The organism is Caballeronia sp. LZ003 (genome assembly GCF_031451465.1).
Classification (GTDB): domain Bacteria; phylum Pseudomonadota; class Gammaproteobacteria; order Burkholderiales; family Burkholderiaceae; genus Caballeronia.
Genome location: NZ_JARUXJ010000001.1, coordinates 2,351,614 through 2,409,284, shown reverse-complemented (window position 1 = coordinate 2,409,284; position 57,671 = coordinate 2,351,614). Strand labels below are relative to the sequence as shown.

47 protein-coding genes, 1 other RNA gene and 2 pseudogenes are annotated in these 57,671 nt (G+C 62.3%); 33 read left to right on the top strand and 17 right to left on the bottom strand.

All coding sequences use genetic code 11. The features are described from left to right. Positions 1-15: 15 nt before the first annotated feature. Positions 16-345, bottom strand: coding sequence for a GIY-YIG nuclease family protein (locus QCE79_RS10850; protein ID WP_250526132.1), 330 nt, complete (start codon positions 343-345; stop codon positions 16-18). A gap of 129 nt (positions 346-474) precedes the next feature. Here QCE79_RS10850 and QCE79_RS10845 point away from each other — a divergent pair, with 129 nt between their 5' ends. Further along, the gene (locus tag QCE79_RS10845; protein WP_250526131.1) at positions 475-1,623 is read left to right on the top strand and encodes a GNAT family N-acetyltransferase; all 1,149 of its coding nucleotides are present in this window, start codon (positions 475-477) and stop codon (positions 1,621-1,623) included. 42 nt (positions 1,624-1,665) lie between these two features. Then, positions 1,666-3,720: pseudogene (locus QCE79_RS10840) on the top strand (NAD(+) synthase). Between the two features lie 63 nt (positions 3,721-3,783). On the opposite strand, the gene QCE79_RS10835 reads toward QCE79_RS10840, so the two are convergent. Beyond that, positions 3,784-4,836, bottom strand: coding sequence for a Gfo/Idh/MocA family oxidoreductase (locus QCE79_RS10835; RefSeq protein ID WP_309844072.1), 1,053 nt, complete (start codon positions 4,834-4,836; stop codon positions 3,784-3,786). Positions 4,837-5,118: 282 nt separating this feature from the next. Between QCE79_RS10835 and glnK the strand changes: the two genes are divergently transcribed. From glnK to QCE79_RS10820, 3 genes are all read left to right on the top strand, one after another. Continuing rightward, on the top strand, positions 5,119-5,457 hold the full coding sequence (gene glnK, locus QCE79_RS10830; protein WP_086969848.1) for a P-II family nitrogen regulator: 339 nt from the start codon (positions 5,119-5,121) through the stop codon (positions 5,455-5,457). A 211-nt stretch (positions 5,458-5,668) separates the two neighbouring features. Further along, positions 5,669-7,426, top strand: coding sequence for a cation:proton antiporter (locus tag QCE79_RS10825; protein ID WP_250465342.1), 1,758 nt, complete (start codon positions 5,669-5,671; stop codon positions 7,424-7,426). A 131-nt stretch (positions 7,427-7,557) separates the two neighbouring features. Beyond that, positions 7,558-8,970, top strand: a complete 1,413-nt coding sequence (locus tag QCE79_RS10820; RefSeq protein WP_309844068.1) for a gamma-glutamyl-gamma-aminobutyrate hydrolase family protein — start codon at positions 7,558-7,560, stop codon at positions 8,968-8,970. A 207-nt stretch (positions 8,971-9,177) separates the two neighbouring features. Here QCE79_RS10820 and QCE79_RS10815 read toward each other — a convergent pair whose 3' ends face one another. From QCE79_RS10815 to QCE79_RS10805, 3 genes are all read right to left on the bottom strand, one after another. Continuing rightward, the gene (locus QCE79_RS10815; RefSeq protein WP_244825951.1) at positions 9,178-9,888 is read right to left on the bottom strand and encodes a DUF2968 domain-containing protein; all 711 of its coding nucleotides are present in this window, start codon (positions 9,886-9,888) and stop codon (positions 9,178-9,180) included. Between the two features lie 33 nt (positions 9,889-9,921). Then, on the bottom strand, positions 9,922-10,866 hold the full coding sequence (locus tag QCE79_RS10810; RefSeq protein ID WP_309844065.1) for a hypothetical protein: 945 nt from the start codon (positions 10,864-10,866) through the stop codon (positions 9,922-9,924). A 199-nt stretch (positions 10,867-11,065) separates the two neighbouring features. Further along, positions 11,066-11,596: a GNAT family N-acetyltransferase gene (locus QCE79_RS10805; protein WP_309844063.1), complete on the bottom strand. Its 531-nt coding sequence runs from the start codon at positions 11,594-11,596 to the stop codon at positions 11,066-11,068. Positions 11,597-11,797: 201 nt separating this feature from the next. Here QCE79_RS10805 and QCE79_RS10800 point away from each other — a divergent pair, with 201 nt between their 5' ends. Next, entirely contained in the window at positions 11,798-13,093 is a 1,296-nt protein-coding gene (locus QCE79_RS10800) for an MFS transporter (RefSeq protein WP_244825947.1), read from the top strand. A 74-nt stretch (positions 13,094-13,167) separates the two neighbouring features. Here QCE79_RS10800 and QCE79_RS10795 read toward each other — a convergent pair whose 3' ends face one another. After that, a complete protein-coding gene (locus tag QCE79_RS10795; RefSeq protein WP_309844060.1) occupies positions 13,168-15,018 on the bottom strand; it encodes a tetratricopeptide repeat protein in 1,851 nt (616 codons plus the stop codon). 129 nt (positions 15,019-15,147) lie between these two features. On the opposite strand from QCE79_RS10795, the gene QCE79_RS10790 reads away from it, so the two are divergent. From QCE79_RS10790 to QCE79_RS10780, 3 genes are all read left to right on the top strand, one after another. Then, on the top strand, positions 15,148-15,495 hold the full coding sequence (locus QCE79_RS10790; RefSeq protein ID WP_244825944.1) for a helix-turn-helix transcriptional regulator: 348 nt from the start codon (positions 15,148-15,150) through the stop codon (positions 15,493-15,495). A gap of 23 nt (positions 15,496-15,518) precedes the next feature. Then, on the top strand, positions 15,519-16,583 hold the full coding sequence (locus tag QCE79_RS10785; RefSeq protein WP_309844058.1) for a cation diffusion facilitator family transporter: 1,065 nt from the start codon (positions 15,519-15,521) through the stop codon (positions 16,581-16,583). Positions 16,584-16,680: 97 nt separating this feature from the next. Next, entirely contained in the window at positions 16,681-18,399 is a 1,719-nt protein-coding gene (locus QCE79_RS10780) for an FAD-dependent monooxygenase (protein WP_309844056.1), read from the top strand. Positions 18,400-18,462: 63 nt separating this feature from the next. Here QCE79_RS10780 and QCE79_RS10775 read toward each other — a convergent pair whose 3' ends face one another. The 4 genes from QCE79_RS10775 to QCE79_RS10760 are packed head-to-tail and all read right to left on the bottom strand — an operon-like array spanning position 18,463 to position 23,705. Continuing rightward, positions 18,463-18,705, bottom strand: a complete 243-nt coding sequence (locus QCE79_RS10775) for a formate dehydrogenase subunit delta (protein ID WP_250526121.1) — start codon at positions 18,703-18,705, stop codon at positions 18,463-18,465. A 3-nt stretch (positions 18,706-18,708) separates the two neighbouring features. Further along, a complete protein-coding gene (gene fdhF, locus QCE79_RS10770) occupies positions 18,709-21,636 on the bottom strand; it encodes a formate dehydrogenase subunit alpha (RefSeq protein ID WP_309844053.1) in 2,928 nt (975 codons plus the stop codon). Between the two features lie 18 nt (positions 21,637-21,654). Then, positions 21,655-23,211, bottom strand: a complete 1,557-nt coding sequence (locus tag QCE79_RS10765) for an NADH-ubiquinone oxidoreductase-F iron-sulfur binding region domain-containing protein (RefSeq protein ID WP_309844050.1) — start codon at positions 23,209-23,211, stop codon at positions 21,655-21,657. Then, a complete protein-coding gene (locus tag QCE79_RS10760; protein WP_309844048.1) occupies positions 23,208-23,705 on the bottom strand; it encodes an NAD(P)H-dependent oxidoreductase subunit E in 498 nt (165 codons plus the stop codon). The genes QCE79_RS10765 and QCE79_RS10760 overlap by 4 nt, the downstream gene beginning before the upstream one ends. A 127-nt stretch (positions 23,706-23,832) precedes the next feature. Here QCE79_RS10760 and QCE79_RS10755 point away from each other — a divergent pair, with 127 nt between their 5' ends. The 3 genes from QCE79_RS10755 to QCE79_RS10745 all read left to right on the top strand — a co-directional run bounded on the left by QCE79_RS10755 (position 23,833) and on the right by QCE79_RS10745 (position 26,795). After that, positions 23,833-24,903, top strand: coding sequence for a substrate-binding domain-containing protein (locus QCE79_RS10755; RefSeq protein ID WP_309845287.1), 1,071 nt, complete (start codon positions 23,833-23,835; stop codon positions 24,901-24,903). Between the two features lie 148 nt (positions 24,904-25,051). Then, positions 25,052-25,321 carry a hypothetical protein gene (locus QCE79_RS10750; protein WP_244825932.1) on the top strand — a complete coding sequence of 90 codons (270 nt, stop codon included), beginning with the start codon at positions 25,052-25,054 and terminating at the stop codon, positions 25,319-25,321. 397 nt (positions 25,322-25,718) lie between these two features. After that, positions 25,719-26,795 (top strand): glycosyltransferase family 4 protein, encoded by a 1,077-nt coding sequence (locus QCE79_RS10745; protein WP_244825931.1) that lies wholly within the window; start codon positions 25,719-25,721, stop codon positions 26,793-26,795. A 78-nt stretch (positions 26,796-26,873) separates the two neighbouring features. Here QCE79_RS10745 and QCE79_RS10740 read toward each other — a convergent pair whose 3' ends face one another. The 5 genes from QCE79_RS10740 to ompA all read right to left on the bottom strand — a co-directional run bounded on the left by QCE79_RS10740 (position 26,874) and on the right by ompA (position 32,479). Next, positions 26,874-29,279: a VCBS repeat-containing protein gene (locus tag QCE79_RS10740; RefSeq protein WP_309844044.1), complete on the bottom strand. Its 2,406-nt coding sequence runs from the start codon at positions 29,277-29,279 to the stop codon at positions 26,874-26,876. Positions 29,280-29,691: 412 nt separating this feature from the next. After that, positions 29,692-30,049: a transfer-messenger RNA gene (ssrA, locus tag QCE79_RS10735) on the bottom strand. A gap of 55 nt (positions 30,050-30,104) precedes the next feature. After that, the gene (gene gph / locus QCE79_RS10730) at positions 30,105-30,863 is read right to left on the bottom strand and encodes a phosphoglycolate phosphatase (protein ID WP_309844042.1); all 759 of its coding nucleotides are present in this window, start codon (positions 30,861-30,863) and stop codon (positions 30,105-30,107) included. Between the two features lie 4 nt (positions 30,864-30,867). Beyond that, positions 30,868-31,566, bottom strand: a complete 699-nt coding sequence (gene ubiG / locus QCE79_RS10725; RefSeq protein ID WP_244825928.1) for a bifunctional 2-polyprenyl-6-hydroxyphenol methylase/3-demethylubiquinol 3-O-methyltransferase UbiG — start codon at positions 31,564-31,566, stop codon at positions 30,868-30,870. 256 nt (positions 31,567-31,822) lie between these two features. Then, a complete protein-coding gene (ompA, locus tag QCE79_RS10720; RefSeq protein ID WP_244825927.1) occupies positions 31,823-32,479 on the bottom strand; it encodes an outer membrane protein OmpA in 657 nt (218 codons plus the stop codon). Positions 32,480-33,163: 684 nt separating this feature from the next. On the opposite strand from ompA, the gene gyrA reads away from it, so the two are divergent. The 16 genes from gyrA (at position 33,164) to cysM (ending at position 51,269) form a co-directional block, all read left to right on the top strand. Further along, on the top strand, positions 33,164-35,827 hold the full coding sequence (gyrA, locus tag QCE79_RS10715; RefSeq protein WP_250526117.1) for a DNA gyrase subunit A: 2,664 nt from the start codon (positions 33,164-33,166) through the stop codon (positions 35,825-35,827). 170 nt (positions 35,828-35,997) lie between these two features. After that, a complete protein-coding gene (locus QCE79_RS10710) occupies positions 35,998-36,612 on the top strand; it encodes a DUF2059 domain-containing protein (RefSeq protein WP_244828095.1) in 615 nt (204 codons plus the stop codon). Between the two features lie 175 nt (positions 36,613-36,787). Beyond that, entirely contained in the window at positions 36,788-37,870 is a 1,083-nt protein-coding gene (gene serC / locus QCE79_RS10705; protein ID WP_309844035.1) for a 3-phosphoserine/phosphohydroxythreonine transaminase, read from the top strand. Positions 37,871-37,910: 40 nt separating this feature from the next. After that, a complete protein-coding gene (gene pheA, locus QCE79_RS10700; RefSeq protein ID WP_244825924.1) occupies positions 37,911-38,993 on the top strand; it encodes a prephenate dehydratase in 1,083 nt (360 codons plus the stop codon). A gap of 82 nt (positions 38,994-39,075) precedes the next feature. Then, on the top strand, positions 39,076-40,002 hold the full coding sequence (locus QCE79_RS10695; protein WP_250526115.1) for a prephenate dehydrogenase: 927 nt from the start codon (positions 39,076-39,078) through the stop codon (positions 40,000-40,002). Positions 40,003-40,011: 9 nt separating this feature from the next. After that, positions 40,012-41,316 (top strand): 3-phosphoshikimate 1-carboxyvinyltransferase, encoded by a 1,305-nt coding sequence (aroA, locus tag QCE79_RS10690; RefSeq protein WP_250509355.1) that lies wholly within the window; start codon positions 40,012-40,014, stop codon positions 41,314-41,316. Between the two features lie 103 nt (positions 41,317-41,419). After that, a complete protein-coding gene (gene cmk, locus QCE79_RS10685; RefSeq protein ID WP_309844033.1) occupies positions 41,420-42,100 on the top strand; it encodes a (d)CMP kinase in 681 nt (226 codons plus the stop codon). A 165-nt stretch (positions 42,101-42,265) separates the two neighbouring features. Beyond that, positions 42,266-43,999 carry a 30S ribosomal protein S1 gene (rpsA, locus tag QCE79_RS10680; RefSeq protein ID WP_244825917.1) on the top strand — a complete coding sequence of 578 codons (1,734 nt, stop codon included), beginning with the start codon at positions 42,266-42,268 and terminating at the stop codon, positions 43,997-43,999. A gap of 22 nt (positions 44,000-44,021) precedes the next feature. Further along, entirely contained in the window at positions 44,022-44,351 is a 330-nt protein-coding gene (locus QCE79_RS10675) for an integration host factor subunit beta (RefSeq protein WP_244825916.1), read from the top strand. 358 nt (positions 44,352-44,709) lie between these two features. Next, the gene (locus tag QCE79_RS10670; protein WP_244825914.1) at positions 44,710-45,003 is read left to right on the top strand and encodes a lipopolysaccharide assembly LapA domain-containing protein; all 294 of its coding nucleotides are present in this window, start codon (positions 44,710-44,712) and stop codon (positions 45,001-45,003) included. A gap of 82 nt (positions 45,004-45,085) precedes the next feature. Beyond that, positions 45,086-46,261: a lipopolysaccharide assembly protein LapB gene (gene lapB / locus QCE79_RS10665; RefSeq protein WP_244825912.1), complete on the top strand. Its 1,176-nt coding sequence runs from the start codon at positions 45,086-45,088 to the stop codon at positions 46,259-46,261. A gap of 69 nt (positions 46,262-46,330) precedes the next feature. Then, a complete protein-coding gene (locus QCE79_RS10660; protein WP_309844031.1) occupies positions 46,331-47,731 on the top strand; it encodes a UDP-glucose/GDP-mannose dehydrogenase family protein in 1,401 nt (466 codons plus the stop codon). Beyond that, complete coding sequence (gene rfaE1, locus QCE79_RS10655) at positions 47,697-48,674, top strand: D-glycero-beta-D-manno-heptose-7-phosphate kinase (protein WP_244825909.1); 978 nt, start codon at positions 47,697-47,699, stop codon at positions 48,672-48,674. The genes QCE79_RS10660 and rfaE1 overlap by 35 nt, the downstream gene beginning before the upstream one ends. A 28-nt stretch (positions 48,675-48,702) precedes the next feature. Next, positions 48,703-49,695 (top strand): ADP-glyceromanno-heptose 6-epimerase, encoded by a 993-nt coding sequence (gene rfaD / locus QCE79_RS10650; RefSeq protein ID WP_309844029.1) that lies wholly within the window; start codon positions 48,703-48,705, stop codon positions 49,693-49,695. Between the two features lie 75 nt (positions 49,696-49,770). Continuing rightward, the gene (locus QCE79_RS10645; protein WP_244825907.1) at positions 49,771-50,124 is read left to right on the top strand and encodes a helix-hairpin-helix domain-containing protein; all 354 of its coding nucleotides are present in this window, start codon (positions 49,771-49,773) and stop codon (positions 50,122-50,124) included. 242 nt (positions 50,125-50,366) lie between these two features. Then, on the top strand, positions 50,367-51,269 hold the full coding sequence (gene cysM, locus QCE79_RS10640; RefSeq protein WP_250465316.1) for a cysteine synthase CysM: 903 nt from the start codon (positions 50,367-50,369) through the stop codon (positions 51,267-51,269). Between the two features lie 67 nt (positions 51,270-51,336). Here the strand turns inward: cysM and mltB are convergent, their stop codons facing one another. Continuing rightward, positions 51,337-52,485 carry a lytic murein transglycosylase B gene (mltB, locus tag QCE79_RS10635; protein WP_309844024.1) on the bottom strand — a complete coding sequence of 383 codons (1,149 nt, stop codon included), beginning with the start codon at positions 52,483-52,485 and terminating at the stop codon, positions 51,337-51,339. Positions 52,486-52,792: 307 nt separating this feature from the next. Between mltB and QCE79_RS10630 the strand changes: the two genes are divergently transcribed. After that, positions 52,793-53,716 (top strand): histone deacetylase family protein, encoded by a 924-nt coding sequence (locus QCE79_RS10630; RefSeq protein WP_309844022.1) that lies wholly within the window; start codon positions 52,793-52,795, stop codon positions 53,714-53,716. Between the two features lie 4 nt (positions 53,717-53,720). Here QCE79_RS10630 and QCE79_RS10625 read toward each other — a convergent pair whose 3' ends face one another. Then, positions 53,721-54,599: an alpha/beta hydrolase gene (locus tag QCE79_RS10625; protein ID WP_309844020.1), complete on the bottom strand. Its 879-nt coding sequence runs from the start codon at positions 54,597-54,599 to the stop codon at positions 53,721-53,723. A 232-nt stretch (positions 54,600-54,831) separates the two neighbouring features. Here QCE79_RS10625 and QCE79_RS10620 point away from each other — a divergent pair, with 232 nt between their 5' ends. From QCE79_RS10620 to QCE79_RS10605, 4 genes and pseudogenes are all read left to right on the top strand, one after another. Next, positions 54,832-55,866 (top strand): methionine ABC transporter ATP-binding protein, encoded by a 1,035-nt coding sequence (locus QCE79_RS10620; RefSeq protein WP_309844016.1) that lies wholly within the window; start codon positions 54,832-54,834, stop codon positions 55,864-55,866. Beyond that, a complete protein-coding gene (locus tag QCE79_RS10615) occupies positions 55,856-56,509 on the top strand; it encodes a methionine ABC transporter permease (RefSeq protein WP_244825900.1) in 654 nt (217 codons plus the stop codon). Before QCE79_RS10620 ends, QCE79_RS10615 begins: the two co-directional genes overlap by 11 nt. A 34-nt stretch (positions 56,510-56,543) precedes the next feature. Beyond that, complete coding sequence (locus QCE79_RS10610) at positions 56,544-57,338, top strand: MetQ/NlpA family ABC transporter substrate-binding protein (RefSeq protein ID WP_250465312.1); 795 nt, start codon at positions 56,544-56,546, stop codon at positions 57,336-57,338. A gap of 234 nt (positions 57,339-57,572) precedes the next feature. Further along, positions 57,573-57,671: pseudogene (locus QCE79_RS10605) on the top strand (electron transfer flavoprotein subunit beta/FixA family protein); the annotation flags it as partial.

Below are 57,671 nucleotides of genomic sequence, written 5' to 3'. Positions count from 1 at the left end.
CGATGCGCGGCCGTTTCAATTTGCGGGCGCGTCGTGGGCTTCGTCCAGGTTGTCATCCACGACGGCGACAGCGGGCGGCGGCAGCACGGAATCGAGCGTGCGCTCGCCCGCGATCAACGCGCGCTTTTGCCGCGCGGTGAGCTGCTTCACCCAATATTCGGCGCGCAACGCCTCCGATCTTCCCTGCAGTTCGAACGACGCCACGACGCGCAGCGGCTTGCGCGCGCGTGTATAACGCGCGCCCCTGCCGGCGGCATGCGCGACGAAGCGCGCTTCCACATCCGTGGCGATGCCCGTGTACAGGCTGCCATCGGCGCATTCGATGAGATAGAGGAACCAGGGCATGGCCGGGATTATCGCCGAATCGGCGCAACCTTCGAGAGCGGCCACGCCCGACTAAACGACGAATTAAAACTTGCGCGAGAATAGCCCTTCATGCCCGCAAGGGCAAAACTCATCATTCGAGGTCTTCCGTTGAATCGCGAAGTCGAAATCCAGGTAGTCGACACGCTAGAGGACATTTCGCCCGAGGAGTGGAACCGCCTCGCGGGCGCGAATCCCTTCGTCAGTCACGGCTTCCTGTCGGCGTTGCAGGACACGCATTGCGCGGTCAAGCGCACCGGCTGGCGGGCGCATCACCTCATTCTGAAGCGCAACGGCGTCTTCGCCGGCGCCATGCCGCTTTATCTCAAGTCGCACTCGCGCGGCGAATATGTCTTCGACCACGCCTGGGCCGATGCCTTCGAACGCCACGGCGTGCGCTATTACCCCAAGGCGCTCTCGGCCGTGCCGTTCTCGCCGGTGACGGGTCCGCGTCTCATCGCGGCCGAACACGCGGATCGCGTGCTGCTCGCGCGCGGTGCGATCGAGCTTACGCGGCAACTCGACATCTCGTCGCTGCACGTGCTGTTTCCGCACGCACAAGACATCGAGGCGCTGAAGGACGCAGGCTACATGTTGAGAGAAGGCGTGCAGTTTCATTGGGAGAATCTGCCGGGCGCGGGCTACGAGAACTTCGACGCGTTTCTCGCCACCATGAGCCACGACAAGCGCAAGAAGGTGAAGCAGGATCGCCGCCGCGTGACCGAAGCGGGCGTGACTTACAAGTGGCTGCGCGGCCGTCAGATCGACAAAAGCGCGCTCGACTTCTTCTATGGCTGCTACGAGAACACGTACAAGGAGCACTGGAACGCGCCGTATCTGACGCGCGAGTTCTTTGGTCAAATTCACGCCGATGCGCCCGACAACATGCTGCTCGTCATCGCCGAAGCGGACGGCGAGCGGCTCGCCTGCGCGCTCAACATGATCGGCGGCGACACCATGTATGGCCGCTACTGGGGCACGCGCGAGTTCGTTTCGGGGCTGCATTTCGAAACCTGCTACATGCAGGGCATCGCGTATTGCATCGAGCACGGGCTGGCGCGCTTCGAAGGCGGCGCGCAGGGCGTGCACAAGATGTCGCGCGGCATGTTGCCCACGCCGACATGGTCCGCGCACTGGATCGCCGACCAGCGCTTTGCTCATGCGATCGGCGAGTTTCTCGATGAAGAAACCGCCGCGATGACGCAGCATATCGAGGAACTCGAAGCGCATACGCCATTCAGGAAGATGGCGACGGATTGAAGCGTGCGGCATGATGACGAGTATCCAAAGGATACGCAAACAATGAAAACCGAATTCCTGAACCTCTACAGCCATGGTTTCGCGCGGGTTGCCGTCGCGGTGCCGGAATGCAAGGTGGCCGATCCATCGTTCAATGCCGGAGAGACCATCGCGCTCGCCCGGCAGGCCGCGCAAAACGGCGCCGTGCTGGTCGCGTTTCCCGAGCTGGGGTTGTCCGCTTATTCGTGCGAAGACCTGTTCCATCAGGACGCGTTGCTCGTCGCGTGCGAGCGCGCGCTGGCCGCGCTGGTCGAAGAATCCCGCTCGCTCGATATCGTCATGGTGGTTGGCTTGCCGTTGCGCGTCGATCACGCGTTGTACAACTGCGCGGCCGTGGTGTCGTCCGGGCGCGTGCAGGGCGTGGTTCCCAAGAGCTTCCTGCCGAATTACGCGGAGTTTTACGAAGCGCGCCAGTTCAGTGCCGCCGACTGCGCGTTGGTCGACGAGATCCATCTGCTCGGCGCGGAGGTTCCCTTCGGTTCAGCGCTGCTGTTCGATATTCCGTCGATTCCGTATTTCCGCTTCCACGTGGAAATCTGCGAGGACGTCTGGGTGCCCATTCCGCCATCGTCGTTCGCCGCGCTCGCGGGTGCGACGGTGCTCATCAATCTGTCGGCATCGAATATCGTCGTCGGGAAATCGTCGTACCGGCATCAACTGGTCGGGCAGCAATCGGCGCGATGCATCGCGGCGTATCTCTAGTCGTCGGCGGGCAAGGGCGAATCCACCACGGATCTCGCGTGGGACGGGCAGGCGCTCATCTACGAGAACGGCGAGCAGCTCGCCGAGTCGGAGCGCTTCAGCGACGCATCGCACGTCATTTTCGGCGATGTCGATGTCGAGCGGCTGTCGCGCGAACGCATGCATCAGACGACCTTCGCTCAGTCGGCGCGCAGACATCAGGAAGAGGCGCGCAAGTTCCGTATCGTGCGATGTGAAGTGGCCGTGCCCGTAGCGTCCGTGTTGCCTCTGCAACGTGCGGTGCCGCGCTTCCCTTACGTGCCGATCGACGCGAGCAGACGCGACGAGCGCTGCATGGAGGTCTACAACATTCAGGTTCAGGCGCTGGTGCAACGGCTCGCTTCGAGCAATATTTCGAAGGTCGTGATCGGCGTCTCCGGCGGCCTCGATTCGACTCATGCCTTGCTCGTCTGCGCCAAGGCCATGGACCGGCTCGGCCTGCCGCGCACCAACATTCTCGGCGTGACCATGCCCGGTTTTGCGACTAGCGAGCGCACGCTCACCCAGGCGCGCCGGCTAATGGACGTGGTTGGTTGTTCGGCATCCGAAGTGGATATCCGGCCGAGCTGCATCCAGATGCTGAAGGACCTCGGTCATCCGTATTCGACGGGCGAAGAACAGTACGACATCACCTTCGAGAACGTACAGGCGGGCGAGCGCACGAACCATCTGTTCAGGCTCGCGAACTACAGCAATAGCATTGTGATCGGCACGGGCGACCTGAGCGAACTGGCGCTCGGCTGGTGCACCTACGGCGTCGGCGATCACATGTCGCACTACAGCGTGAACGCCAGCGTGCCGAAGACGCTCATCACGCATCTCGTGCGATGGGTGGCCGAGACGGCGCAGATCGGCAACGACGGCGCCGATGTGCTCAACGATATTCTCGGCACCGAGATCAGCCCCGAACTCATTCCGGGCAAGGTGAAGGGCGCGCTCGAACAGAAAACCGAGAGCGTGATCGGGCCGTACGAGCTTCAGGACTTCAACCTTTACTACATTCTTCGCTTCGGTTTCCGGCCGTCGAAGGTGGCATTTCTTTCATCGACGGCGTGGGGCGACAAGGACGCGGGCGCGTGGCCTGCCGATGTCGACCTCGTTCATCACGAATACGACCTCACGCAGATCAAGAAGAACCTGCGCATCTTCCTGTATCGCTTCTTCAAGCTGAGTCAGTTCAAGCGGTCGTGTATTCCGAATGCGCCGAAGGTGGGAACGGGCGGTTCGCTCTCGCCGCGTGGAGACTGGCGCGCGCCGAGCGATTCGGAAGCTACGGTCTGGCTCGATGATCTGGAGAATATTCCGGACGCGTCGTGACGTTCGTTGCATGCAGAAAGGGCGTCGTATGCGCGATGAATGCACACGACGCCTTCGAAACCTTCAATCCCGTGGCAACTCGATCACCGCGCCCGACTTCGCCGCGGCCACGATAGCTTCCGTCACGCGCAGGTTCCTGAGCCCGTCGCGGGCCGATACCAGCGGCGCCGCCTCGCCGCGCGCAACCGCGCCGAAGTGCTCCATCTGATGCTTGATGGGGTCGTCCCGCACCATGCCGACGACACCCGCTTCGAACGGCTTCCACCACGAACGGTCTTCATCGCGCGGATAGGTTTTCAGACGCATGGTCGGAATGGCGAGGCTGCCGTTGGTTCCCGCGACGAGATAGCAATCCTCGTCGGCGTAACTCGCGTAAGCCTTGTTCTCTTCGGAGGTCTGCTCCCAACTGCGCGCGCTTGCCGCCGAATCCGAAAGCAGGAACGTGCCGAGCGCGCCGCTTTCGAAGCGCAGATTGATCGCGACCGTATCCTCGACGGCAAAGCCGCGCGCCGCATGCGATAGAAACGCCTGCACCGCGACGATCTCGCCGCAAAGCATGCGCAGGTTGTGAACCTCGTGGATCATGTTGAGCAGGATCGGGCCGCCGCCAGGCTCGCGACGCCAGGGCGCATCCGTGAAGTAATGATCGGGCTTCAGAAACATCGCGCTGCCGGTCACGGCGACAAGGCGCCCCAGCACGCCGGATTCGATTACCTCACGGGTCTTCGCCATGATCGGACTATGCGCGCGATGATGGCCGATGAGAATCGGCACGCCCGCTTCATCCGCTGAGCGCACGAGCGCTTCGGCTTCGGCGACGGTCGGCGCAATCGGCTTTTCGAGCAGCATCGGTACGCGCGCGCCGAGGCATTGCAATGCTTGCGGCACATGTAGCTGATTCGGCGTTGCGAGCACCACGCCGTCCGGTTTGTCCTGTGCGAAGAGCTCGTCGAGCGTCGCGTAGATCGGCACGTCCGCCCGTTCCGCGATGGCGCGCGCAGCCGGCGACGGATCGACAATGGCCGACAGCATGCACGTCGCGCTGTTCTCCAGGACGCCGATATGCGCCTGTCCGATATATCCGGCTCCGGCCACGGCGATTCGAGTTCGGGTCATGCTGTGCCTCCTCCTTGGTTTTCGTTCGACGTTGCTCGCGTTCCGAAGCGCCGTCGGGTCGATCCACATCATAAAATCAACCGGCGCGCCTGCAATGCGGACTTGCGATATCGCCGAGGCATCGGCCACGACGCAGCCTTTCGCGTTGAATGCACCAAAAACGCCTGAAAAACAGCCGCATAAGCGCTGAATCGATAACCGGCAGCCTGCTAGAATCAAAAGCATCTGTCCTTCGCGGACACGACCCATTCCGAAGATTCTTGAACTCAAGCGAGGCACGCCATGAAACGTATCACCGCCATCATCAAACCGTTCAAGCTCGATGAAGTCCGTGAGGCGCTCGCCGAAGTAGGCCTGACCGGGCTGACGGTTACTGAAGTCAAAGGCTTCGGCCGTCAGAAAGGACATACCGAGCTCTATCGTGGTGCAGAGTATGTCGTCGATTTTCTGCCGAAGGTGAAGATCGAAGTAGTCGTCGCCAACGATCAAACCGATCAGGTCATCGACGCGATCATCGGTGCGGCGCGCACCGGCAAGATCGGCGACGGAAAAATCTTCGTGGCCGAAGTCGAGCGCGTCATTCGCATTCGTACCGGCGAGGAAAACGAAGCGGCGGTCTGAGCGCTTCGAGGTTTTCCCTGTTCCATCGAGCCCGCTTTTCTCACGCGGGCTCGTCTTCTTCCGCATCGCATGCACCAGCACGATGCGCGTCGCTCGTCCGCTTGACTCCTGCTTGATCTCCAATCCGTTTGACTCAGTGCCGAACTCGGCGCGATTTCGCTGCCGTGCGGTAACATCGAATTCCGTTTACCAATTTGTAAGGATTTTTTGGATGCATCACGCGATCGGCTTTATTCAGGATCTCGCGGTAATCATGGCCATCGCGGGCGTCGTGACGGTGTTGTTTCATCGCATGCGTCAGCCGGTCGTGCTCGGTTATATCGTTGCGGGCGTCATCATCGGGCCATACACGCCGCCGTTTCAGCTGATTCACGACGAAGCCACCATCCAGACGCTCGGCGAACTAGGCGTGGTCTTCCTGATGTTCTCGCTCGGCCTCGAATTCAGTCTGCGCAAACTCTTCAAGGTGGGTGCGACGGCGTTCGTCGCGGCGCTGTCCGAGATCGTGCTGATGATCTGGATCGGATACGAGATAGGCCGCTGGTTCGGCTGGAATTCGATGGATTCGCTCTTTCTCGGCGCGGTGCTGGCGATTTCGTCGACGACGATCATCGTGAAAGCGCTGTCCGAACTCAAGATGAAAGGCGAGCCGTTCGCGCAACTCGTGTTCGGCATCTTGATTGTCGAGGACATTCTCGCCATCGCAATGCTCGTGCTGCTTTCCGGCATCGCGCAGACAGGTTCCGTCACAGCGGGCGTCGCGGCCATCACGCTCGGCAAGTTGCTGCTTTTCATGACCGTGTCGCTCGTGGTCGGCATTCTCATCGTGCCGCGCGCGCTGGATTACGTGGCGCGCGCGAAAAGCGACGAGATGCTGCTCGTCACCGTGCTCGGCTTCTGCTTCGGCTTTTGTCTGCTGGTCGTGAAGCTCGATTACAGCATCGCGCTCGGCGCCTTTCTGATCGGCGCGATCATGGCGGAGTCGAAGAATCTCGCGCGCATCGAGCATCTCATCGCGCCGGTACGCGACATGTTTTCGGCCATCTTCTTCGTGACCATCGGCTTGCTGCTGAATCCGTCCGTGCTCGTCGATTACGCGTGGCCGATCGCGGTCATCACCGTGGCGGTCGTGTTCGGCAAGATCGTATCGTGCGGGCTCGGCACTTTTCTCGCCGGTAAGGACGGGCGCACGGCGATGCGCGTCGGCATGAGCGTCGCGCAGATCGGCGAGTTCTCGTTCATCATCGCGTCGCTCGGGTTGTCGCTCAAGGTGACGAGCGCGTTTCTCTATCCGATCGCGGTCGCCGTCTCCGCGCTCACCACGCTCTTCACGCCGTATCTGATTCGCGCCGCCGATCCCATCACCATGCGTCTTGCCCGCGCGATGCCCGCGCCGCTCGCCAACACCTTCGGCCTCTACTCGCAGTGGCTCGCGAGTCTCACGCCCGCGACCGGCGGCCCGACGCTCTTTTCGATGACCCGGCGCATCGTTCTGCAGATCGCGGTGAACCTGGCGCTCGTGGCTGCGATTTTTCTGGGCGCGTCGTATTCGGCGCCGTTCGCTTCCGGTTACCTCGCGCGCTGGCTCGAATCGGACAATGCGCAGCGCGTCGTGTTGTGGAGCGCGGCCTTGTTGATCGCACTGCCGTTTCTGGTGGCGGTGTATCGCAAGCTGGATTCGCTTGCGCTTCTGCTCGCCGAAGTCAGCGTGCAACCCGCGAAGGCCGGACGCTTCACGAGCGCGATCCGTTCGGCCATCTCGGGGCTGATTCCCATCGTCGCCATGTTCGGCGTCTTTCTGCTCGTGGCCGCGCTTTCGGGCGGCATCTTGCCGCCTTTCGGATTGATGGTGGCCGTGCTCGTCTGCGCGGCGTTGCTCTTGACGGTACTCTGGCGCTGGTGCGTGAAGATTCACGCGACCATGCAGATCGCGTTGCGCGAAACCTTCGAGGAGCCGCGCGATCACTGAAGGAATCATCCATTCATTACGATTGCCGCGATAATGTGAGCAAATGTGTGCTGGTTTGCCCCGTCTGTTCGAGAGGCGGATAATCGAAACGTGTTGATTCTTTCCCTGGCGTTCGCGCGCCGGACAACGGAATGAGCGAAAACAAAACCTCGAACGACTCAGGCTCCATCGCAAACGGCGCGGCGCCCGACGCCCGCCGAAGTGGGGCGGATGCATCGGCGGCGGGCGTGGCGCGAGATGGCGCACCGCAAGCACCTCAGGCACCTCAAACGTCAACCACGCCGGGTTCGGACCCGAGCGCGACCGAGCGGGCATCGACGGATGCGCCTTCAAGCGCATCGACCGTTGAGCCCGTCGATAAGGCAGCGGCGCGACGGGCCGAGGCACTCGAAGCAAACGCCAAGGTCGCGCCGGAACCAGTCGTGCGCGCGAAGCCTCTCGATGCAAAAGCGAACTTGGCCGAGAGTCTCGAAGCCGCGACCGAGGCGCAAGCGGGCAGCGATATCGAAAGCATCATCGCGGGCACGGAAGCCGAACCCGAACCTCAACCGGTGAAGGCCAGCGTTCTGCCGCCCGAGTTCACCGCCGCGCCGGATTTCGGCACGCTCAATCCGCCGCCCTTGCCGCCGCCCGCTCAGCAGACAGCGGGCGCGACGCAAGCGCCGCCTGCGTATCTCAAGCAATCGGATTCGGCGTGGTCCGTGTTCGGGCGCGTGATCGCCGCGCGTGCGCGACAAATTTTCGACCGGGCAGGGCAGCGCATCACGCAACGCACGTTGAGGATCGGCGTGTCGGCGCGCATCTTTCATCCGGAGCCGGGCGCGAAGGGTTTGCGTGGCAAGACGCTGCAATATCTGGAGGAATCCATCGCGCATTGGGTCATGTCGCGCGATGTGCTCGTGTTCATGATTCCGACGGTCGGCACGCAAGGCATGCTGCACCCGAGCAATATCCGCCTGCGCGACTATGCGAAGAATCTCGACGGGCTGCTGCTTCAGGGTGGCGCGGACGTGTCGCCGCAATCTTACGAGGAGGTCGTGACGCGCCCCGAGTGGCCGGGCGATCGCGTGCGCGACATGTATGAGCTGGAACTGCTGCACGAATTCATCGAGTCAGGCAAGCCGGTGCTCGGCGTGTGTCGCGGCTGTCAGCTCATCAACGTGGCATTCGGCGGCACGCTCTACGGCGATATCGCCACCGAAGTGCCGACTGCGGGCATCCACGTGAACGAGCACTACGATCAGCATCGGCACTCGCTGCGCTTTCCCGATGGCTCGACGCTCGCCAACATGTTTCCGAATCAGCGCGATGCAATCGTCAACTCGATTCACCATCAAGCGGTGAAGTCCCTTGGGCGGGATCTCAACGTCGAGGCGGTCTCGGCGCAGGATGGGATTATCGAAGCGGTGCGGTATCGCAAGGCGCCGTTCGTGGTGGGCGTGCAGTGGCACCCGGAGTTTCATCGCGCGGGCGGATCGGAATTGCTCGATTGCACGCCGCTGCTCGATACGTTTTTGCGTGTGGCGCGGGAGACGCGGTTCTAGGGCGTTGGTTTGGACGTGCGTTGGCATCGAGGCCCGCTTCGTAATGAGCGGGCCTTTTTGTTTTGCATGATTGGGGTTGAAGCGCGGATTTGGGTGATAGTCGTCGACGACCGACTTTGGTTCTAAGTGACGCCGAGAATGCACGTCGGGATGATGTACCGCGACCGTGAAATCCGCTCACGCGCGCAAACTCACCGAATCAGAAAGTCACCGCGCCGAACCCACCGGAGCCAGCCCGGCTTCGCTCGCACGCTGCAACTGATCGACCTGCATCTGCAATGCGCGCAGCTTGCGTTCCGATTCGAGCTTGTCGCTCTGCAGCGCAGCCGATTCCGCCTGCAATTGCTGCTGACGTTCCGACACCTGCGTGTCCTGCTGCTGCGCGAGCGCGAGATCGGCGGATAACCGGTTCGCGCGATTCGCCGACACGGCGATCACGCGGTCGAGCAGCGCTTTTTGCGCCTGCAACTGCAGACGGCGAATCTCGCCATCGGCAAGATCATGTGTCTTGCGCGCGAACTGCGCGTAGACCGATTCGGCGCGATTCTCCTCCTGCGTCTTCACGACGCGCCACGAATGCGAGTCCTGCGACAACGCCACGTAATAGAGCATCTCTTGCGGCAGAAAATAGAGCCTCGCGCCGTAGCTGCCATTGCGCGTGACGCGCAGTTCGGTCAGTCGGCCCGCCTGCACCATGTCCTGCAGTTCGGCGAGGTTGCTCGCGGAGGGCGACGCGCCATCGCTCTGAAGATCGGAGAGGTCTTCAGGCGATAGCGCCGGTGCGCTGTTTGTTCGATCGGCTTTTGGAGCCGGAGCCGGGCTCGTGGCAGCCGATGCATCGGCGAAAAAAGCAAGCAATCCGGAGAGGAACAAAGCGAGGACAAGTACTGCGTGACGAATGAAACGTAAGTGCATCATGTTGGCTTCATGCCGATAAAGTTAAGCGATTCATCACCGGGCCTGATTGGCCGATGCATTGTCGGGACGTGAAGCGACATTGCTGTCGAGCGTGGGCGAATGCTGGAGCATGGAGTAGAGGGCGGCGACGTTCAGCGGCTCAGTGGCGCGCGGCGCCGCAGTGAGTTGCGTGGGCTTCGTGCTCGCGCCGCGATGTGTCGATGCCGCGTATCGAACAACCGGTTTCGTGGCTGCCCGCTTCGCGCGATGTGCGCCCGCGTTCACGTATCGAGGAGTTCGTGTGTGGGACGCTTCGGCATGTACGGAAACTGGCGCTGGTTCTGTCTCACGCGCATGCGCGGGCCGACTTGCCATGAGAACGCGCGCCGCGACAGGCTGCGTTGGGTCGACCGGGCGCGGGTCCGCCGGTTGACTTACCGTGGGCCCGCGCGTCGCATCCGCCGGTCTGTCGCGCGACACCGCTTGTCCAATCTGCATCTGTTCTGCGTCATCAACCGCGGGCTTCGACCCGCTTCGTTCCAGCCACTGTTCATGCGCGAACAGCACCCAGACGAACAACGCCGAAACCGCGATGGCAATAGCGGATTTTTCAAAGCTGCCGATGCGGTAAGGCCGCTTGCGTAACGGCGACGGAGTGCGCAGATCGATACGCATGGGCTTTCTTTCCGCAGCCGCATCGACCGGTGCGGCAGGCTCTTTCATACGCGACGTAGAAGGACGCGTGGCGCCCTTGGCGAGCTTTCCCCAGATACTCGTCGCTTGATACGGAGAACGCGCATGCAACGAGTCCGACGAGTCGGACATGCGCGAGTACTTGGTATTGAACCGTGCGCCGTAGAGCGGAATCTCGGAGCGCGACGTACTCGGCCGAGCGCGCGCGGGCGACCACTCGCGGCCGAATTTCAGCGATGGATCAGCGAGCGGGCGTACCGTTGGCAGGCGTAAATTGCCTTCCACGACGATCAGAGGCTCGTTCATGAGTGTTCCAGGTGGATGCGCCGATGCGCGCACGATTGGGACGTGCGGGCATCGGCCCGAGGTCAGCTAGATTGACTCGCGATCATACGAAACAGCACTGAACTAAACGACCAGACTTATCCTAATGATTCGATCTTAAAAGGAATGCTTATTGACAGAAGGCCGCTTCTATGTCGGAAGCATTGCTTGCGAGCCGCATTTAATCCAGAGAGAGCGTGTAGCGCAACGAGAACAGGTCGAGGCCCGCCATGTTGTCGGCTTGACGCGAAGTGAGCCTCCATCCGCGCGACTCGTAAAAGCCGATAGCCGCCGCGTTGTCTTCCAGCACGTAAAGATGCAATTCGCGCGCGCCACGTGTGCGCGCCCAGCGTGCGGCTTCGGCGAGCATCGCGGTCCCGGCGCCAAGCCCTTTGTGCCCCGGCAGCGCATGCAGATTGTCGACGAGCACGCTGCCCGTGTCGTCCGGTTCGACGAGACATACGAAACCCACCGACTCACCCGCATGTTCGGCGATCAGCACACAACCCGCGCCGGCCTCGATTTCCCGCATACGGGTTTGCCAGTGCGCGGCGCGCTCGGCGTGAATGTCCCGATCGAGATAGACATCCGGCACGATGCCGCGATAGGTGGCCACCCAACTGCGCGTGTGCATCGACACGATCAGAGCAGTGTCGGCCGGCGTTGCGGTCCTGAAAACGACAGCTGAATTTGTAGGCTTGGAGATAGGCATATGTAAGCTATTGTTAATCTTCTTTTGAGTGATGTTGACCGAAGTTGCGTGCAGAGAAACGTCCGCAGGCGTTAAGATTGAGGCACTCGTGAATTTACAAAAGAATTACGGGTAAACCCTAATCAAGCGAAAACCCTTCGCCACCGGCCAGAAGCGGTTCGCGAACCGCGATGCGTCGTTCAGCCTGATTCGAGAAAGTCCATGTCCACGACTCACGTTGCACCCGCCAATGAATCGAAGTTCAAGACGGTTTTCCGCGTCGTCAGCGGCAACTTCCTTGAAATGTACGACTTCATGGTTTACGGCTATTACGCCTCCGCCATCGCCAAAACCTACTTCCCGAGCGGCAACGAGTTCGCCTCGCTGATGCTCGCGCTGTCCGTATTCGGCGCAGGCTTCCTCATGCGTCCGGTCGGGGCGATCGTACTCGGCGCGTACATCGACCATCACGGGCGGCGCAAGGGCCTCATCCTCACGCTGATGCTGATGGCTATCGGCACCGCTTGCGTCGCGCTCGTGCCGGGCTACGCCACCATCGGCGCGATCGCACCGATCATCGTGCTTCTCGGGCGGCTTCTGCAGGGCTTCTCGGCGGGCGTCGAGCTCGGCGGCGTGTCGGTGTATTTGTCCGAGATCGCGACCAAGGGCAACAAGGGCTTCTATTGTTCATGGCAGTCGGGCAGCCAGCAAGTGGCCGTCGTGTTCGCCGCGCTCATCGGCGTGGTCATGAACCAGTTGCTGCCCGCCGACCAAATGACGGCGTGGGGCTGGCGCGTGCCGTTTTTGATCGGCTGCCTGATCGTGCCGTTCCTCTTCATCATCCGCCGTTCGCTGCGTGAGACGGACGAGTTCCTGGCGCGCAAGCATCGTCCAGGCATGGCCGAGATCGCGCGCTCGATCGCAACAAGCTGGCCGATCGTGCTCGCGGGCATGGGCATGGTCATCATGACGACCGTGTCGTTTTACATGATCACCGCCTACACGCCGACCTTCGGCAAGGAAGTGCTGAAGCTGTCTTCCATCGATGCACTCGTCGTCACCGTATGCGTCGGGCTCTCCAACCTCGTCTGGCTGCCTGTCATGGGCGCGTTGTCGGACCGCATCGGGCGTCGTCCGGTGTTGCTGTTCTTCACCATTCTGACCATTCTCACGTCGTATCCGGCCGTGCAATGGCTCGTCGCCGATCCATCGTTCGGGCGGCTCCTGATCGTCGAACTGTGGTTGTCGTTCCTCTACGGTAGCTACAACGGCGCGATGGTCGTGGCGCTCACGGAAGTCATGCCGGTCGACGTGCGCACCACCGGCTTCTCGATGGCCTACAGTCTCGCGACGACCATCGGCGGCTTTACGCCTGCCATCTCGACCTATCTGATTCACTCGACCGGCAACAAGGCCGCGCCGGGCTTGTGGATGGGTCTCGCGGCCATCTGCGGTCTGATCGCCACACTCGTGCTGTATCGCTCGCCGGAAGCGCGCAATCAGTACAAGACAGCCTGACGTCCGTAGCTGGCTGAAATAAAAATCCCTCGTCGCGGCGAGGGATTTTTTTGCATCGACGAAACCTGCGGGCATCACTCGCGCAGTGCCGCCACGACCTTTTCGACCACGCCGTGCCAGTCGCCGGGCACGTGCTGCCGCACGAGCCGCGCGCGCGGATACCACACGCATGTCGCGCCGCTGATACCCCAGCGCCAGTCGGCCGCGAACGGCAGCATGACGATGACCGGTTTGCCCAGTGCGCCGGCCAGATGCGCGATCGAGGTATCGATCGACACCACGGCGTCGAGTCGGTCGACGATGGCGGCGGTATCGGCGAAATTTTTCAGCTTGCCTTCGAAGCGATGCGCCGACTTTGCGTTCGGATGCTTTTGCAATGTGTCGCGCTCGTGTTCGGTGAGAAACGGCTGCAGCACGACCCAGTCGATGCCTTCGAGCGCCAACAGCGGCGCGAGCGCTTCGACCGGCATGGAGCGCGTTTCGCCCGGCTGCAGCCGTCCCGACCACGCGATGCCGATCTTGCGCTTCGCCTGCCCGCCGATCGACCCGCGCCACTTCCGGCGATAGTCGGCCGGAATCACGAGATAGGGCGTGCGTGCCGGGATCGCCTCGGGCGTCGTCATGCCGAGCGCGAGCGGCAGGCTGAGGAGCGGACAGAATGCATCGGCGACGATGCGCACGCCTTCCGTCCTGCCGACGAGCTCGATGCGCGCCGCGTGTGCCGCCGGCGCGATCAGCGGCACCAGCGACGCTTGTACTTCGAGCACGAGCTTGCCGACGCGCTTAGCCGCAAACGCCACGAGGCGCACGAATTGCAGGGTGTCGCCGAAGCCTTGTTCGGAGCGCACGAGCAGGGTCTGCTGCGGCAGCGGCTCGCCGTTCCAGCGCGGCAGCGGCGGGGCGTCGTCGGCGCCCGGCGTCTTGAGCCGCCATTCGTAAGCGGGCAGGCCGCGCTCGTAATCGCCGAGCGCGAGTAGCGCGAGACCACGGTTCAGATGCGCGGCGGGCATGTGCGGGTCGAGCCGCAACGCCTGATCGAATGCGCGGATCGCCGCGGCGGGCGATGCGAGCGCGAGCTGCGAATTACCGAGACACAGCCACGCCACGCCGTACTTCGGGTCCAGCCCGACCGCGCGCTCATAGCTCACGACCGCTTCGTGGTGGCGATTGAGCTTGGCAAGCACGTGGCCAAGTCCGAAGTGCGCCGGGGCAAAGCGCGGCTGCAAGCTGAGCGTCTTGTGCAGCGCGGGAAGCGCTTCTTCGGGGTGCCCGGTCTTGTCGAGCAGATTGCCCAGGTTGAAATGCGCGGCGACATAATTCGGCTCCGCGTCGATGGCCGCGCGAAAATGCGCGACCGCGCCGACCGAGTCGCCGAGTGCGTTGAGCGCCATGCCGAGATTGTTGTGCGCGCCCGCGTGGCGCGGCCGTAAATCGAGCGCGCGGCGAAACGCGCGCGCGGCATCCGCATGACGATCAAGCGACGCCAGCGCGTTGCCGAAGTTGTTCCACGCGGCGGCGTCTCGTGGCTGCAGACGCAGCGCTTTCTCGAAGGCATCGGCGGCGTCTTCATGGCGGCCGACCGCCGTGTACGCGTTGCCGAGGTTGTACTGCGCGAGTGGAAAGCCCGGTTCGAGCGTGAGCGCGTTACGAAAACGCTCGATAGCGTCGTCGATACGGCCGAGCGCCTTGAGCGCGTTGCCCAGGTTGAGTTGCAGACCGGCATCGGTCGGACGCAGGTCTACCGCGCGGCGCACGAGAGAAGCCGCTTCCTCGTGCTGGCCTTGTTGATGGCGCAGCACGCCGAGGTAGTGGAGCGCGTCGACGTGAAGGGGTTCGGCGGCGAGCGCGGCCTGATAGTCGCGCTCCGCCTCGGTCAGGCGGCCGTCACGATGGGCCGCGAAGCCGCGGGCAAATACGGTGTCCATGACGGGAAGTTTGTGCAAAACACACGTATTTTCCCACACTGGCCCGAGCGATTTCCGCCTGTACGGTTGACATGTCGCGTCGATGGTCCTTAACATGTGAACACCTATTCATATGTTGACGATCAAGTCGTGGCTTCGACTCCACTGAATCCTGCTGGCGGCATCACTTCGGATGACCGCGTCGTACCGCTTGCCGACCTGTTTCGCTTGCTTGGCGACCCGACGCGCTTGCGCATCGTGCTCGCGTGTGTCGCTGAAAGGCGCGCGGTGGGCGCGATCGCGGAGGGGCTCGGGTTGTCGGGTTCGCTCGTGAGCCATCACTTGCGGCTCCTGCGCGCGGCGCGGATCGTGCGGGCCGAGCGGCAGGGCAAGCAGGTTTTTTACGTGGCGGCGGATCGCCATATCAGCGGGATGCTCGGCGAATTGCTGGAACACATTGCCGAGCCGCAGCCGCAGGACGCGACGGATATCGACTGATCGAACGAATCACGGGCACCACGATGAACAAGCAAACGCAGCACGACCACGAAGACCACGTTCACGCGGGACATGACCACGCCGGTCACGAGCATGCCGGCGACGACCACGCCGGTCACGACCACAAAGGTCACGACCACAAAGGTCACGACCACAAAGGTCACGACCACGGCGCGGGCGGACATCATCACCATCACGCGCCGCAGGCCGGACAAGGGCGCACGTTCGCGCTGGCAGTCGGCCTGAACGTGCTGATCGTGATCGTGCAGGCCGTCTACGGCTTTCTCGCGCATTCCACCGCGCTGCTCGCCGACGCCGGTCACAATCTCTCCGACGTGCTCGGTCTCTTGCTTGCGTGGGGCGCGGTATGGCTCGGCACGCGCCGGCCGAGCGCGCGCTATACCTTCGGCCTCGGAAGTTCGTCGATACTTGCCTCGCTTGCCAATGCCGCGCTTCTGCTTTTCGCGTGCGGCGCGATCGTGCTCGAAGCCGTCCAGCGTCTGTTGAATCCGGCGCCCGTCGCGGGACTCGACGTATTCATCGTCGCGACGCTCGGCATGGTCGTCAACGGCTTCTCGGCGTGGCTCTTCATGCGCGGCAGCAAGGAGGACCTCAACGTGCGCGGCGCCTTCCTGCACATGGCCGCCGATGCCGCGATCTCCGCCGCCGTCGCCGTGAGCGGCCTCGTCATCCTCTTCACGGGCATGAGCTGGCTCGATCCGGTGATGAGCATCGTCGTGGTCGCGGTGATCGTCTATGGCACGTGGGGCCTCGGGCGCGACGCGATGCGCCTTGCCATGGCAGCCGTGCCGCCGAGCGTGGATCTGGCGCGTATCGAAGGCTATCTGACGCGCTTGCCCGGCGTGCGTAACGTGCACGACCTGCACGTGTGGGCGCTGTCCACCACGGAGAACGCGCTCACCGTGCATCTCGTGATGCCGCAAGGCCATCCCGGCGATGCCTTCGTGCAGGGCGTCGTGACCACCTTGCGAAGCGACTACTCGATGCATCATTCGACCTTGCAAGTGGAACTCGGCATGAGCTGCCACGAGTGCGTACTGCAGCAGGAACGCGCGCACGCGCATTGAAGGCACGGCCGCGCGTGTGCGCCGAGGTCGGCGCCCAGGTCCACCGAGGCGCGGCCACGGCGTACACTCGACAACGTGACGTTTCAGGGAGGACCGCATGTTTGCGCCAAAGCTGAATCCGAACGACAAGCTGGATGTCGCGCCCGTTCTGATCGTCGGTGCCGGTCCCACGGGACTCGCCGCCGCCATGAGCCTTTCGCGCGCGCATATTCCCGTGCGGCTCATCGACCGCGCGCACGAGCGCTCGCCGTATTCACGCGCCATCGGCATTCAGGCGCGCACGCTCGAACTGCTGGAACAGCATCGCGTCGTCGAGCCGTTTCTCGAACTCGGGCACCGCTCGCGGGTGGCGAACCTCTATTCGAACGGTCAGCGCCTCGCGCGGCTCGACTTCGATCCGCTGCAGACGCGCTATCCCTATCTGCTGTTTCTCGATCAATCCGAAACCGAACGCCTGCTTGCCGGGCATCTCGAAAGCCAGGGCGTGACGATCGAGCGCGGCGTCGAACTCGTCGATTTCAATCAGGGCGCGGCGGGCGTGCAAGCCACCTTGCGACACGCCAATGGCCGCGATGAGATCCTGCGCCCGTCCTACATGATCGCTGCCGATGGCGCGCATAGCTTCGTGAGGCATCGGCTGGAAATCGGTTTCGACGGCAAGACGTTCGACCAGACCTTCCTGCTCGCCGACCTGCAGGCCGATTCCGACTGGCCCGACGACGAACTCCATATCTTTGCGTCGGGCGAAGGCCTCGCCGCGCTCTTTCCGATGAGCGATGGCCGCGCGCGTCTCATCGCCGACTTGCCCGCGCCCGTCGACGACAAGGAGAAGGCAGGGCCCACCATCGAGGAATGCCGCGCGATCGTCGAGCGGCGCGTGCATCATCGCGTCACGCTGTCGGATCTCACGTGGTCGGCGTACTTTCATGTCAATAGCCGCATGGTGGATCGTCTGCGCGTGGAGCGCATTTTCCTTGCGGGCGACGCCGCTCACGTTCATAGCCCCGCAGGCGCGCAAGGCATGAACACGGGCATTCAGGAAGCGTTCAATCTCGGCTGGAAACTCGCGCGCATGCTCGCGGGCGGTGCACCCGAACGCCTGCTCGACAGCTATCACGCGGAACGGCATCCGATCGAGCGCGACGTGCTGCGTCAGTCGAACATGCTGTTGCAGATGGCGGGCGCGGAACACGGCCCGATGAAGCTCATGCGCGATCACGTCATGCCGATGCTCGCCGCCATCGGCCCGTTGCGCGATGCGATGCGGCGCACGGTGAGCGAGCTTTCGATCAACTATCGCAAAAGCCCGCTCACGCTGGAACGTCTACTCGATGGCGGTCCGCGCGCCGGCGAACGCGCGCCCGATGCACGCGTGCATGTCGTCGATGGCCCGCTCGGCCGCTTGCCCGGCGTCGGCTGTCTCTACGACCTGCACGATCCGGGCTGCTTCTCGCTGTTCCTGCTGCTGAACCCGTCGGGCGAGGACGACATCGCGCTGGCGCCGGCGACCATCACCGTGGCGCACGCGATGCGCGATCCCGATCTCGACGGCCTCGTGCGCTCCATCGAAGCGCTCATGCCGAATGCCGTGCGCGTATGGCGTATCACCGATACGCAAGGCGAAGGTGCGACTTCGCTCACCGACAATTACGGGCGCACGCGTCCCGCGTTCTATCTCGTGCGGCCGGATGGTTATATCGCGGCGCGCGGGCGGGCGCCTTCGGACGTCCACTCGTTGCTGCGCCACTGCGAGACGTGGTTCAGCGCACAGGGCGCGGATAACAACGAGCCACCCGCGCACGAGTATCGCGAGTAAAACGAAAAACGCCCTGCCGCTCGTGAAAGAGGGCAGGGCGTCGGTACGACGCCATCGCTTAGGTTAAGCCGGCACTTTCGGCTGAAGATCGTCCTTATGCGCGGTCAATGCCTCGCGCAGAATTGGCAGCATCGACGCGCTCGCCTCCGGATTGTCGAGTGCGGCAAGAATCGCGAGCCGCATGCGCGGTTCCCAGAAGCGGCGTATGTGATCCGCCACGCCATCGACGGCCTCGGGGCGATCCGGCATCGAATCGAAAAACTCGCCGATGCGGTTCGCCATGTCGATCAGGTTATCCACGTCCATGCGTCATTTCCCCGTAGTCGCCGCGACATCGCGCATGTTGAGCAGTTCGAGCTGCTGCGTGTTGAAGCGCGAATATTCCTTTTGCCATTGCGACGGTTGTTCCACCGGCATGACCTGCACCGCCGTGACCTTGTATTCAGGACAGTTGGTGGCCCAGTCCGACGAGTCCGTGGTGATCACGTTCGCGCCGGATTCCGGGAAGTGGAAGGTCGTGTAGACGACGCCCGGCTGCATGCGCTCGGTGATCTTCGCGCGCAGCACGGTTTGTCCCGCACGCGATTCGATACCAACCCAGTCGCCCGTCTTGATGCCGCGATCTTCCGCATCGACCGGATGAATCTCCAGACGGTCCTCGTCGTGCCACTGCGAGTTCTCGGTGCGACGCGTCTGCGCGCCGACGTTGTACTGCGACAGAATGCGCCCGGTCGTCAGCAGCAACGGATATCTGCGCGTGACCTTTTCCGGCGTCGCCACGAACTTGGTTATGACGAAGCGTCCCTTGCCGCGCACGAATTCGTCGATATGCATGGTCGGCGTGCCTTCCGGCGCACGCTCGTTGCACGGCCACTGAATGCTGCCGAGCTCGTCGAGTTTCTCGTAGGACACGCCGTGAAACGTGGGCGTGAGTCGCGCGATCTCGTCCATGATCTCGGACGGATGCGTGTAGTTCATCTCGTAGCCAAGTGCGCGCGCGAGTTTGATGGTCACTTCCCAGTCGCCCAGACCAGGCAGCGGCGGCATGACCTTGCGCACGCGCGAGATGCGGCGTTCGGCGTTGGTGAAGGTGCCGTCCTTTTCGAGGAAGGTCGAGCCTGGCAGCAGAACGTGCGCGTACTTCGCGGTTTCGTTCAGGAAGATGTCCTGCACGACGATGCATTCCATCGCCGAGAGCGCGTCGGCGACGTGCTGCGTGTTCGGGTCCGACTGGACGATATCCTCGCCCTGACAATAGAGGCCCATGAAGGTGCCGTGCGCGGCGGCATCGAACATGTTCGGAATGCGCAGACCCGGTTCCGGCTGCAGCTTCACGTCCCAGGCTTCCTCGAAGAGGGCGCGCGTCGCGGCATCGCTGATATGCCGATAGCCCGGCAACTCGTGCGGGAACGAGCCCATGTCGCACGAACCCTGCACGTTGTTCTGTCCGCGCAACGGATTCACGCCGACGCCTTCGCGGCCCACGTTGCCCGTGACCATCGCCAGGTTGGCGATGCCCATGACCGTGGTCGAGCCTTGCGCGTGTTCGGTCACGCCGAGACCGTAGTAGATCGCGCCGTTGCCGCAGTTCGCGTAGGCGCGCGCGGCTTCGCGCACGAGCTTCGCGGGCACGCCCGTGACGGCTTCCATCGCTTCGGGCGAGTTCTCTTCGAGCGAGACGAAATCGCGCCATTGCTGGAACGCGCGCGTTTCGCAGCGTGCGGCGACGAAGGGTTCATCGACCAGTCCTTCGGTCACGATGGTATGCGCGAGCGAGTTGACCATCGCGACGTTGGTGCCCGGCCGCAATTGCAGATGATGCGACGCCTTCACGTGCGGCGTATCGACGATATCGATGCGGCGCGGGTCGATCACGATGAGTTGCGCGCCTTCACGCACGCGCCGCTTCAGCCGCGAGCCGAAGACCGGATGGCCGTCCGTGGGATTCGCGCCGATCACGATGATGACATCGGATTTCTCGACCGACGCGAACGTCTGCGTACCCGCCGATTCGCCGAGCGTGGACTTGAGGCCGTAGCCGGTCGGCGAATGGCAGACGCGCGCGCAGGTATCGACGTTGTTGTTGCCGAACGCCGCGCGCACGAGCTTCTGCACGAGATAGGTTTCCTCGTTGGTACAGCGCGACGAGGTGATGCCGCCGATGGAATCGCGCCCGTACTTGTCCTGAATGCGGCGGAATTCGCTTGCCGCGTAGTTGATCGCTTCGTCCCACGACACTTCGCGCCACGGGTCGGTGATCTTCGCGCGGATCATCGGCTTCTTGATGCGATCCTTGTGCGTGGCGTAACCCCACGCGAAGCGGCCCTTCACGCACGCGTGGCCTTCGTTGGCCTGGCCGTTCTTGTTCGGCGTCATGCGCACGACGGTGTTGCCTTTCATCTCGGCCTTGAGCGAGCAGCCGACGCCGCAATACGCACACGTCGTGATGGCCGAATGCTCCGCCTGACCGAGCATGATGACGGTCTTTTCCTGCAGGGTCGCGGTCGGGCACGCGGCGACGCACGCGCCGCACGACACGCACTCCGACTCCATGAACGGCACGTTTTCGCTTGCCGCCACGCGCGATTCGAAACCACGCCCGGCGATGGTCAGCGCGAACGTCCCTTGCGTTTCCTCGCACGCGCGCACGCAGCGATTGCAGACGATGCACTTCGACGGATCGTAAGTGAAGTACGGATTCGATTCGTCCTTCTTGTCCTTCAGATGGTTCGCGCCTTCGTAGCCATAACGCACTTCGCGCAAGCCGACCACGCCCGCCATGTCCTGCAGTTCGCAATCGCCGTTGGCGGGACAGGTGAGGCAATCGAGCGGGTGATCGGAAATGTAGAGTTCCATCACGTTGCGGCGCAGCGACTGCAGCCGGTCGGTCTGCGTGCGGACCTTCATGCCCGCTTCCACGGGCGTCGTGCACGAAGCCGGATAGCCTCGCTTGCCCTCGATCTCGACGAGACACAGGCGGCACGAACCCCACGGTTCGAGCGAATCCGTGGCGCAGAGCTTGGGCACGTTGATGCCCGCTTCGATGGACGCGCGCATCACCGACGTTCCCGCCGGCACCGTGACCGCCTGGCCATCGATTTCCAGCGTCACGTCGATATCCGCGTGACGCAGCGGCGTGCCGTAATCGGTTTCGTCGAACGGGTCGCGGCGCTGAACCGAGGCCGCGCTCTTGCATGCGCAATTGCCCGAGCCGCAGCCGTTGATGGTGTTGGACATGTTCTTGTCTCCCTTGCTTTAGGCCGCTTTTCGGGCGGGCGTGCGGGGCAGCCCGAAATCTTCGGGAAAGTGATCGAGCGCGGACAGCACCGGGAACGGCGTCATGCCGCCCATTGCGCAGAGCGAGCCGGCGACCATGGTGTCGCACAGTTCGCGCAGCAGCGTGATCTGTTTCACCGACGTATCGCCGTCGCGAATCTTGCCGATGACCTCTTCGCCGCGCGTCGAGCCGATGCGGCACGGCGTGCACTTGCCGCACGATTCGAGCGCGCAGAAGTGCATCGCGTATTGCGCCAGTTCGGCGAGGTTCGAGGTGTCGTCGTGGATCACGAGACCGCCGTGGCCGACCACTGCGCCGACCTTTGCGTACTCCTCGTAGTCGAGCGGAATATCCCACTGGCTTTCCGGCAGATACGTGCCGAGCGGACCGCCCACCTGCACCGCGCGCGCCGGACGGCCGCTCGCCGTGCCGCCGCCGTATTCATGAATCAGTTCGCGCAGGCTTACACCGAACGCGAGTTCGACGAGTCCGCCTTGCTTGACGTTGCCCGCGAGCTGGAAGGGTAGCGTGCCGCGCGAGCGTCCCATGCCGAAGTCGCGATAGAACGCAGCGCCTTTCGCAAAGATGATCGGCACGGTGGCGAGCGTGATGACATTGTTGATGACAGTCGGCCTGCCGTATAAACCGACGAGCGCGGGCACCGGCGGCTTCGCGCGCACGATGCCGCGCTTGCCTTCGAGCGATTCGAGCAACGCCGTTTCCTCGCCGCAGACATACGCGCCCGCGCCTTTCGCCACGTACAGGTCGAACGCATGCGAGGCGCCGAGCACGCTCGCGCCTAGCCAGCCGGCATCGCGCGCGCGCTCGATCGCCCGATTCAGGGTGGCGATGGCATGCGGATACTCGCTGCGCACGTAGATGTAGCCCTTGGTCGCGCCCGTCGCCACGCCCGCGATGATCATGCCTTCGATCAGCATGAACGGATCGCTCTCCATGACGAGGCGGTCGGAGAAGGTGCCGGAGTCGCCTTCATCCGCATTGCAGACGATGTACTTCTGGTCCGCATACGCGCCGCGCACGGTCTTCCATTTGATGCCGGCGGGGAATGCCGCGCCGCCGCGTCCGCGCAAGCCGGAATCGACGAGCGCTTCGCACACCGAGTCGCCGTTCATGTCGAGCACTTGGCGCAGGCCCGCGAGTCCGCCAAGCGCGGTGTAATCGTCGACGGAAAGCGGGTCCGTGATACCGATGCGCGCGAACGTCAGCCGCTGCTGCTTCTTGAGGTACGGAATGTCGTCGACCAGGCCGACGCTCTTCGCGTGGACGCCGCCTTCGTGGAAAGAGGCATCGAAGAGGGCGGCGATATCGTCTTCATCGACATTCGAATAACCGATGCGCCCTTGCGGCGTTTCCACTTCGACGAGCGGTTCGAGATAGAAGAGGCCGCGCGAACCGTTGCGCACGATCTGCACGTCGATGCCGCGCTTGTCCGCTTCGCTTTCGATGGCCTTCGCAACACCTTCCGCGCCCAATGCCAGCGCGGCGGAATCGCAGGGAACGTAGATGCGCGTCATGCCGTCACCTCTGTCTTCTGGCTTTGTTCGCTCGCTGCCTTGTATAGGCGGTCGAACTTCTGCGGCGTGACGCGCGCGTGAATCTCGCCGTTGATCATCATCGACGGCGACAGCGCGCATTGGCCGAGGCAATACACCGATTCGAGCTCGGTGCCTTCGGCATGACCGCTGTCGAAACGGCATCCGGTATGCCCTTCGATGTGTTCCTTCAGCGCTTCGGTGCCCATGCTGCGGCACGCTTCCGCGCGGCACAACTGCACGGTCACGCGCGCGGGCGGCGCGCTTCGAAAGTGATGGTAGTACGTGATCGTGCCGTGAACCTCCGCACGCGACAGCGACAGGACGCGCGCCAGCGGCGCGACGATTTCCTCCGGCACGAAGCCGGTTTCGTCCTGGATGGCATGCAGGATGGTCATCAAGGTGGCGTCGTGTACCGCATGGCGGCGCACGAGGTCTTCAGCGGCAGCGGCGGACAACGGCTGCGTGTGTGTCATGGGGCTCCTCCAACGCTCGGTATATGTTTTATTAGTGCATATTTCGATCATATAATCGTAAGCACCGAGCAGGTAAAAGAACAATAGGCGTCGTGATATATCTTGGCAATAGGAAGGGGCAATGCATATGGTCGATGTCGAATGCCGCGCCGAACTCATCCTTCGCGACGCCGATGGCCGGGAGACCAGCCTGAGCGCGGTTGTGCCGCTTTTGAAGCTCGTCTCTCAGACTGGCAGCATCGCGAATGCCGCGAGCGCTAAGGGTTTGTCCTATCGGCATGCATGGGGTTTGTTGCGCGAAATCGAGGCGCGGCTGGGTGGCGCGCTGATCCGAAAATCGCGCGGACGCGGGTCGGTATTGTCGGAACTTGGCGAGTCCGTGTTGCGTGCGCAGCGCGTTTGCGGCGACCGGCTCGAAACGCCGTTGCAGTCCGTCGCAAGCGATGTCGCCAATGAACTCAATCGCAAACTCGCCAGTGGTCTTGCACAAGTGCGCATTCATGCTTCGCACGGCTACGCGGTCGCGACGCTCGTGCACGCGCTCGGCGAACAGCGCGTGCCGGTGGACATCAAATACCGCGAAAGTTACGAAGCCGTGAGTGCGCTGGCTCGCGGCGAGTGCGAACTGGCGGGATTTCATCTGCCGATCGGCCCGTTTCGCGCGACGTGTGCGGAGAGCTATCGTCCTTATCTCGATGCGGGCAAGCATCAACTCATTCGGCTCACGCGGCGCACGCAGGGCCTCTTCGTGCCGAAGGGCAACCCAAAGCGCGTGACGGGACTGCGCGATCTCGCGCGCAGCGACGTGCGCTTCGTGAATCGTCAGCCGGGCTCGGGCACGCGCATGCTGCTCGATTTGTCCTTGCGCGGCGTCGGTGTCGATCCCGATCAGATCAACGGTTACGCGACCACCGAACTCACGCATTCGGCCATCGCCGCGTTCGTCGCAAGCGGCATGGCCGACTTGGGCTTTGGCGTGCAGCCCGCCGCGCAGCACTTCGCGCTCGACTTCATTCCGATCATCGACGAGGACTACTTCTTCGCATGCGAACGCTCGCGGCTCAACGAGGCGCGGCTTGCCACCGTATTGCGCGTGCTACGCAGCGACGCGTTCAACGACAGCGTGGCGCATCTGGAAGGTTACGACCCGGCGCGTTGCGGCTCGCTCGTCGATATCGAAGAAGGTTTGCGCGGCTGAGACACTCGCCGACGCGCGCGGGAGAAACGAACGGTAAGAAGAAGCCGGCTCGGAAGAAACTGCTGGCGGCGGTGAATTGGGTTAACCTAACGCTTTGCTGTCGACTCAACCCTGTTCCAGACGCGGCTGTCCCGCGCGAAATTCCGCCATGAAACTTACGTTGCTCGCTTCCACCACCGCTGCGCTCGTCGCCGGTGCGTTCTATCTGATTCCCGTTGCGTTTGCCCAGAATTCGCCTGGCGTGCCGGGCGGCGTGCTGCAAGACCAGTTCCGCCTCAACGAGCATCCGCAAATGCAGTTTGCGGCTTCCGCGCCAACCGATAAGTATCAAAAGGGCAGCTCGCCCATGCGCCGTCGCGGCGACCTCGGCGACCCGGACGGCTGCAATCTGAAGTGCCCGAAGGACGGCACCAACTGATCGCCATTTCACTTTTGCGACCGCATTGCCGAATGCCGGACAGCGTGTGCGGTTGCAGCAAAATCTTCCCCTTACCTTCGTGCCATAACCGCTTTGCACTGACGCGACGCGGCAGGACGTGTGCGCGCAGTCACACATGCACTTTCAACGTCTTACGCATCGACTGAAAAACGCTATGTGATGGCGGGCGTTTGGTATGACCTCCGGAGTACCTTATGACGGCGTGCTCCCGTGTGCTGTTTTGCGTGGGCATGGCTCATTAGTCATAAAACACAAAAAACAGGAAGTGCGCTGGCCGCCGGATGATGCGAACCGGCGGGCGGCGACGGGGACCACGATACTTTGGGCAAAGCGTGTGGCCACTGAGCGCACTTCGGATCAGCCGAGGGACTGCAAAATGCGTATTCTCCAGGTCATACTGGCGCCCCGACTATCCGGGGCCGAAGTGCTTGCCAAAGGCGTCGCGATCGGGCATCAGCGATCGGGCCACGACGTCTGCATCGCATCGCTGATGCCGGAACACGACGACTTCAAACACATCAGCGCGGAACTCGGTTCGCACGGCGTGATCTGCCTTTTCCCGACGAAAAACCCTGGCAAGCTCGGACGCTTGCTGTTCTTGCATCGCGCGATCCGTCAGTTCAAGCCCGACATCATCTTCGCGCACGCCACCATTCCCGCGCTCTACGTTCGCGCCTTGCCGACGCGGGTGCCGATCGTCTGGGTCATGCACTCCGGCGCGAACGATTTCGCGAACCGGGCGCTTTTGCGCGCCGAGCGATTGCTGTCGAGCCGGGCGAAGGCGGTGATTGGCGTGTCGCAGAAGAATATCGACAACTACGTGCAAGAAATCGGGCTGCATCCTTCGATGATCGTCGTGCCCAACGGCGTCGATGTCTCCCGTTTCGCCGACGACGCGCAACCGTCCATTCCCGTGGCCGCCAAGCAGATCGTGCAGGTGGGCCGCTACATTCCCGAGAAGAATCAGTTGCAGACGGTCGAAGCGTTCGCGCGCGTCGCGCGCGCCGAGCCGGATGCGCGACTGCTGCTGTGCGGTGTCATCGAAAATCTCGACTATCACAAGGCGGTCGTCGATCTGGTCGCGAAACTCGGGCTTGGCGATCGCGTGAAGATCGAAGGGCCGCAGATGAACGTCGCGCAGATTCTGAAGGCGTCGAGCGTGTTCGCGATGCCTTCGAGCTTCGAGGCGCATAGCATCGGCTTTCTGGAGGCGCTGGCGTCGGGCATTCCGGTGGTCGCGAGCGCGATTGCATCGTTCGCCTTCGCGGGTGGTTTTCCCGGCGTGCAATTACTCGATACCGCCGACAGCGACGCCTACGGCCACGCCTTGCTCGATGCGCTCAATCAGCCGCGCGCGACGCGCCCGCTCAACGGCCTGACCCTGCAGAGCACGGCGGACAAGTATCTGGCGATCGCGCGGGACGTTCTGAACTTGCGCGTGGGCCTTAGTTGAGCGTCGGCTTGTTGAACAAGTACGCGCCGCATCGGTTGCCCGGTCGGCGCGTTTGATTTGGTGACGACGAACGCGCTTTCACTGCCCCCAGTAAGCCAGCGTCTTGAGCCACAGCGACTCGGAAAACAGCCCTGGCAATTCGCCCCAAATTTTCACCGGCCCGAGCTTGAACGCCGTATCGAATTCGTAGCCGTAGAGACTCGGCGCGCCGCCCGTGTAATAGAACTCGCCGAGCAACGCGTTCGCGCGCTTGAACAGCACCAGCGTGGCGTGATCGTCGTGTTCGGTGACGCGCGCGATTGCGGGCATTGAATCCGCGTAGGACGTATCGGCGAGCGTCGTCGTCTCGATGGCCGGGCCGAACGCCTTGCCGCCTTTCATCGTGAAGACGCGCGTGCTCGCGCTGTCCCCACGCGGTTCGAGCACGGCCAGATCGTCGATGCCGTCGCCATCGATATCGCCCGCCACGACCTTGGCGAACGGCGCGCGCAACTGCGCATAGACGTTCGTGCGATAGCTCGGCGCGAAGGCGCTTCCGTCACTCGCGAATTGCGAGAGCGCGAGCGCGCCGTCGATATTCTCGATCGCGAGAAGCCCCACGTGCTTCGATTGCGCGACGCGAGCCGGCATGAAACGCGCGCTCTGACTCAACTGGCTCGCCTTTAACCAGAGCGCAGGCGCGTTCGCCGTCGCGCCGCCCGACGTCAGCACCCAGAGGTCGAGCCCCGCGTCCTTGCTTTTCTGCGCGATCATCACGTCGGCGCGGCCGTCGCCGTTGGAATCGCCTGCCACGTATTGCTGCGCGATTTCGGGCGTCCATGCCGCGCTCGTCTGAAACCACAAACGGGGCGCCTCGAAATGCGTGCCGGCGCTTTTGAGGAGCCAGAACGCGGTGCCGCCGTTGCGCGGCGTGATCGCCATCAGATCGGCGCGGCCGTCGCCATCGAAATCGCCCAACAGAAAGCGCGCGCTGTCGAAGCAAAGCGAATCGGCATTGCAGGTCGGCGCGGTGGCTTGCGGGTCGAACGGCACGGCGTTCAGAAACCACGGCGACGCCCGGTCGAAGCGCGACATCTCCGCCACCCATACGTTGAAGCCGGGCCCGTCCTTGCGCCGCTGCACATACACGGTGCTGTCGCGGCCTTCGCCACGAACGTCGCCGAAGAGGGCGCCTTCCTGCCGCGTGTCCGTCCACACCGTTTGCGATGACGGCGACCATCGATACTGCGCCGTCAGCATCGAACAGCGGCTTGCCGTCAGTAAGTCGTTTTTCTCGCCGAGACAGTGATCGAGCGGCGTGTACACGAAGCCGAAGTCCCACGGCGTCCAGTGCTGTACCGCGCTTTCCGGCTTGCAGCTTTCCTCGACAAGCCCGTTTTCCCGTTCCGCGATACACCCGCGCGTCGCCGCGCTCACGAAGAGCGCATCGTTTTTAGCGCCCGGCGCGGCGGGCAACTGTTGCCAGAACCAGTTTTGCGTCGCGGCGCCTGTGCATGCGGCGAGCGTCGGTGCCTTACCCGCACCGGCCGATGTCAGGCAGCGGCTCGAGTATTCGTTGACGAGCTGGAACGGGCGCAACTGGAACTCCGGACCGGCGTCGTTCGCATGGGCCATGCTCCAGTAGCGGCGCGCGACCCAGTTGCCGTCCCACATGTACTCGCCGAAGACGTGACCGGCGTCGTTGCCATCGATCGCGAAATAGCTGCCGACGACATCGCGCTTTCGCAGCGTTTGCGCGGTGTCGAGATTCTTCGGCAAGCCGCCCGTCGGATAGGTGACGTGATAGCCGATCGGCACATCGCGCTTCAGGCTCTGCGCAACCACACGCGTGATGCGCGCCGCGAGAATGTGATCCGGATGCTCCATGAAGGCGACCGTATCCGGATTGAGCGTGTAGATTTCCGTGGCTTGCGAGAGGATCGCGCGCAGCGTCGCGGAAAGGGCGGCGCGGTCGTAAGTGGTCGAACCGGTGCCGTCCGCTTGCAGCGGATAGGTATTGAGCGTCTGCCCGCGATCCCACAGCAGACCGAGCGGCACCTTGCCGCCGCGCACACCGCCGCCGGGCAACCGCAATTCGAGCAGCTTCACGCGCGGCTGCTGCGTAAGCACGAGCTGATGCACGGGCTTCCCCGCGATCATCACTGTCGATTCTTGCCATTTGTCCGGCACGCGTGCCATGCGCGCATAGGCGAGCTTCGTGCCGGTCTCGCGAAGCACGACGTAATCGAACTTCGCACCGTTTGCGCCGCCGATCAGGTGAACCGTCGTCACGCACCAGCCGGCGTCGAGCTTGTCGCTGATGCCGGGATTCACGAAGAGGAGATCGTCGTCCAGGTGGGCGACTACCGTGATGAGAGTGCCCGCGCGGCAATCGGCGACGGGCGGGGCCGCGCGGGCGCCAGCCGGGAGGAGCGCGGCGCATAGCGCCCACATCAAAGAAAGAATCAGATTGCCGATCCACCGTCTCGCTATGCTTCTGCGCATGCTTTCCCCGTAAGCGCTTATCGACGCGCCGATCGTCGACAGAATAAAGCAGAAGATTGCCGTGCGAACGAGAAATCGGTCAGTGGCCGAGCGAACATGAATGGGGCTGACGCGTCCAATCTCGCGGCACAGAAGGGCATCGCCTTGCGCCGGGCTTACGTGCATCAAGATAACTGCCGTAAGGCAGCGTTTTAGGACCGCTCTGATTCGAACAGTACTGGCCGCCGACTATTCTCTCGTCCGTAGCCGAGGTTGTCTCTGCCAGAGCTACGTCTCTCAAGGATGTTTGCCCCGCCCCGCGCGGGGCTTTTTTTTGGCTACGGGTTTCGCGGATGCGCTTATTCGCGCGGGTTGGCGAGCCGTGGCAAGAAAAAACCCGCGGTGCTTTCGCATGCGCGGGTTTCAAATGGGGTGGTGGAGGCGGCGGGAATCGAACCCGCGTCCAGAAGCACTCTACGAACAGTTCTACATACTTAGTTCTATCTTTTGATTTAACCGTAGCAACGCGGACGAACACGCTTCGCTACAGCGATTCACTAAATTTTCGACTTTGGCGTCGTGACGCCGACAAAGCTTAACTGACGTATATGACCTCTCGTGGTATTGCTACCCTAACCCGTCAGTAAGTTAGTGAGAGGACGGCGGCCCTTAGGCTGCCAGTGCGAACGTTTCGTCGTTTGCAGTTACGTTTTTCCCATTGATTAACGAGGTGACGGGTCCTCGGTATGCCCTGACCGCTTCGCAACCCCTGTCGAAACCAGGTCGCCCCCAAGCAGAACGGGGATTATCCCATGAAAAGCCATGTGAGGCGAACCGCGGCCACTTTCAAGCGATATCGCGCAGCAATTGCTGCAGTTCTTCTGGCGTGTCCACTACGTGAGTCGCGTGCCAGCGGTGCGGCGGAATGTCGTCGCCGCAATAGCCATAGGCCGCCGCCACGGTGATCATGCCGGCTGCAAAGCCTGCCTGAACGTCGCGCAAGTCGTCGCCGACATAGACGATTCGCTCCGGCGCCACATCCAGTAATTCGGCCGCGTGCAGAAGCGGCGCGGGATGCGGCTTCGAATGCGCCGTCGTATCGCCACAAACTATACAACCGGCCCGCTTATCCAGTCCGAGCAGGGCGACGAGCGGTTCGGCGAAGCGCGTCACCTTATTGGTCACAATGCCCCAGCGCACGCCGCGTGCATCGAGCTGGTCGAGCAACTCGGTGATGCCGGGAAACAGCGTCGTTTCGATACACAAATCCGCTTCGTAGTTGGCGAGAAACTCATCGCGCATCGCAGCGAAATCGGGATGCTCGGGGCTGATCTCGAACGCGCCGCCCAACAACCCGCGCGCACCCGCCGATGCGTAAGGCCGCAGAGTTTCGAGCGGGCGCATTTCGAGTCCGCGATCGTGCCGCATCTTGTTGACGGCCGCGACGAGATCTGGCGCGGTATCGGCGATGGTGCCGTCGAGATCGAACAGTACGGCCTGGCAAAGCCCGAGCGAATCGCCCTCGGCGGCGCGCTGGGGCAGCGGGGTGGGATCGTCGGGCACGGGCGTCGTCTGGACAACACCGTTCTGGTCTTCTTGGGTCATGGCGTCAGGCTTCCCGGCGGCAGGCCATCATGTAGTTGATGCTCGTGTCAGTAGACAGCCCGAAGTGGCGCGAGAACGGACGGTAGGTGATGCCCTTGATGTCGACCGGCAAGAGCGACGCCGTGCGCGCGAAGGTGGCGAGTTCGGACGGCTTGATGAAGCGCGCGTAGTCATGCGTGCCGCGCGGCAACATGCGCGCGATGTACTCCGCGCCGATCACGGCGAACATATACGCCTTCGCGTTGCGATTCAGCGTAGAGAAGAAGACCCAGCCGCCTGGCTTGACCAGCGCGGCGCACGCAGCAACGGTGCCCGCCGGATTCGGCACGTGCTCAAGCATTTCCATGCAGGTCACGACGTCGTAGGAAGCGGGTTCGCGCGCGGCCAGCGCTTCGGCTGCGATCTCCTCGTACGCCACCTCCACGCCGCTTTCCAGACTATGCAGATCCGCGACGCCAAGCGCACTCGACGACAAGTCGATGCCCTTGACTTTCGCGCCACGCGCCGCCATCGATTCCGACAAAATGCCGCCGCCGCAGCCGATGTCGAGCACCTGCTTGCTCATCAGATGCGCGTGCGCATCGATCCAGTCGAGCCGCACCGGGTTCAATTCGTGAAGCGGTTTGAACTCGGCGTTCGGGTCCCACCAGCGATGCGCAAGCTCGCTAAATTTCTGCAGTTCGTGGGGATCGACGTTGGTCATATTCTCAATTGCCCTTCTAAGTCGTGAATCGTTAAGGATCGAGTATATAGGCGCGGGAAAAGGGCGGCAAAAAGCTGAAGTGACGCGTCGCCGACAACTTCGCTCGTTCCGTGCCACAGCCGTCGAGGCCGCCTGCGCCGGGGCCACAGTTATTGCGCTTTATTCGATGCGCGCATCTCACGGAGATTCACAAAAATCGCAGGCATAAAAAAACCCCCGCCGAAGCGGGGGTTCGATCCTGCGGCAATCAGCGCAATTACTGCGGCTGACGCGTCGTGCCGACAACTTCGACTTCCACGCGACGATCCGGTGCGAGGCAGGCGATGAGTTGCTTGCGGTTCTTCTGGTTGCAGCCCGTGGTGACCGGGTTGCGCTTGCCCTTGCCTTCCGTATAGATACGGTTGGCTTCGATGCCCTTGCTGACCAGGTAAGCCTTGACAGCTTGCGCACGGCGCAGCGACAGACGGTCGTTGTACTTGTCCGAACCAATGCGGTCGGTGTAGCCGGTAGCGACCACGACTTCCAGGTTCAGCGCGCCGATCTTCGATGCGAGATCGTCAAGCGCGGTCTTGCCAGCCGGCTTCAGAACTGCCTTGTCGAAGTCGAACAGAGCGTCAGCTTGATAGGTGACCTTCTGGCTTTGGATAACCGGGGGCGGCGGAGCGACCGGTGCGGGCGGCGTCGGCGCGACTGCGACCAGAGCGCCATCGCACTTTGCGTTGGCCGTGGCCGGGGTCCAGAATGCGTCGCGCCAGCAGAGTTCGTTCGTGCCGTTCATCCACACATACTCGCCCGTGCCGTTCACCCAGTTGTCGTTCACGGCTTGTCGCGAGGCCGGCACCGATTGCGCCGAGGCCGATGCAGCCATAACTGCGGTAGCTGCAATGAACGCGAGCTTTGAAAGTTTATTCATATTTCTCCTCTCGAAATTGAGATTACCGCAGGTTTACTGCGAGCCTGTAGACAAAGACAAGTCATACATTGCTCGGAGTATAACATTCCCTACGGAACAAAACGCGGCTGTGTAGACTTCGAGCAGTGTCTAACTTTGTGCGTTGGCATTTTGCCATATCGTTCCCTTGCAACGATAAAAATATCCCCGCACCCTCTGCGCCCGCAACCTTATGTGGTGCATGCGCAACAAGAAAGGGACAGGAGCCGGTCTTGGCCGCGGAAGGCGCGAAACGTGCGCACTTTATGTGCCCGCGAGCCAATATCTGCGTATCTTTATCGTCGGGTTTGTACTGCTTTAGCAAAACGACGAGGCGGCATCATAGCCCGCCTAAGTGACGAAATCAGTGAAACGTTCCCTGGTTTTTGTAAGTAATTGGAACAAGTGCATCTATCCCTCATTCCTCAAGATCGGGAACGGCGGTTGAGCGTCCCATACACTATGTATACGCCGAGCCTCCGGACGCGGATGTCGCGCATGTTAGAATCTTTGGATGCGCTGCGTTCGCAGCGCCGCAGCGTATGGCTTACGCGCCTGGCCGGCGCGGGTCGCGCGGCCGGCGGGCGAGGGCGAAACTCGAGGTAATGTTTTCGAATCGTCGGATCGCGCTGCTGTGTCGCTGCTGCACAGTTCAAGACACGGATAATGGATCAATTCGCCAAAGAGACTCTGCCAATCTCCCTAGAGGAGGAAATGCGCCGCTCATATCTCGATTACGCGATGAGCGTGATCGTCGGGCGAGCGCTTCCCGATGTCCGCGATGGACTGAAGCCCGTACACCGTCGCGCGCTTTATTCCATGCACGAGCTGAACAACGACTGGAATCGCGCGTATAAAAAGTCGGCGCGTATCGTCGGCGACGTGATTGGTAAGTACCATCCGCACGGCGACGCATCGGTGTACGAGACGATCGTTCGCATGGCTCAGCCGTTTTCGCTGCGCTACATGCTGGTGGACGGCCAGGGCAACTTCGGTTCGGTCGACGGCGACAACGCCGCCGCTATGCGTTACACCGAAATCCGCATGGCGAAGATCGGTCACGAACTGCTGGCCGACATCGACAAGGAAACCGTCGACTTCGGCCCGAACTACGACGGCAGCGAAAGCGAACCGCTCGTACTTCCGGCGCGCATCCCGAATCTGCTGATCAACGGCTCGGCCGGTATCGCGGTCGGCATGGCAACGAACATTCCGCCGCACAATTTGCGCGAAATCGTCGACGCCTGTCTGCATCTGCTCACCACGCCTGAGGCGACGGTCGACGAACTCATCGAGATCGTGCCGGCGCCGGATTTCCCGACGGCCGGCATCATCTACGGCGTCGCGGGCGTGCGCGACGGTTATCGCACGGGGCGCGGTCGCGTCGTCATGCGTGCGACCACGCACTTCGAAGAGATCGATCGCGGCCAGCGCATGGCCATCATCGTCGACGAGATTCCGTATCAGGTGAACAAGCGCACGCTGCTCGAGCGCATCGCCGAACTCGTCAACGAGAAAAAGATCGAGGGCATCTCCGACATTCGCGACGAGTCCGACAAGAGCGGCATGCGTGTCGTGATCGAACTCAAGCGCGGAGAAGTGCCGGAAGTCATTCTGAACAATCTGTATAAGCAGACGCAGCTTCAGGACACTTTCGGCATGAATCTGGTCGCGCTCGTCGACGGCCAGCCCAAGCTGCTGAACCTGAAGGAAATGCTGGAATGCTTCCTGTCGCATCGGCGGGAAGTGCTCACGCGGCGCACGGTCTACGAACTGCGCAAGGCGCGCGATCGCGGACACGTGCTCGAAGGCCTCGCGGTGGCGCTCGCGAATATCGACGAATTCATCGCGATCATCAAGGCCGCGCCGACTCCGCCTGTGGCGAAGCAAGAGTTAATGAACCGTCCGTGGGATTCTTCGCTCGTGCGCGAAATGCTCACGCGCACCGAGACCGAGGCGACGGGCGGGCGTATTGCGTATCGTCCGGAAGGACTGAATCCGGCCTACGGGCTGCAGGAAGATGGGCTGTACAAGCTGTCGGACGTTCAGGCGCAGGAAATTCTGCAGATGCGCCTGCAACGCCTGACAGGTCTCGAACAAGACAAGATCGTCGCCGAGTATCGCGACGTGATGGCGCAGATCGCCGACTTGCTCGACATCCTCGCGCGGCCGGAGCGTATCCGTCAGATCATCGTCGAAGAACTGGGCCAGGTACGCGCCGAGTTCGGTGACGAGCGTCGTTCGCGTATCGAGTTGAATGCAACCGAGCTGAACACCGAAGACCTGATCACGCCGCAGGAAATGGTCGTGACCATGTCGCATACCGGCTACGTGAAGTCGCAGCCGCTTTCCGAGTATCGCGCGCAAAAGCGTGGCGGGCGTGGCAAGCAGGCCACGCAAATGAAGGAAGACGACTGGATCGACACGCTTTTCATCGCGAACACGCACGATCACATGCTGTGCTTCTCGAACCGCGGTCGCGTGTACTGGATCAAGGTCTACGAAGTGCCGCAAGGCTCGCGCAATTCGCGCGGCCGGCCAATCGTCAACATGTTCCCGCTGCAGGAAGGCGAGAAGATCAACGTCGTGCTGCCTATCAAGGACTTCTCGGCCGACAAGTTCGTCTTCATGGCCACTTCGCTCGGCACCGTCAAGAAGACGCCGCTCGAAGCGTTCAGCCGTCCGCTCAAGAAGGGCATCATCGCGGTCGGTCTGGATGACGGCGACTTTCTCATCGGCGCGGCCATTACCGACGGCGCGCATGACGTCATGCTGTTCTCCGATTCAGGCAAGGCGGTACGTTTCGACGAGAACGACGTGCGCGCCATGGGCCGCGAAGCGCGCGGCGTGCGTGGCATGCAACTGGAAGACGGTCAGCAGGTCATCGCCATGCTCGTGGCCGGCGACGAAATCCAGTCGGTGCTCACCGCGACGGAAAACGGCTACGGCAAGCGCACGCCGATCAACGAATACACACGCCATGGCCGCGGCACGAAGGGCATGATCGCGATCCAGACTTCCGAGCGCAACGGCCGCGTGGTTGCCGCGACGCTCGTCGAGCCGGAAAGCGAGATCATGCTGATCACGACATCGGGCGTGCTCATCCGCACGCGCGTGTCCGAAATCCGCGAAATGGGGCGTGCAACTCAAGGTGTTACACTCATCAGCCTTGACGAGGGCACCAAGTTGTCGGGACTGCAGCATATCGCGGAGGCGGAAGCCGAAGTGGAAGCAGAAGCTGAAGCACTCGACGAGGGCGACACCGGCACGAACGGCTCCGCCGCCGCGCCGGGCGACTCAGAAAATGATGAAAACGGCGAAGACGCCTGATATTTTTTGTGACGCAAGCTTCTCGTATTCGCTTTTGAAAGCCTGAATTGGTTAAGCTGCGCGACTCGGGCCTGTTGTCGGCGCTGTGCTTCGTTATGTGCGAAGCCAGCGTCGAAAATCTGAAGGCTCGTCGCCGGTGCAGAACTGGATATTTTTTACAGGGAGTAATGATGCAAGGACGTTTCAAGCAGTGGATGTTGCTGGCCGCTTTCGTGCCGACTTTCGCGATGGCTCAGTCGCTTCAGAACCAGGCGCCGAACCAGGCGGCAGCTCCGGCACCGGCCGCAGCAGCCCCGGTTGATCCGGCCAAGCAAGCCGCGATCAAGGACCTGCTCGACGCGATCGACGCGCAGAAGCTGGTCGGCGCGATCGGCAACAGCGCGCAAATGCAGTCGAAGCAACTCGTCCCGGCAATCCTGTCGGACGCGCTGTCGGAAAACAAGTCGCTGAACGACAAGCAGAAGCAAGCTGCCGTTCCGACGCTGCAAAAGAATGCAGTGCCGAAGCTGGTTGACTCGGCAGGTCAGGTGTTCGCAACTGACAGCTTCCGTCAGGACGCAATGAAAGCTCAGTACGACGCATACGCGAAGTACTACACGACCGATGAAATCAAGGACCTGACCTCGTTCTACAAGAGCACGACGGGCCGCAAGTTCATTCAGGTTCAAGACCAGGTTGGTCGCGACGTGGTCAATGGTTTGATGCAGAAGTACATGCCGCAAGCCATCAAGGCAACGCGCACGCAAGCCGACCAGGAAGTGGCAAGCGTCAAGCCGGGCAAGTAAGCACGGTGGCATAGTCCGAAAGGCTCGCGCATTGGCGGGTTTTCAGGACAGTGCGATAATGGCTGTTTGCGCGCAAGCGCAAGCAGCCATTTCTTTTTTAGGCGCGGACAACGAGCTTTTCAGCTCATCGTTTTAGGCTCCGCGTCTGTCGAACGAGACAAATCGGGATCTCCAGATGCGCGTGTTCAATTTCTCCGCCGGCCCGGCCGCCTTGCCAGAAGAAGTGTTGAAGCAAGCCGCCGATGAAATGCTCGATTGGCAAGGCAGCGGCATGAGCGTGATGGAGATGAGTCACCGCGGCGCGGAGTTCACGTCGATCCATGAAGCGGCGCTGACCGATCTGCGAGAATTGCTTAAGGTGCCGGCGTCGCATCGCATATTGTTTCTGCAGGGCGGTGGCATTGGCGAAAACGCCATCGTGCCGATGAACATGCTTGGTACGAAGAAGACCGCCGATTTCGTCGTCACCGGTTCATGGTCGACCAAGTCGTTCAAGGAAGCGCAGAAGTACTGCACGCCGCATCTCGCGGCGACTGGCAAGACCGAGCAGGGCTTCACGCGCGTGCCTGCGTTGAGCGAGTGGCAGCTTTCGGACGATCCCGCTTACGTGCATCTGTGCACGAACGAAACCATCGACGGCGTCGAGGCCTTCGAAATTCCCGATCTCGGCGACATTCCGCTCGTGGCGGACGCGTCGTCGCACATTCTTTCGCGTCCCATGGACGTCGCCAAATACGGCGTGCTCTTCGGCGGCGCGCAGAAGAACATCGGCATGGCGGGCGTGACGGTCGTGATCGTGCGCGAGGATCTGCTCGACCGCGCGCTGTCTATCTGCCCGTCCGCGTTCGAGTGGAAGATCGTCGCGGAGAACAATTCGATGTACAACACGCCGCCCACTTACGCGATCTACGTCGCTGGCCTCGTCTTCAAGTGGCTGAAGAAACAGGGCGGCCTGGAAGCCATGGAAGCGCGCAATCTCGAAAAGGCGACGTTGCTTTACGACACCATCGATTCCAGCGATTTCTACGTCAACAAGGTCGACCGGAACGCGCGCTCGCGCATGAACGTGCCGTTCTTCCTCGCCGACGAATCGCGCAATACCGATTTCCTGACCGGCGCCAAGGCGCGCGGTCTGTTGCAACTGAAGGGCCACAAGTCCGTCGGCGGCATGCGGGCATCGATCTACAACGCGGTGCCGGTCGAGGGCGTGAAAGCGCTCGTCGAGTACATGAAGGAATTCGAGCGGACCAGCGCGTAAGCCTCATCGCTCCTTTAACTGCATCTGCCCCAAGCACCGCATGGACGACGATCTCAATTCAAGACTCAAACCGCTGCGTGAACGCATCGACGCGCTCGACGCGCAACTCATCGCGCTTTTGAATCAGCGCGCTTCCGTCGCGCTCGAAGTCGGCGAAGTGAAGAAGCATTTCAACGCGCCCGTGTTTCGGCCGGAGCGCGAACTGCAAGTCATCGCGCGTCTGCAGGAAATGAGCGACGGCCCGCTCGCCGACGCGCACATCGCCGCGATCTGGCGCGAGATCATGGCCGCGAGCCGCGCGCTCGAACAGACTATCCGTTCAGCGTTCCTCGGCCCGGTCGGCACGTATAGCGAACAGGCGATGTTCGAATACTTCGGTCATTCGATCGAGGGCCTGGCGTGTCCGTCCATCGACGAAGTGTTTCGCTCGGTCGAAGCGGGCGCCGCGCAGTATGGCGTCGTGCCGGTCGAGAATTCGGCGGAAGGCGCGGTGTCGCGCACGCTGGACTTGCTGCTGGAAACGTCGCTCTTGATTGGCGGCGAACTCGCGCTGCCGATTCACCACAATCTTTTGACCGCGTCCGGCACGCTCGAAGGCGTGAAGCGCGTCTATGCGCATCCGCAAGCGCTCGCGCAGTGCCAGCACTGGCTGACCGCGAACGCGCCGCAGCTCGAACGGCAGGCGGTTTCGAGCAACGCGGAAGCGGCGCGTATCGCGGTGGGCGACCCGGCCGTCGCGGCCATCGCTGGCGACCGCGCGGCCACGCATTACGGCTTGGGCGTCGTTTATTCGCAGATTCAGGACGACCCGCACAACCGCACGCGCTTCGTGATCATCGGTCGCGAACCGACGGGGCCGAGCGGTCACGATCAAACTTCGCTCATCGTGACGGTGACCAATGAATCGGGCGCAATGTTCAAGCTCCTGGAGCCGCTCGCAAAGCACGGCGTTTCCATGACGCGCTTCGAATCGCGGCCCGCGCGCGCCGGCACGTGGGAGTATTACTTCTATATCGATATCGAAGGGCATCGCGACGATGCGTTCGTCGCCGCCGCGCTCGATGAACTCGGGCGCAAGGCCGCGTTTCTGAAGATTCTCGGGTCCTATCCGCGCGCGCGTTGACCCGAGTTTTCGCGGGCCGCCGCTCGATTCGGGCAGCGGCCGATTTTTCCAGCGTCGAACGGCGCGCACTTATCGATGTTCCGTGGACGCATTCTCTTTCAATAAACTGGTTATTTTCGGCGTCGGCCTGATCGGCGGATCGCTTGCGCGCGCGTTGCGCGAGCGCGCGGGAATCGAAGGCCGCGTGGTCGGCATCGGACGCTCGCTGCGCTCGGTCGAGCGCGCGCTCGAACTCGGCGTGATCGACGAAGCCGTCGCGCTCGACGACGACGCGGCGCTCGCACGTGCGTTGCACGGAGCGGATCTCGTCTTGATCGCGGCGCCCGTCGCGCAGACCGAACCGCTGCTCGCGCGCATCGCGCCCTTGCTCGAAGCGCGGACCATCGTCACGGACGCAGGCAGCACCAAGAGCGACGTCGTCGCGGCGGCGCGCGCGGCGCTCGGCGTAAAGCTCGCGCAGTTCGTGCCCGGGCATCCGATCGCCGGGCGCGAATCGAGCGGCGTCGATGCCGCCTTGCCCGACCTTTACGTGGATCGCAACGTCGTGCTTTGTCCGCTCGCCGAAAACGCGCCGGCCGATGTCGACCGCATCGCCGCGATGTGGCGCGCGACCGGTGCGGCGGTGCATCGCATGAGCGAGACGCAGCATGATCGCGTGTTCGCGTCGGTGAGCCATCTGCCGCACGTGCTCTCGTTCGCGCTCGTCGAGCAGATTCTGGAAGCGCCCGACGCCGAGCTGAAGTTCTCTTTCGCCGCGGGCGGATTTCGCGATTTCACGCGCATCGCGGCATCGAGTCCGGAAATGTGGCGCGACATCTGCGTGGCGAATCGCGCCGCGCTGCTCGCCGAACTCGACGATTACGCCGCCGTGCTCGCACGGTTTCGCGCGGCCATCGATGCGTCGGACGGCGCGGCGCTCGAAGCGGCGTTCGCGCGTTCGCGTGTCGCCAGAAAAGAATGGCAGGAACGCGGCAGCATCAAGACGTCCGGCGATCCCGCCGCGAAATAAGGAAAGACCATGGAACATCTCGATCTCGGACCCTTCTCCCGCGCGTCCGGCACGGTGCGGCTGCCCGGCTCGAAGAGCATCTCGAACCGCGTGCTTTTGCTCGCCGCGCTCGCGAGCGGCGAAACGCAGATCACGAATCTGCTCGATTCCGACGACACACGCGTGATGCTCGCCGCGCTGCAAACGCTCGGCGTTACGCTTCTAAACGACGGCGAACGCGTCATCGTGAACGGCACGGGCGGCGCGTTTCCGTCGAAGAAGGCGGAGCTGTTTCTCGGCAACGCGGGCACGGCGGTGCGGCCGCTCACGGCGGCGCTCGCGGTCAACGGCGGCGAATATCGCGTGCATGGCGTGCCGCGCATGCACGAACGGCCAATCGGCGATCTGGTCGATGGCTTGCGTCAGATCGGCGCGAAAATCGACTACGAGCTCAACGACGGCTTCCCGCCGCTCAAGATTCATGCGGCGAAAATCGCCATCGACCAACCCATCCGCGTACGCGGCGATGTATCGAGTCAGTTTCTGACCGCGCTTTTGATGAGCCTTCCGGTGATCGAGGGGCGTGACGCGCCGGTGACCATCGAAGTCGAAGGCGAGCTGATTTCGAAGCCGTACATCGACATCACCATCCGGCTGATGGAGCGTTTCGGCGTGCAGGTCGAGCGCGACGGCTGGGCGCGCTTTACCGTGCCGGCCGGCGCGGGCTACCGGTCGCCAGGCGCGATCATGGTCGAAGGCGATGCATCGTCCGCGTCGTATTTCCTGGCGGCGGGCGCGATCGGCGGCGGTCCGGTGCGCGTGGAAGGCGTGGGCCGGGCGAGCATCCAGGGCGATGTCGGTTTCGCCGACGCGCTCAATCGCATGGGCGCGAACGTGATGATGGGCGAAGACTGGATCGAAGTGCGCGGCGTCGAGTCCGACGACGGCAAACTCGCGCCCATCGACATGGACTTCAACCTGATTCCCGACGCGGCGATGACCATCGCCGTGGCCGCGCTCTTTGCCAACGGCACGACCACGCTGCGCAATATCGCTAGCTGGCGCGTGAAGGAAACGGACCGCATCGCCGCGATGGCAACCGAGTTGCGCAAGGTCGGCGCGACGGTGGAAGAGGGCGCGGATTATCTCGTCGTCACGCCACCCGCCGAACTCACGCCGAACGCCGCGATCGATACTTACGACGATCACCGCATGGCCATGTGTTTTTCGCTCGTGAGTCTGGGCGGCGTGCCGGTGCGCATCAACGATCCGAAGTGCGTGAACAAGACGTTCCCCGATTATTTCGATCGCTTTGCGACGCTCGCCCACGCCTGAAAGAGACGCTCAAGACTCAAACGCCAACGAACGCCGCAACATGAAACGCGACCATTTCGACTTCAACGAAAGCAGTAATAACGGGCCAGAAAGGCCGAGAGCAATGAAACCGACCCGTCCATTCGACCCTACACCAGTAATCACCATCGACGGGCCGACCGCTTCGGGCAAGGGCACGGTCGCGGCGCTCGTCGCGGCCACGCTCGGCTTCCACCTGCTCGACAGCGGCGCGCTTTATCGGCTAACGGCCTTGGCAAGCCTGAGCTACGACATCGACACGGACGACGCAGCCGCGCTCGCAAAGCTCATCGGCGCGCTTCACATCACCTTCCGCGAGGGCTGTGCGCAGCTCGACGGCGTGGATGTATCGAGCGAGATTCGCGCCGAGGAAGTCGGCAACCGCGCGTCGGCGATCGCCGTGCACCCGCAAGTGCGGCAGGCGCTCGTCGCGCGGCAGCGGGCGTTTCGCAAGCGTCCGGGCTTGGTCGCCGATGGCCGCGACATGGGCACCGTCATCTTTCCCGATGCCACGTTGAAAGTGTTTCTGACCGCAAGCGTCGAAGCACGCGCGGCGCGCCGGCATAAGCAATTGATGCAAAAAGGTTTTTCTGCTAGTATGGATGACTTGCTGCGAGATTTGCGTGAGCGCGACGCCCGGGACTCCAACCGGGCCACCGCACCGCTCAAAGCCGCGGTGGACGCGAAGACGCTGGACACCTCCGGTTTGTCGGTCGATCAGACGGTGGAACAAATCATCGGTTGGTACAGCGCGGTTCGTGTATAGCGGTTCGTTTTTAGCGAGTTGTGAAGAACAGTAGTCAGCTGTAGACGCAAGGTGCTCTTCCATGTGGCGGAGCGTGTTTCAACCCCTTAACCCCGCATCGCCTCGCGCACTTACCCGGCCATATTCCGGCTCCTCGGAAACTTCAAAGGCCATCGCGCAAAAGCCGTGCAAATATCGATTTTTATGTCCGACCTGCAAACCTCTACCCCGAATACCGAATCTTTCGCGGCTCTGTTCGAAGAGTCGCTGACCAAGCAGGACATGCGCGCCGGCGAAGTGATCTCCGCCGAAGTCGTGCGCGTCGACCACAACTTCGTGGTCGTGAACGCTGGTCTCAAGTCCGAAGCCTACATTCCGCTCGAAGAATTCCTGAACGACGCGGGCGAGGTTGAAGTGCAGGCGGGCGACTTCGTTTCCGTCGCAATCGACGCGCTGGAAAACGGCTATGGCGACACCATCCTGTCGCGCGACAAGGCGAAGCGTCTGGCTTCGTGGCTGTCGCTGGAAAAGGCCCTCGACAACAACGAACTCGTGACCGGCACGATCACGGGCAAGGTCAAGGGCGGCATGACCGTGATGGTCAACGGCATCCGCGCATTCCTGCCGGGTTCGCTGGTCGACACGCGTCCGGTCAAGGACACGACGCCGTACGAAGGCAAGACGCTCGAATTCCGCGTCATTAAGCTCGACCGCAAGCGTAACAACGTCGTGCTGTCGCGCCGCGCTGTCATCGAAGCGACGCAAGGCGAAGAGCGCGCAAAGCTGCTCGAAACGCTGAAGGAAGGCGCGATCGTGGAAGGCGTGGTCAAGAACATCACCGACTACGGCGCGTTCGTTGACCTCGGCGGTATCGACGGCCTGCTGCACATCACCGACATCGCATGGCGTCGTGTGCGTCACCCGAGCGAAGTTCTGTCGGTTGGCCAGGAAGTCACCGCCAAGATCCTCAAGTTCGACCAAGAGAAGAACCGCGTTTCGCTCGGCATCAAGCAACTGGGCGACGATCCGTGGGAAGGCATCTCGCGCCGTTACCCGTCGGGCACGCGCCTGTTCGGCAAGGTCACCAACATCACCGACTACGGCGCATTCGTCGAAGTGGAATCGGGCATCGAAGGCCTGGTTCACGTGTCGGAAATGGACTGGACGAACAAGAACGTTGCACCGTCGAAGGTCGTGCAGCTGGGCGACGAAGTCGAAGTCATGGTTCTGGAAATCGACGAAGACCGCCGCCGTATCTCGCTCGGCATGAAGCAATGCAAGCCGAATCCGTGGGATGACTTCAGCCGCAACTTCAAGAAGGGCGACAAGATCAGCGGCGCCATCAAGTCGATCACCGACTTCGGCGTGTTCATCGGTCTGCCAGGCGGCATCGACGGCTTGGTTCACCTCTCCGACTTGTCGTGGAGCGAAACCGGCGAAGAAGCCGTGCGCAAGTACAAGAAGGGCGACGAAGTCGAAGCCGTGGTTCTGGGCATCGACGTGGACAAGGAACGTATTTCGCTCGGCATCAAGCAGCTCGAAGGCGATCCGTTCAACAACTTCGTCGCGATCAACGACAAGGGCGCTATCGTCGACGGTACGGTGAAGTCGGTGGACGCGAAGGGTGCGGTTATCACCCTGACGGCGGACGTCGAAGGTTATTTGCGTGCTTCGGAAATCGCGCAAGATCGCGTGGAAGATGCTCGCAACGTGCTGAAGGAAGGCGACAAGGTCAACGCGATGATCATCAACATCGATCGCAAGTCGCGTGGCATCAACCTGTCGATCAAGGCGAAGGATTCGGCCGAACAGCAGGAAGCCATTCGTGGTCTGCAGACTTCGGACTCGAACGCCGCCGCCACCGGCACGACCAACCTCGGCGCGCTGCTCAAGGCCAAGCTTGACGGCCAGAACAGCTAAGCCTTAACGGTACTGCTGCAGTATGACCAAATCGGAATTGGTCGCCCAGTTGGCGTCGCGATTTCCGCAACTTGTCCTCAAGGATGCGGATTTCGCGGTGAAGACGATGCTCGATGCGATGTCGGAGGCTTTGGCCAACGGTCATCGTATCGAGATTCGCGGCTTCGGCAGCTTCGGGCTCAATCGCCGTCCGTCGCGCGTCGGGCGCAATCCAAAGTCGGGTGAGAAAGTGCTGGTACCGGAGAAATTCGTGCCGCACTTCAAGCCGGGCAAGGAGTTGCGTGAACGCGTGGATGGTCGTGCGGGTGAGCCGCTGAAAGAGTCGAATGACGACGATGCGGACGATCTCTGATCGGCGCCCATCGTCCCCGTGATCAACTTGATCTCAGGTTCGCGGCGTCCGGCCACGAGGCAATCGACCAGAAAAGCACCCTGCGGGGTGCTTTTTTTATTGCCGGCCGAACTTGCGCGGCCTTAAAGCGGCACGTAACGGGTGCGGCATTTGCTCGGCCATCGCCTGCTGATCAATTTCAACGATTGGTGATAGCCCTTTCGCGCCCGATGCGTTCCAATTGAGGGTCGGCGCGCCGCAGGTGCTGGCGCGCGAAGGCATCCATTACAATACCGGTCACTTTGACCTGGTTATCATCCGCGCGGGCTTGGCATCATGCCAACCACTGACACGCGCGACCGCTCCTGGAAAACCGTACATGAAATTCATCGTCTGGCTGATCCGTGTCCTGGTATTCGTGCTTCTGCTCGTGCTGGCGCTCGCGAATCGCGACCCCGTCACGCTGAACGCGCCCGGTGGATTCCAATGGCAAGCGCCTTTGATCCTGATCGGCCTCGCATTCTTCCTCGTGGGCTTGCTGGCAGGACTGGTTTCGGCTGTGCCGAAGATGCTGCGTTTGCGCATGGAAAACGGGCGTCTCAAGCGCGAGTTGCGTGTCGCACGCGAGACGCCGGTGGTGAAGGAAGAGCCGCCCATGCCGCCGCTCATCTAAAGAAATCATTCGCAACTGTCCCGGCGAGCGCCGTGAGGGTTGTTAAAAAGCAGACACCTAACCGACTCTTCGACAAAAGCGCATGGATCTAGACTTCTGGTGGCTGCTCGTCATTCCCGTTGCCTTCGCTCTCGGCTGGATGGCGTCCCGCTATGACCTGAAAACGCTGCTATCCGAAAATGCGAACCTGCCGCGCTCGTATTTTCGCGGCCTGAATTTCCTGCTCAACGAGCAACACGACAAGGCGATCGACGCGTTCATCGAGGTGGCCAAGCTCGATCCCGAAACCATCGAACTGCACTTTGCGCTCGGCAACCTGTTTCGGCGGCGCGGCGAAACCGATCGCGCGATCCGCGTGCATCAGAACCTCTTGAGCCGTGCCGATCTTCCCGTGGCCGAGCGCGATCACGCGCTCTATGAACTCGGTCAGGACTTTCTGAAGGCTGGGCTGCTCGATCGCGCCGAGGAAACTTTCCGCTCGCTCGAAGCCGGCGAATACTCGCTTGGCGCGCAACGTGCGCTTCTGACCATCTACGAAATCGAAAAAGATTGGCCGAAGTCGATCGCGACCGCCGAGCGCATCGAAAAGATGGGCGCGCCGTCGCTGCATATGGAGATCGCGCATTTCCATTGCGAGCTTGCGCAGGAGGCTTTGCAGCGCAAGAATCCGGAAGGCGCGCGCGACGAGTTGAAGCTCGCGCTGGCGTCGAATCCGGATAACGTGCGCGCGACCATTCTCTCGGGCGATGTCGAAGCCGCCGCCGGCAATGTCGAAACGGCCATCGAAAGCTGGAAGCGCGTGGAGGCGCAGAACGAAGCGTATCTGCCGCTCGTCGCCGAGAAGCTGATGAAGGCGTACAGCACGCTTGGCCGCAAGGAAGAGGGCGTCGATTTGTTGATCGATTACGCGAGCCGTTATCCATCGAACGATTTGCTCGATGTCGCGTACAAGCATGTTCAGGAGTTGCGCGGACTCGACGCGGCGCACGCGCTTGCGAGGAAGCAAATGGAAAGCGCGCCGAACCTCGCGGGCATGACGCGTCTGCTCGAAGCGCAGGAAGCGACCGCCGAGGAGCCGCGCCGCGGCGAGCTCGAACTCATGCGCACGCTCGTCAAACAGCGCACGAAGAATCTGCCGCGCTATACATGTCAGACCTGCGGCTTCCGCGCGCGTCTATTCTATTGGCAATGCCCCGGCTGCAGCGGCTGGGAAACCTACGCGCCGCGCCGCGTGGAGCCGATCACCAGTTCCGCCTGAGGGCGGACGCGCTCGAGAGCGCGAGGCGTCGTCTCCGCCACCGGCATTTCAGGAATCAGTTAAAAGCGTATGAAAATCACCATCGTCGGCACGGGTTACGTCGGTCTGGTTACCGGCGCGTGTCTCGCCGAAATCGGCAATGACGTGTTTTGCGTGGATGTCGATCCGCGCAAGATCGATATTCTCAACAACGGCGGCGTGCCGATCCACGAGCCGGGCTTGCAGGAAATGCTCCGGCGCACGCGCGCGGCGGGTCGTATTCAGTTTTCCACCGACGTGCAGGCAAGCGTCGAGCATGGCGAGATCCAGTTCATCGCGGTCGGCACGCCGCCCGACGAGGATGGCTCCGCCGACTTGCAGTACGTGCTCGCGGCGGCGCGCAATATCGGCCGCTATTCGAACGGCTTCAAGGTGATCGTCGATAAATCCACGGTGCCAGTCGGCACGGCGCTGCAGGTCAGCAACGTGGTCGAAGCCGAACTAAAGGCGCGCGGACTGGAAGGTTCGGACGAACACGGCTTCTCGGTCGTGTCGAATCCGGAGTTCCTCAAGGAAGGCGCCGCCGTGGACGACTTCATGCGGCCGGATCGCATCGTGATCGGTATCGACGACGAGAACGGCAAGCTCGCGCGCGAGAAGATGAAGCGGCTCTACGCGCCATTCAACCGGAATCACGAGCGCACGTTGTACATGGACGTGCATTCCGCCGAGTTCACCAAGTACGCGGCCAACGCCATGCTGGCCACGCGCATCTCGTTCATGAACGACCTGTCGAATCTCGCGGACATGGTCGGCGCGGATATCGAAGCGGTGCGACGCGGGATCGGTTCGGACCCGCGCATCGGCTATCACTTTTTGTATGCGGGCTGCGGCTACGGCGGCTCGTGTTTCCCGAAGGATGTGCAGGCGCTCGTTCAGACCGCGCGTGAGAACGGCCATAGGCTGCGCATTCTCGAAGCGGTCGAGGAAGTCAACGACGCGCAAAAAGAAGTGCTTGTCAACAAGATCGTCAGGCGCATGGGCGAGGATCTGCGCGGGCGCACGTTCGCCGTGTGGGGGCTCGCGTTCAAGCCCAATACCGACGACATGCGCGAGGCGTCGAGCCGGCGCATCGTCGAGGCGCTGCTCTCGCGCGGCGCGACCGTGCGCGCTTACGATCCCGTCGCATTGCAGGAAGCCGAACGCGTACTCGCGCTCGATCTGGCCGAGCGGCCCGACGACATCAGGCGTCTGCACTTCGTGCGCTCGCAGCAGGAAGCGCTGACGGATGCGGATGCGCTCGTCATCGTGACCGAATGGAAGGAGTTCAAGAGCCCGGACTTCGCGCATCTGAAGAGCGCGTTGAAAATGCCGGTGATCTTCGACGGCCGCAATCTGTATGAACCGGAAGCGATGTCCGAGATGGGCATCGATTACTACGCAATAGGACGTCCTCATGTCGCTCTCGACAGTAACGGCAAGCGCAGCTGATTCCGCCGACATTCCGGTGGTGCCGCGCGCGCGCATTTCGGCGGCGCGCGTGCTCGTAGTGGGCGACGTGATGCTCGACCGCTACTGGTTCGGCGACGTGAATCGCATCTCGCCGGAAGCGCCCGTGCCTGTCGTGCACGTGCAGCGCAAGGAGGACCGCTTGGGCGGCGCGGCCAACGTCGCGCGCAATGCGGCGGCGCTCGGCGCGCAGGCTGGCCTCTTGTGTGTGGTCGGGCATGACGAACCGGGCGAGCGCATCGTCGAATTGCTGGGCGAGAGCCGGGTCGCGGGCCATCTCGAACGCGATCCCGAACTGCTGACGACCATCAAGCTGCGCGTGCTGTCGCGGCAGCAGCAACTGCTGCGTGTCGATTTCGAAAACACGCCGAATCACGAAGTGCTGGCCGCGTGCCTCGCGCGCTTCGCGGAACTGCTGCCGCAGCACGACGTCATCCTCATGTCGGACTATGCGAAGGGCGGGCTCACGCACGTCACGCAGATGATCAGCGAAGCGCGGCAAGCAGGCAAGCCGGTGCTGGTCGACCCAAAAGGCGACGACTGGGACCGCTATCGCGGCGCGACACTCATCACGCCGAATCGCGCGGAGTTGCGCGAGGTGATCGGGCAGTGGAAGTCGGAAGAAGATTTGCACGAGCGCGTGAGCAAGCTGCGCGCGGAACTCGACCTGAGCGCGCTCTTGCTCACGCGTTCGGAAGAGGGCATGACACTCTTCACCGAGAACCAGGTGCTGCACACTTCGGCCGAAGCACGCGAAGTGTATGATGTCTCGGGCGCGGGCGACACCGTCATCGCGACCGTCGCGACCATGCTCGGCGCGGGTGTGCCGCTCGTCGATTCCGTGGCTTATGCGAACCGCGCGGCGGGTATCGTGGTTGGCAAGCTCGGCACCGCGACCGTCGATTACAACGAACTCTTCGCCTGACTCTTCGGGCAACTCGGGCAACTCCATCATGACCTTTATCGTTACCGGAGCGGCTGGCTTCATCGGCAGCAATATCGTCAAGGCGCTCAACGAGCGCGGCGAGCATCGCGTGATCGCAGTGGACAACCTCACGCGTGCCGACAAGTTCAAGAATCTCGTCGATTGCGAGATAGACGATTACCTCGACAAGACCGAATTCGTCGAGCGCTTCAGGCGCGGCGACTTCGGTCAGGTGCGCGCGGTGTTTCATCAAGGCGCCTGTTCGGACACGATGGAAACCGACGGCCGCTACATGATGGAGAACAACTTCCGTTACAGCCGCGACGTGATGGATATCTGTCTCGCACAGGGCGCGCAGTTTCTCTACGCGTCCTCGGCTGCGACGTATGGCGGTTCGAGCCGCTTCGTCGAAGAGCGCGAATACGAAAAGCCGCTCAACGTCTACGGATATTCGAAGCTGCTGTTCGACCAGATCGTGCGTCAGGTGTTGCCGAAGGCGGGCAGCCAGATCGTCGGCTTTCGCTACTTCAACGTCTACGGTCAGCGCGAAACGCATAAGGGGCGCATGGCGTCCGTGGCGTTCCACAATTTCAATCAGTTCCGCTCGGAAGGCAAGGTCAAGCTCTTCGGCGAATACAACGGTTATGCCGCAGGCGAGCAGACGCGCGATTTCGTCTCCGTCGAGGACGTGGTCAAGGTGAATCTGTACTTTCTCGATCATCCGGAGAAGTCGGGCATCTTCAATCTCGGCACGGGCCGCGCGCAGCCGTTCAACGACATCGCCTCGACGGTCGTCAACTCGTTGCGCGCACTGAATGGCGAGGCCGCGCTCTCGCTGGCGGAGCTCGTGCAGCGCGGCTTGATCGAATACGTACCGTTCCCGGATGCGCTGCGCGGCAAGTATCAATGCTTCACGCAGGCGGACCAGTCGCATCTGCGCGCGGCCGGTTACGACGCGCCGTTTCTGACGGTGCAAGAGGGTGTCGATCGCTACGTGCGTTGGCTATTCGGCCAGCTATAAAGGCAATCGAAGTCTCTCTACACTGGGTCTCGCGGTCGGCACTGTTCGCCGGCCGGTTCTTCTGGAGACTCAGTCATGTTCAAGCAAGCATTCTCAACGATCGTCGCGCTCGCGCTCACCTTTTCCATCGGTTCCGCGCTCGCGGCGGTCGATGTCAACACCGCCAACGCCGACGCCCTGCGCGGCATCAAGGGCATCGGCCCGGCCAAGGCGAAAGCCATCCTCGATGAACGTCAGGCGCACGGCCCCTTCAAGGACGCGTCCGATCTCGGCTCGCGCGTGAAGGGCATGGGCGGCAAGACCGTATCGCGCCTGGAGGCCGAAGGACTGAGCATCGGCGCGGCGCCGAAAGCGGCAGCGCCCAATTCCGTGAACGCGACGCCGGTCTCGGCATCGACGGCGGCGAAGCCCGTGGTCGTCAAGAAATAGCCGGCGGCTCTTTCCTCGCATCAAAAAAGCTCCTTCAGCCTCGGATGGTTTGGGCTCCCCGCGGTCTGTCTCGTCGCGGGGTTTTTGCATGAACGCCGATGCGCCCGGCATTCCATCCGTGCAAGAGGGGTGAAGAACATGGAAAGGACCGCTGGGCTACAATCGACGGATTCCCATACCAAATCCCCACGAAGATCGCACGCGGTGTGACCTTTTCGGCGGGATATGAATCCGATCCGCTTATGGCTTACATGACTATCGAAGACACGATCGGCAACACGCCGCTCGTGCAACTCGTCCGCGTCGTGGACGATGAAATCCGCAGCCGCAACAACGTCGTTCTCGGCAAGCTGGAAGGCAATAACCCGGCGGGATCGGTGAAAGACCGTCCGGCACTGTCGATGATCAGGAAAGCTGAGGAACGCGGCCGCATTAAGCCGGGCGACACGCTGATCGAATCGACGAGCGGCAACACCGGTATCGCGCTTGCCATGGCTGCGGCAGTGCGCGGCTACAAGATGGTGCTGATCATGCCGGAGGACTTGTCCATCGAGCGCCGGCAGAGCATGGGCGCGTATGGCGCGCAGATCATCCTCACGCCGGTCACGGGCGGCATGGAATACGCGCGCGATTTGGCCGACCAGATGCAGCGCGATGGCCGCGGCATCATCCTCGATCAATTCGCCAATCCGGACAATCCGCTCGCGCACTACGAAACCACCGGGCCGGAACTGTGGAAGCAGACGGAAGGACGCATCACGCACTTCGTCTCGTCGATGGGCACCACGGGCACGATCATGGGCGTGTCGCAGTTTCTGAAAGAGAAGAACGAGCAGATCGAGATCGTCGGAGCGCAGCCGGAGGAAGGCTCGCGCATTCCGGGCATCCGCAAATGGCCGGAAGCGTATCTGCCGAAAATTTTCGATCGTAGTCGCGTGGATCGCGTCGAGAACGTGAGTCAGGCAGCGTCGGAAGCGATGGCGCGCCGGCTGGCATCGGTCGAAGGCATCTTCGCGGGCATTTCGTCGGGCGGCGCGTGCGAAGTCGCGCTGCGCGTGGCGCGTCAGGTCGAGAACGCGACCATCGTGTTCGTGGTGTGCGATCGCGGCGACCGCTATTTGTCTACAGGCGTGTTTCCCGCGTGAGTCCTTCCGCGGCCGCAATGAAAAAACCCCGGCGCGCCGGGGTTTTTGCTTGGTGCCAAAGAAGCCCTTACTGCGCGCCTGTTGCCATGCGCGCCTTCACGGCCTCGCCAAGCTGATACACCGCGAGCGCATAAAAGAAGCTGCGGTTATAGCGCGTCAATGCATAGAAGTTCCTGAGCCCGAGCGTGTATTCGGTGGCGCGGCCCGGCGTGGGCAGATCGACGACCGTAAGCGGCGTGCCGGCTTCGGCATCGACATTAAGGCCCGGCTGGTCGATTATCATGCCCGCTTTCGTCAGTTGCGCGAGCGACCAGCGCGGCTCCGGCTCACCGTTCGCGGCCGCTTCCGCAATACCCTGACTGCCGACATCGCCCGCGATTTTCCACACCACCGGGCGCCCGGGTTCCCAACCGTTCTGCTTCAGATAATTCGCGACACTGCCGATGGCATCCGCCGGACTCGTGCGCAGATCGATACGGCTGTTGCCGTCGTAATCCACCGCATATTGCACGATGCTGCTTGGCAGAAACTGCGGAATGCCGATCGCGCCCGTGTACGAGCCGAGCACGGTGGTCGGGTCGATTTGCGCGTCGCGCGTCCAGACCAGCAGGTCTTCGAGATTCTTGCGGAAGGTCGCCTGACGGTCCACGCGATTCGGCACATTGGGGTAGTCGAACGTGAGCGTGGTCAGCGCGTCGAGCGCGCGGAAGTTGCCCATGTATTTGCCGTAGATCGTCTCCACGCCGATGATCCCGACGATCACTTCCGGCGGCACACCGAACTGCTCGGAGGCGCGCTGCAGCGTCGCCTGATTCGCGCGCCAAAATTTCACGCCTGCGTTGATGCGCACCGGCTCGATGAAGCGCGCCTGATACGCGCGCCAGTTCTTCGCGGACGGCGTGGGCGAAGGCAGCACTAGCTTGACTGCCGTCGCCGAATAACTGACGTGATTGAAGAGGTCGTGCAGCGCGGCGGAGTCGAAATCGTAGCGCGCGACCATGTCGTTGATGAACGCATCGACATTCGGGTTGTTCGCGTAGCGCTGCGGAACGATCTCTTCCTCGAAATCCTGTCCTTGCGGCGTTGCGGTTTGCGGTTGCTGCGACTGCGCCCACGCGCTGTTGCCGCCAAACGTGGCGATCGCGCAAACGAACGAGGCGAGAAGGGCGCGCTTGAGCGAGACAGGAGAGACGAACGGGGCGAACTGAAAAGTCATAGTCTGCGTGGTTGTGCGATAAGGGGCGTAGCCGGATGTTCGAACGGTCAGACGCCTGCTGAACGGTGCAACGATCCGCAACGTTTCTCAACGGAACGCAGCGGCCGGCGACATGCCGTGCACGCATGCAAGGCTGCCTTCGGCTCGGGGCAGTATAACCGACGCATGGTGCCCGGACTGCCGTGGAGAGCGAGAAGGCGGCCGTTTCGAACGGTGTGGTAACTTAACGTCAAATGCGCGGTGCGGGATACGCGTATGACGAAAAAACACGAGACGAGAGCCGACCCCGACGGCACTGCGAGACATCATGGCCACCGGCTTTTACTCCCACCCCGACTGCCTCAAGCATGACAACGGCGAGTGGCATCCCGAATGCGCGGCGCGTTTGCAGGCGATTGAAGATCAACTGATCGCAAGCCGCATCGACATGCTCGTCGAGCGCGAGGAAGCACCGCTCGCCGGGGAAGCCGACCTAGCGCGCGTGCACACGCAGTCGCATATCGATTACATCAAGAGCCGCACGCCCGAGCATGGCAGAAGCGAACTCGACCCGGATACGTCGATGTGTCCGCAGTCGTATCGCGCGGCCTTGCGTGCGGCGGGCGCGGCGATCGCGGCGACCGATGCCGTCATCGAGGGCCGATACGAAAACGCGTTTTGCAGCGTGCGTCCGCCGGGTCATCATGCCGAGCCCGCGCGCGCGATGGGCTTTTGTCTCTTCAATAACGTGGCCATCGCGGCGCGGCACGCGCTCGAAGTGCACGGTCTGCAGCGCGTCGCCGTGATCGATTTCGACGTGCATCACGGCAACGGCACCGAAGCTGCGTTCACGGGCGACTCGCGCGTCATGATGTGCAGCTTCTTCCAGCATCCGTTCTATCCGTTTACGGGCGCGGACAATCACGCGTCGAACATGGTCAACGTGCCGCTGCCCGCGCGCACCAAGGGCATGGCAGTACGCGAAGTGGTCGACCTGATGTGGCTGCCGCGCCTCGAGGAATTCAAGCCGCAGATGCTGTTCGTCTCGGCGGGCTTCGATGCGCACCGCGAAGACGATCTTGGCAACATGGGACTCGTCGAGGACGATTACGCGTGGATCACCGAAAAGATTCGCGCGGTGGCCGAGCGTTATGCACAAGGGCGCATCGTCAGTTGTCTCGAAGGCGGCTACAACCTCTCGGCGCTCGGGCGCAGCGTCGTCGCGCATCTTCGAGCGCTGGCCGAAATCTAGCCTTTCACGGATGCGTGCGCGCATAGTCGGCGCGCACGAGCGTCCAGTCGATGAGCGCGCGAATCACGCGATCGCGGTCCAGGTCGTTGAGCGTCTCGTGATAGCTGCCGTCGACCATTTCGAGCGTGCTGTCGGTCGAGCCCGCATTGGCTTCGAATTCACGGCTGCCGGCCGGATCGCAGATGACATCCGCCGTGCCATGAAACACCAGAAGCGGCAACTTGATGAGATCGCGCTTTGCCGCGATGCGCTCCATCGCCGCGAGAATCTGCGCGCCCGTGCGAGCTGGAACCGGACCGTGATGCACGAGCGGATCGCGCCGGTTCGCCTCGACGACGCCGGGCGCGCGCGAGAGCAGCGCGGGATCGATCGAGAACGCGGGCCAGCGCGGCATCAGCGTGCCGACGATGCGGTTGAGCGTCGTCTTCCAGCGCGGCGTGCCGCTGCCAATGCGCAATGCCGGGCTCGACAAAATCAATCCAGCCAGCTTCTTCTCGCTCCCGCGCTCGGCGGCATGGAGCGCGGCAATCGCACCGCCCATGCTGTGGCCCATCAGAAAGAGCGGCGTGTCGGCGGGCGGTGTCGTGGCGCAGGCTTCGAGAAGAACTTGGGCATCGAGCAGATAGTCGGTGAAGACGCGCACCCACGCACGCTCGCCCGACGACTTGCCGTGACCTCGCAGATCGATTGCGAACAGTTCGATGCCCGCCGCGTTGAGCGCTAGCGCCAGCGCGTCGTAGCGGCCGGCGTGTTCGGCAAGGCCATGCACGAGCGCGATGCGCGCTGTCGGCTCTAGTGGAGGCTTCGGCTGCCAGCGGTGCAGAAAGAGTTCGACGCCCTGGCGTGTGGTGACGGTGCTGGTCGAGTAGACGTTGGTTGGCATGCGGTGAGCTTCGAAGTGATCGGCTGCGGCCAGGCATCAAGCAAATTCGATTCAGTAATTAAATCATCGAAATTCATTATTAAACAGAATGTTGATGCTCCGGTAAAATCCTGCGGCTGAACAGCAACGAAGTTAGAACGAGCGGCGGCTGGCTGCGCGGACGCTACAGTGTCCGCGAAAGCCTCCCGCCGTTTGTATTTTCCGGACCACGCATGAATCACGTCCTGGTCGAATGATCGAAATCCGCAATCTCTCACAGCGTTTCGCGAGCCCACGAGGCTGGGTCGAAGCGCTACACAACGTCAATCTGACGATTCCCGCCGGCGAAGTGTTCGGCATCATCGGGCGCAGCGGCGCGGGTAAGAGCACGCTGGTGCGCACCATCAACCTGCTGACGCGACCGAGCGAAGGCAGCGTCGTGGTCGATGGCCGCGATCTCATGACGCTCGGCAAGCACGACTTGCGCGCCGCGCGCCGTGACATCGGCATGATCTTTCAGCATTTCAACCTGCTGTCGTCGCGCACGGTGTTCGACAACGTCGCGCTGCCGCTCGAACTCGCGGGCAACAAGCGTGCGGAGATCGAGGCCTTGGTGTTGCCGCTGCTCGAACTCGTCGGCCTCACCACGCACAAGGACAAATATCCCGCGCAAATCAGCGGCGGGCAGAAGCAGCGCGTGGGCATCGCGCGCGCGCTTGCGAGCAAGCCGAAAGTGCTGCTCTCCGATGAAGCCACCTCCGCGCTCGATCCCGAAACCACGCGTTCCATTCTCGACCTGCTGCGCAAAATCAATCGCGAGCTCGGGCTCACGATCGTGCTCATCACGCATCAGATGGACGTCATCAAGCAAGTGTGCGATCGCGTCGCCGTGCTCGATGCCGGGCGCGTGGTCGAAGAGGGCAAGGTGGTCGATGTCTTCATGCAACCGCATCACGAAGTCACGCGCGCGCTGATCGGCGATGTCATCGCGCACGAGTTGCCGCCCGCGCTCAAGGTGCGCGTGGCCGAGCGTCTCAAGACCGGCAGCGGCCATTTGCTGCGGCTCGCGTTCACGGGCTCGGGCGTCGATCAGCCGATTCTCTCCGAGACCATCCGCCGCTACGAGCTCGACTTCAATATCCTGCATGGCCAGATCGACGAGATTCAGGGCCAGGCGTTCGGCTCGCTCGCGGTGCTCGCGGGCGGTCAGCCGGTGAAGGTCGCCGAGGCGATTACTTATTTGCGCTCGCAAGGCGTCGTGGTGGAGGAGCTTTCCCATGTTGAGTGAAATGTTCGACATGTTCGTGCAGTCGTTCTGGGAGACGCTGATCATGGTCGGCATCTCCGGGCTGATCGGCGCGGCGCTTGGGCTTCCGCTCGGCGTGCTCCTGTATCTGACGGATCGCGACGGCGTGCTGCCCAATCTCGCCGTGAATCGAGTGCTCGGCGGCATCGTCAATGCCGTGCGCTCGACGCCGTTCATCATTCTGCTCGTCGCGGTCATTCCCTTTACGCGGCTCGTCGTGGGCTCGTCCATCGGTACGGCGGCGGCTGTCGTGCCGCTGACCATCGCGGCCGCGCCGTTCATCGCGCGGCTCGTCGAAACCGCGTTGCGCGAGGTGGATCGCGGGCTCATCGAAGCCGCTCAGGCCATGGGCGCGACCACGCGACAGATCGTCTTCAAGGTGCTGCTGCCGGAATCGTTGCCGGGCGTGGTGGCGGGGCTGACCATCACGTTCGTTTCGCTTGTCGGTTATTCGGCGATGGCCGGTGCAATCGGCGGCGGCGGGCTGGGCGACCTCGGCATCCGCTACGGTTATCAGCGCTTCCTGCCTGAAGTGATGCTCACGGTGGTCATCATCCTCATCGTGTTCGTGCAGCTCGTGCAGTCGTTCGGCGACTGGCTCGTGCGCCGTCTCAGTCACAAGTGAAGTTCGCATCAACCTCATAACGAAAGGTCAGTTCATGCAACGTCGATTCATTCTGAAGTTCGCCGCCGCGTTGTCCGCGGTCATGCTGGTCAGCGGCGTCGCGCATGCCGAAGACGCGATCAAGGTCGGTGTGACGGGCGGGCCGCACGCGCAGATCATGGATGTCGTGAAGCAGGTCGCGGCGAAGAACGGCCTGAAGATCACGGTCATCGAATTCTCGGACTATGTGCAGCCGAACGCCGCGTTGTCCGCGGGCGACCTCGACGCGAACAGCTATCAGCACTTGCCGTATCTCGATGCACAGGTGAAGGATCGCGGCTACAAGCTCATCAAGGTCGCCGACACGGTGACGTTCCCCATGGGCATCTACTCGAAGAAGATCAAGTCGCTTGGCGAGTTGCAGAACGGCGCGCGCGTTGCGGTTCCGAACGATCCTACCAACGGCGGCCGCGCATTGCTGCTGCTGCAAAAGCAAGGCTTGCTCAAGCTGCGCGCCGATGCCGGATTGAAGGCGACGCCTATCGATATCGTCGAAAATCCGAAGAAGCTGAAGATCGTCGAACTCGATGCCGCGCAGATTCCGCGCTCGCTCGCCGACGTGGACGCCGCCGCGATCAACACGAACTTCGCGATGGAAGCGGGTCTCAAGCCGAACGCGGATGCCATCGCGATCGAAGATCCGCATGGTCCGTACGCCAACATCATCGCCATTCGCGCGGTGGACAAGGACAAGCCTTGGGTCGCGAAGCTGGTGGCCGCGTATCACTCGCCGGAAGTGAAGCAGTTCATCGCCGGCAAATACTCGGGCGCGGTGATTGCCGCCTGGTAATCCAGCGAAAAGCGGACTGCGGGTTTTTTGGGATAGTGAATAGAACGGTCGTTCGATATTATTCGGCGTATGCCGATCGTGCGTCGCCTCGCCCACCCGTTTCGGCGGGGGAAGCGCACACGCAGCGCTCGTATAATGTGAGACTGGGTTGACTCAATCGATCGCCGAATCCGCAAGGAATCGGAAGAACAAGCTTCCTCCGTTAGCGCGGAGAGACCCTTTTGGAGCGTGTGGATGAAAATTCTGGTGCCAGTCAAGCGCGTGGTCGACTACAACGTGAAGGTCCGGGTGAAGTCGGACAACACGGGTGTCGATATCGCCAACGTGAAGATG

Coding starts and splice junctions, on each gene's coding strand:
- QCE79_RS10850 (WP_250526132.1), bottom strand. CDS start 345: ATGCCCTGGTTCCTCTATCTCATCGAATGCGCCGATGGCAGCCTGTAC.
- QCE79_RS10835 (WP_309844072.1), bottom strand. CDS start 4,836: ATGACCCGAACTCGAATCGCCGTGGCCGGAGCCGGATATATCGGACAG.
- glnK (WP_086969848.1), top strand. CDS start 5,119: ATGAAACGTATCACCGCCATCATCAAACCGTTCAAGCTCGATGAAGTC.
- QCE79_RS10825 (WP_250465342.1), top strand. CDS start 5,669: ATGCATCACGCGATCGGCTTTATTCAGGATCTCGCGGTAATCATGGCC.
- QCE79_RS10820 (WP_309844068.1), top strand. CDS start 7,558: ATGAGCGAAAACAAAACCTCGAACGACTCAGGCTCCATCGCAAACGGC.
- QCE79_RS10815 (WP_244825951.1), bottom strand. CDS start 9,888: ATGATGCACTTACGTTTCATTCGTCACGCAGTACTTGTCCTCGCTTTG.
- QCE79_RS10810 (WP_309844065.1), bottom strand. CDS start 10,866: ATGAACGAGCCTCTGATCGTCGTGGAAGGCAATTTACGCCTGCCAACG.
- QCE79_RS10805 (WP_309844063.1), bottom strand. CDS start 11,596: ATGCCTATCTCCAAGCCTACAAATTCAGCTGTCGTTTTCAGGACCGCA.
- QCE79_RS10800 (WP_244825947.1), top strand. CDS start 11,798: ATGTCCACGACTCACGTTGCACCCGCCAATGAATCGAAGTTCAAGACG.
- QCE79_RS10795 (WP_309844060.1), bottom strand. CDS start 15,018: ATGGACACCGTATTTGCCCGCGGCTTCGCGGCCCATCGTGACGGCCGC.
- QCE79_RS10785 (WP_309844058.1), top strand. CDS start 15,519: ATGAACAAGCAAACGCAGCACGACCACGAAGACCACGTTCACGCGGGA.
- QCE79_RS10780 (WP_309844056.1), top strand. CDS start 16,681: ATGTTTGCGCCAAAGCTGAATCCGAACGACAAGCTGGATGTCGCGCCC.
- QCE79_RS10775 (WP_250526121.1), bottom strand. CDS start 18,705: ATGGACGTGGATAACCTGATCGACATGGCGAACCGCATCGGCGAGTTT.
- fdhF (WP_309844053.1), bottom strand. CDS start 21,636: ATGTCCAACACCATCAACGGCTGCGGCTCGGGCAATTGCGCATGCAAG.
- QCE79_RS10765 (WP_309844050.1), bottom strand. CDS start 23,211: ATGACGCGCATCTACGTTCCCTGCGATTCCGCCGCGCTGGCATTGGGC.
- QCE79_RS10760 (WP_309844048.1), bottom strand. CDS start 23,705: ATGACACACACGCAGCCGTTGTCCGCCGCTGCCGCTGAAGACCTCGTG.
- QCE79_RS10755 (WP_309845287.1), top strand. CDS start 23,833: ATGGTCGATGTCGAATGCCGCGCCGAACTCATCCTTCGCGACGCCGAT.
- QCE79_RS10750 (WP_244825932.1), top strand. CDS start 25,052: ATGAAACTTACGTTGCTCGCTTCCACCACCGCTGCGCTCGTCGCCGGT.
- QCE79_RS10745 (WP_244825931.1), top strand. CDS start 25,719: ATGCGTATTCTCCAGGTCATACTGGCGCCCCGACTATCCGGGGCCGAA.
- QCE79_RS10740 (WP_309844044.1), bottom strand. CDS start 29,279: ATGCGCAGAAGCATAGCGAGACGGTGGATCGGCAATCTGATTCTTTCT.
- gph (WP_309844042.1), bottom strand. CDS start 30,863: ATGACCCAAGAAGACCAGAACGGTGTTGTCCAGACGACGCCCGTGCCC.
- ubiG (WP_244825928.1), bottom strand. CDS start 31,566: ATGACCAACGTCGATCCCCACGAACTGCAGAAATTTAGCGAGCTTGCG.
- ompA (WP_244825927.1), bottom strand. CDS start 32,479: ATGAATAAACTTTCAAAGCTCGCGTTCATTGCAGCTACCGCAGTTATG.
- gyrA (WP_250526117.1), top strand. CDS start 33,164: ATGGATCAATTCGCCAAAGAGACTCTGCCAATCTCCCTAGAGGAGGAA.
- QCE79_RS10710 (WP_244828095.1), top strand. CDS start 35,998: ATGCAAGGACGTTTCAAGCAGTGGATGTTGCTGGCCGCTTTCGTGCCG.
- serC (WP_309844035.1), top strand. CDS start 36,788: ATGCGCGTGTTCAATTTCTCCGCCGGCCCGGCCGCCTTGCCAGAAGAA.
- pheA (WP_244825924.1), top strand. CDS start 37,911: ATGGACGACGATCTCAATTCAAGACTCAAACCGCTGCGTGAACGCATC.
- aroA (WP_250509355.1), top strand. CDS start 40,012: ATGGAACATCTCGATCTCGGACCCTTCTCCCGCGCGTCCGGCACGGTG.
- cmk (WP_309844033.1), top strand. CDS start 41,420: ATGAAACCGACCCGTCCATTCGACCCTACACCAGTAATCACCATCGAC.
- QCE79_RS10675 (WP_244825916.1), top strand. CDS start 44,022: ATGACCAAATCGGAATTGGTCGCCCAGTTGGCGTCGCGATTTCCGCAA.
- QCE79_RS10670 (WP_244825914.1), top strand. CDS start 44,710: ATGAAATTCATCGTCTGGCTGATCCGTGTCCTGGTATTCGTGCTTCTG.
- lapB (WP_244825912.1), top strand. CDS start 45,086: ATGGATCTAGACTTCTGGTGGCTGCTCGTCATTCCCGTTGCCTTCGCT.
- QCE79_RS10660 (WP_309844031.1), top strand. CDS start 46,331: ATGAAAATCACCATCGTCGGCACGGGTTACGTCGGTCTGGTTACCGGC.
- rfaE1 (WP_244825909.1), top strand. CDS start 47,697: ATGTCGCTCTCGACAGTAACGGCAAGCGCAGCTGATTCCGCCGACATT.
- rfaD (WP_309844029.1), top strand. CDS start 48,703: ATGACCTTTATCGTTACCGGAGCGGCTGGCTTCATCGGCAGCAATATC.
- QCE79_RS10645 (WP_244825907.1), top strand. CDS start 49,771: ATGTTCAAGCAAGCATTCTCAACGATCGTCGCGCTCGCGCTCACCTTT.
- cysM (WP_250465316.1), top strand. CDS start 50,367: ATGGCTTACATGACTATCGAAGACACGATCGGCAACACGCCGCTCGTG.
- mltB (WP_309844024.1), bottom strand. CDS start 52,485: ATGACTTTTCAGTTCGCCCCGTTCGTCTCTCCTGTCTCGCTCAAGCGC.
- QCE79_RS10630 (WP_309844022.1), top strand. CDS start 52,793: ATGGCCACCGGCTTTTACTCCCACCCCGACTGCCTCAAGCATGACAAC.
- QCE79_RS10625 (WP_309844020.1), bottom strand. CDS start 54,599: ATGCCAACCAACGTCTACTCGACCAGCACCGTCACCACACGCCAGGGC.
- QCE79_RS10620 (WP_309844016.1), top strand. CDS start 54,832: ATGATCGAAATCCGCAATCTCTCACAGCGTTTCGCGAGCCCACGAGGC.
- QCE79_RS10615 (WP_244825900.1), top strand. CDS start 55,856: ATGTTGAGTGAAATGTTCGACATGTTCGTGCAGTCGTTCTGGGAGACG.
- QCE79_RS10610 (WP_250465312.1), top strand. CDS start 56,544: ATGCAACGTCGATTCATTCTGAAGTTCGCCGCCGCGTTGTCCGCGGTC.